Annotated in this window: 38 protein-coding genes, 1 tRNA gene and 1 riboswitch; of the genes, 14 read left to right on the plus strand and 25 right to left on the minus strand. The window is 71.7% G+C overall.

What is annotated here, in order from left to right:
* Positions 1–232: 232 nt before the first annotated feature.
* Complete coding sequence (locus ACZ53N_RS06145) at positions 233–1,948, plus strand: FG-GAP-like repeat-containing protein (protein WP_469139758.1); 1,716 nt, start codon at positions 233–235, stop codon at positions 1,946–1,948.
* Between the two features lie 93 nt (positions 1,949–2,041).
* Here the strand turns inward: ACZ53N_RS06145 and ACZ53N_RS06150 are convergent, their stop codons facing one another.
* On the minus strand, positions 2,042–2,401 hold the full coding sequence (locus ACZ53N_RS06150) for a MerR family transcriptional regulator (protein WP_469139759.1): 360 nt from the start codon (positions 2,399–2,401) through the stop codon (positions 2,042–2,044).
* 59 nt (positions 2,402–2,460) lie between these two features.
* Between ACZ53N_RS06150 and ACZ53N_RS06155 the strand changes: the two genes are divergently transcribed.
* Positions 2,461–2,940 (plus strand): nitroreductase/quinone reductase family protein, encoded by a 480-nt coding sequence (locus ACZ53N_RS06155; RefSeq protein ID WP_469139760.1) that lies wholly within the window; start codon positions 2,461–2,463, stop codon positions 2,938–2,940.
* A 10-nt stretch (positions 2,941–2,950) separates the two neighbouring features.
* On the opposite strand, the gene hutI is transcribed toward ACZ53N_RS06155, so the two are convergent.
* Genes hutI through hutU form a run of 4 tightly spaced genes read right to left on the minus strand, consistent with a single transcriptional unit; the run spans position 2,951 to position 8,485 of the window.
* Complete coding sequence (gene hutI, locus ACZ53N_RS06160) at positions 2,951–4,174, minus strand: imidazolonepropionase (protein ID WP_469139761.1); 1,224 nt, start codon at positions 4,172–4,174, stop codon at positions 2,951–2,953.
* A 20-nt stretch (positions 4,175–4,194) separates the two neighbouring features.
* The gene (locus tag ACZ53N_RS06165; RefSeq protein WP_469139762.1) at positions 4,195–5,589 is read right to left on the minus strand and encodes a formimidoylglutamate deiminase; all 1,395 of its coding nucleotides are present in this window, start codon (positions 5,587–5,589) and stop codon (positions 4,195–4,197) included.
* A complete protein-coding gene (locus tag ACZ53N_RS06170) occupies positions 5,580–6,767 on the minus strand; it encodes an allantoate amidohydrolase (RefSeq protein ID WP_469139826.1) in 1,188 nt (395 codons plus the stop codon). Before ACZ53N_RS06170 ends, ACZ53N_RS06165 begins: the two co-directional genes overlap by 10 nt.
* 53 nt (positions 6,768–6,820) lie before the next feature.
* Positions 6,821–8,485 carry a urocanate hydratase gene (hutU, locus tag ACZ53N_RS06175; protein WP_390150479.1) on the minus strand — a complete coding sequence of 555 codons (1,665 nt, stop codon included), beginning with the start codon at positions 8,483–8,485 and terminating at the stop codon, positions 6,821–6,823.
* Positions 8,486–8,865: 380 nt separating this feature from the next.
* Between hutU and ACZ53N_RS06180 the strand changes: the two genes are divergently transcribed.
* Positions 8,866–10,218 carry a type III PLP-dependent enzyme domain-containing protein gene (locus ACZ53N_RS06180; RefSeq protein WP_469139763.1) on the plus strand — a complete coding sequence of 451 codons (1,353 nt, stop codon included), beginning with the start codon at positions 8,866–8,868 and terminating at the stop codon, positions 10,216–10,218.
* 47 nt (positions 10,219–10,265) lie between these two features.
* On the opposite strand, the gene ACZ53N_RS06185 is transcribed toward ACZ53N_RS06180, so the two are convergent.
* Positions 10,266–10,841, minus strand: a complete 576-nt coding sequence (locus ACZ53N_RS06185) for a hypothetical protein (protein ID WP_469139764.1) — start codon at positions 10,839–10,841, stop codon at positions 10,266–10,268.
* A 193-nt stretch (positions 10,842–11,034) separates the two neighbouring features.
* Between ACZ53N_RS06185 and ACZ53N_RS06190 the strand changes: the two genes are divergently transcribed.
* Positions 11,035–12,282: an alpha/beta hydrolase family protein gene (locus ACZ53N_RS06190; protein ID WP_469139765.1), complete on the plus strand. Its 1,248-nt coding sequence runs from the start codon at positions 11,035–11,037 to the stop codon at positions 12,280–12,282.
* A 152-nt stretch (positions 12,283–12,434) separates the two neighbouring features.
* Here ACZ53N_RS06190 and ACZ53N_RS06195 read toward each other — a convergent pair whose 3' ends face one another.
* Both ACZ53N_RS06195 and ACZ53N_RS06200 read right to left on the minus strand, forming a co-directional pair.
* Entirely contained in the window at positions 12,435–13,286 is an 852-nt protein-coding gene (locus ACZ53N_RS06195; RefSeq protein ID WP_469139766.1) for a MurR/RpiR family transcriptional regulator, read from the minus strand.
* A 287-nt stretch (positions 13,287–13,573) separates the two neighbouring features.
* Complete coding sequence (locus tag ACZ53N_RS06200) at positions 13,574–14,947, minus strand: acyl-CoA synthetase (RefSeq protein WP_469139767.1); 1,374 nt, start codon at positions 14,945–14,947, stop codon at positions 13,574–13,576.
* Between the two features lie 108 nt (positions 14,948–15,055).
* Between ACZ53N_RS06200 and ACZ53N_RS06205 the strand changes: the two genes are divergently transcribed.
* Positions 15,056–15,490 carry a hypothetical protein gene (locus ACZ53N_RS06205; protein ID WP_469139768.1) on the plus strand — a complete coding sequence of 145 codons (435 nt, stop codon included), beginning with the start codon at positions 15,056–15,058 and terminating at the stop codon, positions 15,488–15,490.
* A gap of 370 nt (positions 15,491–15,860) precedes the next feature.
* Here ACZ53N_RS06205 and ACZ53N_RS06210 read toward each other — a convergent pair whose 3' ends face one another.
* Positions 15,861–17,249: a cystathionine beta-synthase gene (locus ACZ53N_RS06210; protein ID WP_469139769.1), complete on the minus strand. Its 1,389-nt coding sequence runs from the start codon at positions 17,247–17,249 to the stop codon at positions 15,861–15,863.
* A gap of 171 nt (positions 17,250–17,420) precedes the next feature.
* Between ACZ53N_RS06210 and ACZ53N_RS06215 the strand changes: the two genes are divergently transcribed.
* From ACZ53N_RS06215 to ACZ53N_RS06225, 3 genes are all read left to right on the plus strand, one after another.
* Positions 17,421–18,449, plus strand: a complete 1,029-nt coding sequence (locus ACZ53N_RS06215; RefSeq protein WP_469139770.1) for an SGNH/GDSL hydrolase family protein — start codon at positions 17,421–17,423, stop codon at positions 18,447–18,449.
* A 216-nt stretch (positions 18,450–18,665) separates the two neighbouring features.
* Positions 18,666–19,886, plus strand: coding sequence for an acetyl-CoA C-acetyltransferase (locus ACZ53N_RS06220; RefSeq protein WP_469139771.1), 1,221 nt, complete (start codon positions 18,666–18,668; stop codon positions 19,884–19,886).
* Positions 19,887–20,301: 415 nt separating this feature from the next.
* Positions 20,302–21,147, plus strand: a complete 846-nt coding sequence (locus ACZ53N_RS06225) for a hypothetical protein (RefSeq protein WP_469139772.1) — start codon at positions 20,302–20,304, stop codon at positions 21,145–21,147.
* Positions 21,148–21,231: 84 nt separating this feature from the next.
* Here the strand turns inward: ACZ53N_RS06225 and ACZ53N_RS06230 are convergent, their stop codons facing one another.
* Positions 21,232–21,570 carry a hypothetical protein gene (locus ACZ53N_RS06230; protein ID WP_356458258.1) on the minus strand — a complete coding sequence of 113 codons (339 nt, stop codon included), beginning with the start codon at positions 21,568–21,570 and terminating at the stop codon, positions 21,232–21,234.
* A gap of 98 nt (positions 21,571–21,668) precedes the next feature.
* On the opposite strand from ACZ53N_RS06230, the gene ACZ53N_RS06235 reads away from it, so the two are divergent.
* A complete protein-coding gene (locus ACZ53N_RS06235; protein WP_469139827.1) occupies positions 21,669–21,899 on the plus strand; it encodes a DUF4287 domain-containing protein in 231 nt (76 codons plus the stop codon).
* A gap of 115 nt (positions 21,900–22,014) precedes the next feature.
* Here ACZ53N_RS06235 and ACZ53N_RS06240 read toward each other — a convergent pair whose 3' ends face one another.
* Complete coding sequence (locus ACZ53N_RS06240) at positions 22,015–22,887, minus strand: Bax inhibitor-1/YccA family protein (protein ID WP_469139773.1); 873 nt, start codon at positions 22,885–22,887, stop codon at positions 22,015–22,017.
* A 226-nt stretch (positions 22,888–23,113) separates the two neighbouring features.
* Positions 23,114–23,198: transfer RNA gene (locus ACZ53N_RS06245), tRNA-Leu, on the minus strand.
* 398 nt (positions 23,199–23,596) lie between these two features.
* Between ACZ53N_RS06245 and ACZ53N_RS06250 the strand changes: the two genes are divergently transcribed.
* The gene (locus tag ACZ53N_RS06250; RefSeq protein ID WP_362222289.1) at positions 23,597–24,379 is read left to right on the plus strand and encodes an ABC transporter ATP-binding protein; all 783 of its coding nucleotides are present in this window, start codon (positions 23,597–23,599) and stop codon (positions 24,377–24,379) included.
* A 103-nt stretch (positions 24,380–24,482) separates the two neighbouring features.
* On the plus strand, positions 24,483–27,002 hold the full coding sequence (locus ACZ53N_RS06255; protein WP_469139774.1) for an ABC transporter permease: 2,520 nt from the start codon (positions 24,483–24,485) through the stop codon (positions 27,000–27,002).
* A 98-nt stretch (positions 27,003–27,100) separates the two neighbouring features.
* On the opposite strand, the gene ACZ53N_RS06260 is transcribed toward ACZ53N_RS06255, so the two are convergent.
* Both ACZ53N_RS06260 and ACZ53N_RS06265 read right to left on the minus strand, forming a co-directional pair.
* Positions 27,101–28,420, minus strand: a complete 1,320-nt coding sequence (locus ACZ53N_RS06260; protein WP_469139775.1) for a class I SAM-dependent methyltransferase — start codon at positions 28,418–28,420, stop codon at positions 27,101–27,103.
* Positions 28,421–28,598: 178 nt separating this feature from the next.
* Complete coding sequence (locus ACZ53N_RS06265) at positions 28,599–29,978, minus strand: NAD(P)/FAD-dependent oxidoreductase (protein ID WP_469139776.1); 1,380 nt, start codon at positions 29,976–29,978, stop codon at positions 28,599–28,601.
* A 715-nt stretch (positions 29,979–30,693) separates the two neighbouring features.
* Between ACZ53N_RS06265 and ACZ53N_RS06270 the strand changes: the two genes are divergently transcribed.
* Entirely contained in the window at positions 30,694–30,921 is a 228-nt protein-coding gene (locus tag ACZ53N_RS06270; protein WP_469139777.1) for a DUF6243 family protein, read from the plus strand.
* A gap of 80 nt (positions 30,922–31,001) precedes the next feature.
* Here ACZ53N_RS06270 and ACZ53N_RS06275 read toward each other — a convergent pair whose 3' ends face one another.
* On the minus strand, positions 31,002–31,577 hold the full coding sequence (locus ACZ53N_RS06275; protein ID WP_469139778.1) for an HD domain-containing protein: 576 nt from the start codon (positions 31,575–31,577) through the stop codon (positions 31,002–31,004).
* Positions 31,578–31,819: 242 nt separating this feature from the next.
* Here ACZ53N_RS06275 and ACZ53N_RS06280 point away from each other — a divergent pair, with 242 nt between their 5' ends.
* Together ACZ53N_RS06280 and ACZ53N_RS06285 are read left to right on the plus strand one after the other, a co-directional pair.
* A complete protein-coding gene (locus ACZ53N_RS06280; protein WP_469139779.1) occupies positions 31,820–33,052 on the plus strand; it encodes a helix-turn-helix domain-containing protein in 1,233 nt (410 codons plus the stop codon).
* A 106-nt stretch (positions 33,053–33,158) separates the two neighbouring features.
* Positions 33,159–33,377, plus strand: coding sequence for a hypothetical protein (locus ACZ53N_RS06285; RefSeq protein ID WP_469139780.1), 219 nt, complete (start codon positions 33,159–33,161; stop codon positions 33,375–33,377).
* A 623-nt stretch (positions 33,378–34,000) separates the two neighbouring features.
* Here ACZ53N_RS06285 and ACZ53N_RS06290 read toward each other — a convergent pair.
* The 10 genes from ACZ53N_RS06290 to ACZ53N_RS06335 form a co-directional block, all read right to left on the minus strand.
* Positions 34,001–34,954 (minus strand): Ppx/GppA phosphatase family protein, encoded by a 954-nt coding sequence (locus ACZ53N_RS06290; RefSeq protein ID WP_469139781.1) that lies wholly within the window; start codon positions 34,952–34,954, stop codon positions 34,001–34,003.
* Positions 34,955–35,021: 67 nt separating this feature from the next.
* The gene (locus tag ACZ53N_RS06295) at positions 35,022–35,573 is read right to left on the minus strand and encodes a DUF501 domain-containing protein (RefSeq protein ID WP_469139782.1); all 552 of its coding nucleotides are present in this window, start codon (positions 35,571–35,573) and stop codon (positions 35,022–35,024) included.
* Positions 35,574–35,637: 64 nt separating this feature from the next.
* The gene (locus ACZ53N_RS06300; protein WP_469139783.1) at positions 35,638–36,111 is read right to left on the minus strand and encodes an FtsB family cell division protein; all 474 of its coding nucleotides are present in this window, start codon (positions 36,109–36,111) and stop codon (positions 35,638–35,640) included.
* A 139-nt stretch (positions 36,112–36,250) separates the two neighbouring features.
* Positions 36,251–37,531 (minus strand): phosphopyruvate hydratase, encoded by a 1,281-nt coding sequence (eno, locus tag ACZ53N_RS06305; RefSeq protein ID WP_362220081.1) that lies wholly within the window; start codon positions 37,529–37,531, stop codon positions 36,251–36,253.
* A gap of 290 nt (positions 37,532–37,821) precedes the next feature.
* Entirely contained in the window at positions 37,822–38,553 is a 732-nt protein-coding gene (locus ACZ53N_RS06310; protein WP_469139784.1) for a transglycosylase family protein, read from the minus strand.
* A 4-nt stretch (positions 38,554–38,557) separates the two neighbouring features.
* A riboswitch (cyclic di-AMP (ydaO/yuaA leader) is annotated at positions 38,558–38,740 on the minus strand.
* 259 nt (positions 38,741–38,999) lie between these two features.
* The gene (locus tag ACZ53N_RS06315; RefSeq protein WP_469139785.1) at positions 39,000–40,013 is read right to left on the minus strand and encodes a transglycosylase family protein; all 1,014 of its coding nucleotides are present in this window, start codon (positions 40,011–40,013) and stop codon (positions 39,000–39,002) included.
* Between the two features lie 166 nt (positions 40,014–40,179).
* Positions 40,180–41,445 carry a cytochrome P450 family protein gene (locus tag ACZ53N_RS06320; protein WP_469139786.1) on the minus strand — a complete coding sequence of 422 codons (1,266 nt, stop codon included), beginning with the start codon at positions 41,443–41,445 and terminating at the stop codon, positions 40,180–40,182.
* A gap of 152 nt (positions 41,446–41,597) precedes the next feature.
* Positions 41,598–42,023: a DUF6479 family protein gene (locus ACZ53N_RS06325; protein WP_469139787.1), complete on the minus strand. Its 426-nt coding sequence runs from the start codon at positions 42,021–42,023 to the stop codon at positions 41,598–41,600.
* Positions 42,024–42,165: 142 nt separating this feature from the next.
* Complete coding sequence (locus ACZ53N_RS06330; protein WP_469139788.1) at positions 42,166–43,140, minus strand: nucleoside triphosphate pyrophosphohydrolase; 975 nt, start codon at positions 43,138–43,140, stop codon at positions 42,166–42,168.
* Positions 43,141–43,174: 34 nt separating this feature from the next.
* The gene (locus ACZ53N_RS06335) at positions 43,175–43,801 is read right to left on the minus strand and encodes a SurA N-terminal domain-containing protein (RefSeq protein WP_469139789.1); all 627 of its coding nucleotides are present in this window, start codon (positions 43,799–43,801) and stop codon (positions 43,175–43,177) included.
* Positions 43,802–44,074 lie beyond the last annotated feature (273 nt).

Here is a 44,074-nt window from a genome sequence, read left to right on the forward strand (position 1 = left end):
CCTTTGTGAGGGGGCGGATGGTTACCCCCCCATAAAGTGTTCTGGGAAGGGGGTCCCCCCCCCCCCCCCCCCCCCCTCCCACCCCCCCCCCCCCCCCCCCCCCCCCCCCGCCCCCCCCGCGGCGTTTCGGGTGCGATGACGGTGAACGGCCCTCCATGGCCCGCAAAGGCCCGTGTCACTCGCATGTGTGATCATCAAGCGTCTTGAGTGACATGTTCATTTTGGAGGGGAAATGAAGCGATCCGCCAGATCCTTGGCGACCGCGACGATCGCCGTATCGGCGCTGGCCACGGCGTTGGGCGCGGCACCCGCCCAGGCGCAGGGCACGGCGGCCGGCGCACCGGGGATCAATGTCGTCTCGTGGAACATCTGCGGCGAGGCGGGGGGAGACCGCGGCATGGCGGGCTTCTGTCCGGACCGCGACGAACCCACGAAGAAGATCGAGCAGATCAAGCAGGTGGTCGACGAGCAGCGCGCCGACGTGGTCATGCTCCAGGAGGCCTGCGGGGAAGCGCCCGGCAGCCACATGGACATGCTCCAGACGGCGCTGGGCAGCGACTGGTCCCTGCGGCACGCCGCCGGTGCCCGCCCCGACGGCCGCACCGACTGCCGCGCGGGCCTCAAGGGCCAGCTGGGCATCGTGCTGGCGGTCAAGGGCACCATCACGGGCTCCTGGTCGGAGAACTCCCTCCCCGCGGACCCGACCGGGGCCAGCAAGCAGACGCTTCCGGTGCTCTGCGCGGCGGTGGCCGGCTGGACCACCACCCCCTGCACGACGCACATCGTCGTGGGGGACGACGCGCGGGCCAAGGCGCAGCTGGGGAACGTCAAGGAGTTCGCCGAGAAGCACAGCGGGACGAACGGCTTCGTGCTGGGCGCCGACTTCAACCGCAACGGCGACGCGGCCGTGATGCAGCCGATGAACGCCGCCCTCGACCGGTGCGTCAACGAGACGACGTACCACGGCTGGGAAACCGACACCAAGCAGCACAGCTATCACTCGCTGGACCACTTCTACGCGACCAAGGCCGTGGGGAACAGCCGGTTCGCCTCGTGTGCCGTCGACAGGAAGCGGATGGACACGACGGAGAACGAGCCGGACAGCGGCCCGCCCAGCGCCGTCTCCGACCACGCGCCGATCATCGCCCGGCTGCGCGGCACCCCGGTGCCCGGTGACATGAACGGCGACGGCAAGCCCGATCTGGTCGCCGTCGACGACGCGGGCAAGCTGCGGCTCTACCGCGGCCAGGGCAACGGCGGCGTCACCGGCAGCCCCACCACCATCGGCGGCAGCGGCTGGACCGGCGCCTCGGTGACCCACCGCGGCGACTTCACCGGCGACGGCACCGAGGACGTCGTGGCCCGGATCGGCGGCGAGGTGCGCGTGTACCCCAACCGCGGCGACGGCTCCCTGGCCGACCCGGTCCGCCTCGCCGGGGTGCCCACCGGCGCCCAGGTGGTGAGCGTCGGCGACGTCACGGGTGACGCCTACCCCGACCTGGTGGCCTCGTACGACGACAAGCTGTGGCTGTACGCGGGCGACCCGGCCGCGAAGCCCGCCGTGCGGCCCGCGCGGCAGATCGGCAGCGGCGGCTGGTCCCCCATGACGCTGACCGCCATGGGCGACGCCGACCGCGACGGCCTCCCCGATCTGCTGGCGCGCGACACCCGCGACGGCCAACTGTGGCTCTACCGCGGCCGCCCGGACGGCTCCTTCGACAACCGCACCGACTACGGCCACGGCTACGGCCCGGCCAACCGCCCCCTCCTCGCAGGCGCCGCCGACGCGGACGGCAACGGCACGGCGGACCTGTGGACCACCACGGACGAGGGCACCGGCACGCTGATGTTCTACGCCGGTGAGACGAACGCGGCCGGCAACCCGGTCGACGGCGCCCGCACCACGGTCGGCCAGAGCGGCTGGAAGACGATCCGCTCCATCAGCTGACGTCCACGGAACACGGCGGGCCGTACGGGAGGTGATCCCGTACGGCCCGCTTTCCCATGCCGGGGCGAGCCGGGACGGCCGGGCCGCCAGCCGTCACGCCCCCGTCGTCGTCCTCTCCGTTGCCGCGAGGAGGGACGCGAGCGACGAGCGGGTTTCGTGGAGGGCGGTGATGTGGGTGTCGAGTTCGGTCAGGCGGGTGCGGAGGTGGGTCGTGACGCAGGGGTCGAAGTCGGTGCCCGCGCCCTGGACGCAGGGGAGGATCTCGCGGATGACACGGGTCGGGAGGCCGGCCGCCAGGAGGACGCGGATGCGGTGGACCGCCTCGGGGGCGTCCGGGGCGTAGCGGCGGTGGCCGCCGCCGGGGCGGTGGGGGGTGAGCAGGCCCACTTCCTCGTAGTAGCGCAGGAGGCGCACGCTCACGCCGGTCTCGCGCGCCAGCTCCCCGATCTTCATATGGTCTGCCTCACAAGGGCTTGAATCTCACATGGGTGTGAGAATTTAGCGTGGCGTCCATGACGAACACAGCCACCGGCGCCACTCATTCCCCGGCTTCCCCGGCCACGCCGCCCAACAACAGCAACCCCTTCAACCTCCGCGTCATCGAGGAGTTCCGGGCCAACGCGGGCCGCGTCGGCGGTCAGTTCGCCGGTACGAGGCTGTTGTTGCTCACCACGCGCGGCGCCCGCAGCGGGTTGCCCCGGACGACGCCGCTCGTTCATCTCCCGGACGGCGAGCGGCTGATCGTGTTCGCGTCGAACGGTGGCGCGCCCGCCGCGCCGGGGTGGTTCCACAATCTGACGGCCGCGCCGGAGGCGGTCGTCGAGGTGGGCGGGGAGCGCTATCCCGTGCGGGCCCGTCTCGTCGAGGATTCCGCGCGCGAGGCGGTGTGGGAGCGGCAGATCGCCGCCGACCCCGCGTTCGCGGATTTCCGGCGGCGGGCACTGGCGTCCGGGCGGGACATTCCGCTGGTGGCGCTGGAGCGGGTCGGGTAGCGCGGAGCTGTCAGGCCAGTTCGCCGTCCTGCCACACCGCCGAGACCAGGGGGACGCCGGGGCGGTAGGCGAGGTGGACGTGGCTGGGGGCGTCGAGGAGGGCGAGGTTCGCGCGGGCGCCCGGGGAGAGGCGGCCGACGTCGGTGCGACGCAGGGCCGCCGCGCCGCCCGCGGTGGCGGACCAGAGGGCCTCGTCCGGGGTCATCCCCATGTCCCGCACGGCCAGGGCGATGCAGAACGGCATCGAGCTGGTGAAGGACGAGCCGGGGTTGCAGTCCGTGGAGAGGGCGACGACGACGCCCGCGTCGAGGAGGCGGCGGGCGTCGGGCCACTCGGCGCGGGTGGAGAACTCGGCGCCGGGGAGCAGGGTGGCGACCGTGGAGCCGTGGGCAAGGGCGTCGACGTCGGCGTCGGTGAGGTGCGTGCAGTGGTCGGCGGAGGCCGCGTCGAGTTCGACGGCGAGCTGGACGCCGGGGCCGTGGGTGAGCTGGTTGGCGTGGACGCGCGGCAGCAGGCCCGCGCGCTTGCCGGCGGTGAGGATCGTACGGGCCTGGTCGCCGTCGAAGGCGCCGCGCTCGCAGAAGACGTCGATCCAGCGGGCGTGCGGGGCGCAGGCGTCGAGCATCGGGCCGGTGACCAGGTCGACGTACGCGTCGGGGCGGTCGGCGAACTCGGGGGCCACGATGTGGGCGCCCAGGTAGGTCACTTCGTCGGTGTGGACGGAGGCGATGGTCAGGGCGCGGGCCTCGTCCTCGGTGGTGAGGCCGTAGCCGGACTTGATCTCGATGGTGGTGGTGCCCTGCCGCCGCGCTTCCGCGACGTAGCGGGCGACGTTGGCGTTCAGGACGTTGTTCGAGGCGGCGCGGGTGGCGGCGACGGTGGTGCGGATGCCGCCGGCCGAGTAGCTCTGCCCGGACATCCTGGCGTTGAACTCGGCGGTGCGGTCGCCGGCGAAGACCAGGTGCGAGTGGGAGTCGACGAAGCCCGGGATGACCGCGCGGCCGCCCGCGTCGAGGCGGTTGTCAGTGGTGGGTGCTTTGCTTGACGGACCGACCCAGCCGATGCGGTCACCGTCGATGACGATCGCCGCGTCCTGGATCAGACCGAGGGGGCCCGAGCCGAGGGAGGGGTCGTTGGTGACGAGCGTGGCGATGTTGGTGATGGCCGTCGTGTCGGCCCTCTTCTTCCCGTCCGCCGGGTCGGGCGTGGCGCCGGGGATCGTCTCGGGGCTCATCTCGGGGAGATTCTCCTTCGTCAGCCGCGCAGCGCGGCGATGCTGTCGGCCAGGGCCGACGGGACGTCGGGCACCGACTGGTGCACTCCGTCACGCACGACGTGACGGCCGCCGACCACGGTGTGCCGGACATCCGCGCTGGTCGCCGCGAATACGGCCGCTTCGGCGGCGAGCCGGGGCGGCGGCCCTGCCGTACGGACGGTGTCCAGCGCGATCGTGGTGAGGTCGGCGAGCGCACCAGCCTCGATGCGGCCCGCCTCCATCCAACCGAGGGCCGCGTGGCCGTCGGCGGTCGCGGCGCGCAGCAGCTCGGCCGCCGACCAGTGGCCGCGGGCCCGGCTGTGCAGCCGCTCGTCCAGCTCCATGGCGCGCGCCTCTTCGAGGATGTCGATGACGGCGTGGCTGTCGCTGCCGAGGGAGAGCGGGGAGCCGCCGCGCTGGAGTTGCAGGGCCGGGCCGATGCCGTCGGCCAGGTCCCGTTCGGTGGTGGGGCACATGCACACGCCGGTGCCCGAGCGGCCCAGGAGTCGCATGTCGCCGTGGGTGAGATGGGTGGCGTGGACGGCCGTGGTGTGCGGTCCCAGGACGCCGTGGTCGGCCAGCAGCGTGGTGGGGGTGAAGCCGTGGGCCTCGACGCAGGCGTCGTTCTCGGCGGTCTGCTCGGAGAGATGGACGTGCAGCGGGGCGGCGCGGTCCTGCGCCCAGGCGGCGACCGTGGACAGCTGGTCGACGGGCACGGCCCGTACGGAGTGGATGGCCGCGCCGATCCGGGTGTTGCCGTCGGCCTTGAGGTCGTCGGCGCGCTCCGCCCATCGCGCGGCGGTGCCGTCGCTGAAGCGCAGCTGGTGCCGGTTGGGCTGGGCGCCGAAGCCGGCGGAGACGTAGCAGGTGTCGAGGAGGGTGATGCGGATGCCGGCCTCGGCGGCGGCCGCGATCAGGGCCTCGCCCATGGCGTTGGGGTTGTCGTACTGGCCGCCGCCGGGGGCGTGGTGGAGGTAGTGGAATTCGCCGACGGCGGTGATGCCGGCGAGGGCCATCTCGGCGTAGGTCGCCCGCGCGAGCGCGAAGTAGCTCTCGGGGGTGAGCCGGTCGGCGACGCCGTACATGACCTCGCGCCAGGTCCAGAAGGAGTCCGGAGCCCGGTCCGCCCCGGCGGCGGGGCGGTCGTCGCCGAGGCCCGGCAGCGCGAGGCCGGGCGCGGCCTGTACGACGCCGCGCAGGGCGCGGTGGAAGGCGTGGCTGTGGGCGTTCGCGAGCCCGGGGAGGGTCAGCCCGCGCAGGGTCGTGGCGCCGGGCGGAGGAAGCGGGACCTCGGTGCGGACGGCCGTGATCCGCCCGTCCGTCGTCTCGATGGCCACGCCGTGCTCGACGCGGTCCTCGAGCCACGCGTGCTCCGCCCAGTAAGTCACCTGCACGCGAGACCCTCCAGTACGTCGGCGAGAGCGGTCACCCCGGCCAGGCAGTCGTCCTCGGCCGCCGTTTCGGCGGGTGAGTGGGAGACACCGGTCGGGTTCCGCACGAACAGCATGGCGGTGGGGATGACGCCGGACAAAATACCCGCGTCGTGTCCCGCTCCCGTCGGCAACACGGGCACATCGCCCAGCAGCTTCGCCAGCTCGTCGCGGAGGTCGTGCGCGAATTCCACCACCGGAGTGAACGATTCCCGGGTGACGCGGACGTCGACGCCGTCGCGGGCGCCGCGCTCGGCCGCCGCGCGTTCGATCTCCTCGACGACGGCGGCGAGGGTCTCCTCGTCGGCGGCGCGGGAGTCCAGCCAGCCGCGGACCAGGGAGGCGATGGCGTTCACGCCGTTCGGCTCGACGCTGACCTTGCCGAAGGTGGCGAGGGCACCGGCGGTCCGCGCCTTCTTGCGTGCGGCCAGCACCGTGTTGGCGTAGGTGAGCATCGGGTCGCGGCGGTCCTCGATGCGGGTGGTGCCGGCGTGGTTGGCCTCGCCGTGGAAGTCGAACCGCCAGCGGCCGTGCGGCCAGATGGCGGACGCGACGCCGACGGCGTGGTCCGTGTGCGCGAGGGCGCGGCCCTGCTCGACGTGCAGTTCGACGAACGCGCCGATCCGGGCGAGGCGCTCGGGGTCCGCCCCGATGGCCTGGGGGTCGTACCCGGCGCGCTCCATGGCCTGCGGGAGCGAGACGCCGTCGGCGTCGCGCAGCGCGTGGGCCTTGTCGAGGGTGAGCTGCCCCGCGGTGAGCCGGGAGCCGACGCAGGCGAGCCCGAAGCGGGCGCCCTCCTCGTCGCCGAAGTTCACGATGGCGAGCGGGCGGGTGGGCCGGGTACCGCGGGCCCGGAGCTCGTCGAGGGCCGCGAAGGACGACACGACGCCGAGCGGGCCGTCGAAGGCCCCGCCGTCCGGGACGGAGTCCAGGTGGGAGCCGGTGACGACGGCGTCCCCGGCGGCGGGGTCGCCGAGCCACGCCCACTGGTTGCCGTTGCGGTCCAGCTCGTAGGTCAGACCGCGGGTCTCGGCCTGCGCCCGGAACCAGGCGCGGCAGTCGGCGTCGGCGCCGTTCCACGCGTAGCGGCGGTAGCCGCCGGTGTCCGCGTTGCGGCCGATGGGAGCGAGGTCGCGCCACATCTCGTGGAACGACGGCCCGGTGGGCGCGTGCCGGACGGGCTGGTCGGCCTCGGTCACGACGCGTCGTCCTCGCGCATCGGGATGCGGACGTCCCGCTCCGCCGCGACCGACTCCGCGATGTCGTAGCCCGCGTCCACATGGCGGATCACGCCCATGCCCGGGTCGTTCGTCAGCACCCGGCGGATCTTCTCGCCCGCCAGCGCCGTGCCGTCGGCGACCGTGACCTGGCCCGCGTGGATGGAGCGGCCCATGCCGACGCCGCCGCCGTGGTGGAGGGAGACCCAGGACGCACCGGAGGCGACGTTGACCATGGCGTTGAGCAGCGGCCAGTCGGCGATCGCGTCGGAGCCGTCGAGCATGGCCTCGGTCTCGCGGTACGGGGAGGCGACCGAGCCGCAGTCGAGGTGGTCGCGGCCGATGGCCAGCGGTGCGGCGAGCGTGCCGTCGGCGACCATCTCGTTGAAGCGCTCGCCGGCCTTGTCGCGCTCGCCGTAGCCGAGCCAGCAGATGCGGGCGGGCAGGCCCTGGAAGTGGACCCGCTCCCCGGCCATCTTGATCCAGCGGGCGAGGGACTCGTTCTCGGGGAAGAGTTCGAGCATCGCCTTGTCGGTCTTGTGGATGTCGGCCGGGTCGCCGGAGAGTGCCGCCCAGCGGAAGGGGCCCTTGCCCTCGCAGAAGAGGGGGCGGATGTAGGCGGGCACGAAGCCGGGGAAGTCGAAGGCGCGGGCGTAGCCCGCGAGCTGGGCCTCACCGCGGATGGAGTTGCCGTAGTCGAAGACCTCGGCGCCCGCGTCCATGAAGCCGACCATGGCCTCGACGTGCCGGGCCATCGACTCGCGGGCCCGCTGGGTGAAGTCGGCGGGCTTCTCGGCCGCGTAGGAGGCCATCTCGTCGAAGTCGATGCCGACGGGGAGGTAGGCGAGCGGGTCGTGGGCGCTCGTCTGGTCGGTGACGATGTCGATGGGGGCGTTCATCGCGAGGAGCTGCGGGAGCAGCTCGGCGGCGTTGCCGAGGACGCCGATGGACAGCGGACGTCGGGCGTCGCGGGCCTCGGTGGCCAGCTGGAGGGCGTGGTCGAGCGAGTCGGCCTTCACGTCCAGGTAGCGGTGCTCGATGCGGCGGTCGATGGCGCGCGGGTCGCAGTCGATGCAGATGGCGACGCCGTCGTTCATGGTGACGGCCAGCGGCTGGGCGCCGCCCATGCCGCCGAGGCCGGCGGTCAGCGTGATGGTCCCGGCCAGGGTGCCGTTGAACTTCTTCGCGGCGACGGCGGCGAAGGTCTCGTAGGTGCCCTGGAGGATGCCCTGGGTACCGATGTAGATCCACGAACCGGCGGTCATCTGCCCGTACATGGTCAGGCCGAGGGCCTCCAGCCGCCGGAACTCCTCCCAGTTGGCCCAGTCGCCGACCAGGTTGGAGTTGGCGATCAGGACACGCGGCGCCCATTCGTGCGTCTGCATCACGCCGACCGGGCGGCCGGACTGGACGAGCATCGTCTCGTCCTGCTTGAGCGTGGTCAGGGTGCGGACCATGGCGTCGAAGGAGCGCCAGTCGCGGGCGGCCTTGCCGGTGCCGCCGTAGACGACGAGCTTGTCCGGGTGCTCGGCGACCTCGGGGTCGAGGTTGTTCTGCAGCATCCGCAGTGCGGCTTCCTGCTGCCACCCCCGAGCGGTGAGCTCGGTTCCTCGCGGCGCTCGCACGGGTCGCGGTCCTGACATGGGCCCTGCCTCCCTGGCTCTGAATAGAACACTGCACATCTTGGGCCGCTGAATACGGCTAGTCAACAGGGGTGGGGGACCTGTGGCGGGCAGTCGACGGATTTCGGCACCGGAACCGTGGCCGAGGTTTGTCCTCAATCGCCGGACGGGCTCGATTCGGCTGAGCCCAGCCGCCGACGACCGCCCCCACCGGCAGGCACCCGGCGGTGCCGAACACGCCGGGACTCGCCCCGAACACGCCCCGCCCGCAGGCGCGGACGGAGTCAGCTGAGCCCAGCCGCCGACCGACCGTCCCCGCCGGGACGCACCCGGCGTGCCGAACACGCCGGGACTCACCCCAAACCCGCCCCGCCCGCGGGCGCGGATGGTGGAGTGGAGTCATGACCGGGCAGAGCGCAGACGACAGGCGGGCGGCCGCGGTGGCGGCCGCGGTGGGGCAGGGGGTCGTCGGGGCGGCGCACCCCGTGGCCGGGTTGCTGGACGTGCGGGGCATCCGCGAGGCCGCCGCCGCCTTGCGGGGCGCCTTCTCGGAGGCCGGCGGGCACGTACAGGTGCTGCACGCCTTCGCGGTGAAGGCCGCGGCCCTGGTGCCGGTGCTGCGACTCCTCGCCGACGAGGGACTCGGCTGCGAGGTCGCGAGCCCCGGGGAGCTGGCGCTGGCGCGCGCGGCCGGCGTGCCGCCGGGGCGCACCGTGCTGGACTCGCCCGCGAAGACCGGCGCGGAGCTGCGCGAGGCGCTGGCACTCGGCATCGCCGTCAACGCCGACAGCCGCGAGGAGCTGGCCCGGCTGGATGCGCTGGTGCGGTCGGCGCCGACCGACTCGCCCCTGGGCGTACGGGTCAACCCCCAGGTCGGCTGCGGCAGCATCGACGCGCTGAGCACGGCCACCCAGACGTCGAAGTTCGGGGTGGCGCTGCGCGACGCGGGGGCCCGCGACTGGCTGATCCGCGCCTACGCACAGCGGCCGTGGCTGACCCGGATGCACGCCCACGTGGGCTCGCAGGGCTGTCCCCTGGAGCTGATGGCCGAGGGGGTGCGGATCGCCTACGAGCTGGCCGAAGAGATCAACGGGGTCGTCGGGCGGCAGCAGATCGACACCCTCGACATCGGCGGCGGCCTGCCCGTCAACTTCGCGTCCGACGAGGTCACGCCCACCTTCCGGGACTACGCGCGGCTCCTGGCCGGGACCGTCCCGGGGCTGTTCGACGGGCGGTACGGCCTGGTCACCGAGTTCGGCCGGTCACTGCTGGCGAAGAGCGGCACGGTGCTGGCCCGGGTGGAGTACACCAAGTCCGCCGGGGGCCGCCGGATCGCGGTGACGCACGCGGGCGCCCAGGTCGCCACGCGCACGGTGTTCGCGCCGGAGTCCTGGCCGCTGCGGGTGGCGGTCTTCGACGCGCTGGGACGGCCGAAGACGACCGAGCCGGTGCCGCAGGACATCGCCGGGCCGTGCTGCTTCGCGGGCGACCTGGTCGCCGTGAACCGGCCGCTGCCCCTCCTGGAGGCCGGGGACCATGTCGCGCTGCTCGACACCGGCGCGTACTACTTCTCGAACCACTTCGCATACAACTCGCTACCCCGCCCGGGGGTTTACGGCTATGCGCTCACAGAAGGCGAGAGTGACAGCGCCGACGCCGTACGGTTCGCCCCGGTACGGATGCCGCAGACGCTGGACGAGCTGGTGGCCGAGAGCGGTGAGGCGTGCGCCGCGGGTCTCACGGCCCTGAGCTGAACCCCGGGGCTCCGCCCCGGAGCGCGGTCCTCAATCGCCGGACGGGCTCAATTCGAGCCCCTCCGGCTCCTCCTCGCGCCGCCGGCCACCGCGTCGCCCGCCGACAGCCCGGTGGTCAAGTACCCACGTACGGACTTCCCGGCGGCGCTGCCGCGCGCCGAGTCCGTGCGGACCCACAGCAGCACCTCGCCGGCGCGTTCCAGGCCGCCCAGCCACAGGGCCTTCGCCCACAGGCCGGCGCCCAGTCCGGCCATCGCCATCCCCGCCGCGGCCGGGACCGCGAAGGAGACGGCCACGGCGGCGAGGAAGGCCCCGGCGAGCCACCAGCGCCGGTGGCGCCGCCAGTTCCGGATCGTCACGGCACGGTCCTGGAGGATGACGGACCTGCCCGCCCGCGACGCGCCGAGCGCGAGCTCGGCATACCGTCTCCGTCGCGCCGCGAACGCCACGCACTCCGCGACGATGAACAGCGCCGCCCCGACGAGCACCCCGATCCGGCGTCCGGTGAGCCCCGGGACCAGCGCCCCGACACCGGCGCTCAGCACGCCCAGCCACCACAGCGGTCCGGCGGGTGCCCGTACGACCACCGCCACCCGCGCCAGCGCATACGCCCCGCGACCCACGGCAGACCTCCTTTTTGTCCTTGCGTTCGCCTGTTCGCGCGGCACGCTAACCGACCAATCTGAGGACCGGCTGAGAACCCACGCCCACCGGAGTCATACCCGGGTATCCCCCGCGAGTTGGCTCCGACGTATGACGCCCAGGCACCCGTTCGCTCCCTAAGGTCGGCTCATCAGCCGATCGGAAGGAGCCGGAATGCCTGCGTACGAGCGTGGTCTGAAGCGGCGGGCGGCCATCGCGGCGGCGGCGCTGGCCGTGACGGGCCTACTGGGCGCGACCGCCCCCAAGGCGGACGCGCACGAGGCCGCCCCGCGCGAGGCGACCGGCGCGGGCCGCCCGCACGGCGAGCTGCCGGCGCCCACCGGCCCGTACGCCGTGGGCACCACCGCCCGGCACCTGGTCGACGACAAGCGGCGGGATCCGTGGCACCCCGAGCAAGGGCCCCGCGAGGTGATGGTGAGCTTCTGGTACCCGGCCGAACGGGGACACGGGGGCCGGACGGCACCGCACATGGACGAGCGCGCGGCGGCCCACTTCGGCTCGGCCACGGGGGCCGGCATGCTCAACTACGGCGTGCCGGCGGGGAAGGCCGACTGGGCGGCCACGCGCACGCACGCACGCGTGGACGCACCCGTCGCCCGGGGCTCGGGCAAGCACCCGGTGGTGCTGTACTCGGCGGGCTTGGGCGACCCGCGCACCTGGAACACCGGCCTGGTGGAGGACCTGGCCTCGCGCGGCTATGTGGTCGTGACCGTGGACCACACCTACGACTCGTCGGAAGTGGCCCTCCCCGGCGGGCGGCTGGCGAAGTCCGTCCTCCCCGGGCTGGCCCGGAAGCCCGGTACCGACATCGGCGCCGTGCTGCGCAAGGCGATGAAGGCCCGAGTCGACGACACCCGCTTCGTCCTCGACACCCTCGGCGACGCCAAGCGGCGCGCGTCCCTCCCGCCGGGCCTCACGAACGCCATGGACCTGCGGCGCGTCGGCATGGCCGGGCACTCCGCGGGCGGCTTCACCGCCGTCCAGACCATGCACGACGACCGCCGGATCCGGGCGGGCGTCAACATGGACGGGACGCTGGAGTTCCCCGGGCCGGGCGGCTCCGGGAGCGAGCTGAGCACGGTGGCCCGCGACGGCCTGGACCGGCCGTTCCTGCTGATGGGCACCGAGAGCCCGGACTCCGGCGACCACCACCGGCAGCCGTCGTGGGCGGCCCTGTGGAAGAACTCGACCGGCTGGCGCGGCGATGTGACGCTGAGCGGCTCGCGCCACGGCTCCTCCACCGACGCCGCCTCCCTGCTGCCGTCCCTCGCCGCTCAGGGCGCGGTATCCCCGGAGACGGTCCGGGACCAGATCGGGACGGTACGGCCGGAGCGCGCGGTGGCGGCGACGCGGGCGCATGTCGCCGCGTTCTTCGACCGGTTCCTCAAGGACCGCGCCTAGCCCTACGGGTTATTTCAGGCTGAGCTCAGCCACATCGAGCCCGTCCGGCGCTTGAGGACGCGCCCGCAGGGCGCCCGCCGCCGCAGGCGGCAAGACAGCCCGCAGCCGAAGAACGCCGCGCAGCGGAGGCCACACACACCGCAGGGGCAAGGTCACTCCACGAACAGCCCCCGCGCAGCGGCCTTCGCGTCGAACTCCTCCAGCCGCGCCTGCGCATCCGGCAGCGCGTCGCACATCGCCTCCAGCAGCACCCGCCCCAGCAGCATCGGCGCGCACGCCGTGTCGAAGGCGAGGCCCGTACCGACGGCGGCGGGGAGCAAGTAGTCGGTGTGGCTCGCGACGGGGGCGAAGGTGGAGTCGGCGACGGTGACGACGGTCAGCCCGGCGCCCCGCGCGTACTCCAGCGCCTCGACGACCTCGCGCGGGTGGCGGGGCAGCGCGAAGCACAGCAGGGCGCTCGCCCCCGCCCGTACGGCCGCGTCGATGCGGTCGGCGAGCAGGGTGCCGCCCTCGTCGAGGAGCCGGACGTCGGGGTGGACCTTGCGGGCGAAGTAGACGAAGCCGCCCGCCTGGGCGGCCGCCGCGCGCAGACCGAGCACGGGCAGCGGCCGGGAGGCGGCGAGCAGCCGCCCGGCCCGTGCGACGGGGGCCGGGTCGGCGAGCAGCGAGGCGAGGTGGCGGAGGTTGTCGATCTCGGCGTGGACGGCCTGCTGGTACTCGTTGTACGAGCCCTCGCCGGGCGCCTCGGCGGCGGGCACGACATCGCGCAGATGGCGGCGCAGGGCGGGGTAGCCGTCGAAGCCGAGGGCGACCGCGAAGCGGGTCACGGACGGCTGGCTGACGCCCGCCAGCTCGGCCAGCTCGACGCTGGAGAGGAAGGGCGCGTCGGCCGCCCGCCGCACCATGCAGTGGGCGATGCGGCGCTGGGTCGGCGTCAGCCGGTGCCCCTCGAAGAGCTTCTGCAGGCGCGCGGTGGCTTCCGGCTCGCCCCCGGTCTCCGTCATCGGGCCCCTCCATGGTGTTCGACGGTTCACTCGACCCCGGACCCCCATTCAGATGGTCCTGACTCTGCATGAATATATGCAGCGCGCTGCCGCCGTCCACTGCGGCGCCCTCTACCTGCCCGGCGGATCATGGGGGCGCGCCGCCGCTGCGCGGTGGTGTCCAAGCGCCGGACGGGCTGGTGGGCTGGGCCCAGCCCAATCAAGCCCGTCCGGCGCTTGAGGACGCGCCCGCAGGGCGCCCGCCGCCGCAGGCGGCAACGACGAGTCCGCAGCCGAAGATCCGCCGGTCAGGCGAGGGGCGGCAGCAGCTTCTTCTGCGGCTTGCCCATCGCGTTGCGCGGCAGCGCGTCCAGGAAGCGGATCCGACGCGGCCGCTTGTGCACGGACAGATGCCCGGCCACGAAGTCGATCAGCGCCTTCTCGCTCACCTCGTCGGCCACGACATAGGCGACGATCTCCTGGCCCAGGTCCTCGTGCGGGGCCCCGACAACGGCCGCCTCGCGCACCGCGGGGTGGTCGAGCAGCGCGTTCTCCACCTCGCCCGCCCCGACGCGGTAGCCGCCCGACTTGATCAGGTCGGTGGAGGCCCGGCCCACGATGCGGTGCGAACCGTCCGCCTCGATGGCGGCGATGTCTCCGGTGCGGAACCAGCCGTCGTCGGTGTACGAGGCCGCCGTCGCCTCCGGACGGCCCAGGTACCCGGTGAACAGCGTCGGCCCGGACACCTCCAGCTCACCGATCTCCGCGCCGTCCTCCGCCACCACGCGCGTCCGCACCCCGGACAGCGGCAGCCCGACCGAGCCCGGCCGACGCTCCCCGTCGGCCCGCGCGGAGACGGTGATCAGGGTCTCGGTCATGCCGTACCGCTCGACGGGCCGCTGCCCGGTGAGCCGTTCCAGATCCCGGAAGACGGGCGCGGGCAGGGCCGCGCTGCCCGACACCAGCAGCCGCGCCCCGCTCAGCTCCCGCGCGGCGTCCGGTTCGCGGACGACGCGGGACCACACGGTCGGCACCCCGAAGTACAGGCTGCCGCCGGCCGCCGCGTACGCCTGCGGGGTCGGCCTGCCGGTGTGCACCAGGCGGCACCCGGTGCGCAGCGCGCCCAGGACGCCCAGCACGAGGCCGTGCACATGGAAGAGCGGCAGCCCGTGCACGAGCGTGTCCTCCGCCGTCCACTGCCAGGCCTCCGCGAGCCCGTCCAGGCCCGCCGCCACCGCGCCGCGCGAGATCAGCGCTCCCTTGGGCGCCCCCGTCGTCCCGGAGGTGTAGAGGATCAGCGCGGTCGCCTTCGGGTCCTCCGCCACGGCGGAGAAGTCGGCGCGCTCCCCCGGGTCCACCGGCACGTCGGCGTCCTCGTCGCCGCCCAGGACGAGTTCGGCGCCGGAGTCCCGCAGGATGTGCTCCCGCTCGGCCGGCCCGGCGTCGGGCGGCAGCGGCACCACGGGTACTCCGGCGAGCAGCCCGCCCACGACGGCCACGACCGTCGCCGCGGTCGCGTCGGCCCGCACGGCCACGGAGGCCGCGCCCGCGATCCGGGACGCCACCGCGCCCGCGGCGCCCAGGAGTTCCTCCCGCGAGAGGGACTGCCCGGCGACGGTCAGGGCATCGGCCCGGTCGACCGCCCCGGGCCCGGCGAGGGACGACAGCAGAGGTTCGGGCACGGACTGCTCCTTCCACGGGGGCCTCGCGCGCGCGGGGACTGCCCCTACTGCGGATACGGGTGCTGGCCCCACTGACCGCGGGGCCCCAGTGACCGTACCGTTGCGGGCATGATGGCCCGCGACCCCGAGCTGAAAAAGGAACTCGACGCGACCCTCCAGACCCGTAAGGAGCTGGGGTCGGAGTACGAGTCGGAACTCATCGACGCTTTCCTGGAAAAGGTCGAGCGGAAAGTCGAGCAGAAGCTCGACGGCACGGTCGACAAGCGGGTGCGACGGCACCTCGCCGAACAGCAGATGACGGTCGCCCGCGGCGGCCGGCCCCGCGCGGGAGACCCCGACACGGGCGGCTTCGGCGAGCGCTTCGGTTTCGCCGCGGTCTCCCTGGTCCTGGCGATCCCGCTGTCCGCCATAGCCGTGGCCAACGCGGGTCTGTCCGGCCTGCTGGTGAGCTGGGCGGGCATCGTCGGCGTCAACGTGGCGCAGTCGGCGGGAGGTTTCCCCTGGCTGCGCGGCCGCCGGAAGGAACCCGGCGACTGGGATTAGCGCCACCACCGCTGCGCGGCGATTGAGGACGCGCCCGCAGGGCGCCCGCCGCCGCAGGCGGCAAGTCGGCCGACCGCAGGCCACAACGCGGAAGGGGACCGCCGCACCACCGGCCGAGGCCAGGGTCGGGACGACGGCGGTCCCCCATCAGGACGCGGTCCGAACCAGCCGAGCCGACGTCCGCGTCCGGGCGGCCGTGGAGTCCGGGAGCCGCTCCGGAGTTCCCGCCGCCGTTCATGCGTGCCGGCTCCGGGCGGGAAGCCCGTGCCGACACCCCTCACTATGCCGGGCCGTTGTTAAGTCCGTGCTGCCGGCACGTGACGTGTACGTGCCTTTGACGGCCCGTTCGTTGGCCGACAGGCCACCGGCGTCACTTGGTGGCGCTCTCCGCGAGGAAGGCCAGCAGGTCCTGACGGCTCACCACACCGGTCGGTTTGCCCTCGACGAGGACAACCGCCGCGTCGGCCTGGCCGAGCACGGCCATCAGGTCACCGACCGGCTCGCCGGAGCCGACCTGCGGCAGCGGCGGGCACATGTGCTTCTCCAGCGGGTCGGAGAGGGAGGCGCGCTGAGCGAAAAGGGCGTCCAGCAGCTCGCGCTCCACGACCGAGCCGATGACCTCGGCGGCCATCACATCGGGGTGCCCCGCTCCCGGCTTCACGATGGGCATCTGCGAGACGCCGTACTCGCGGAGCACCTCGATGGCCTCACCCACGGTCTCCTCGGGGTGCATGTGCACCAGGGAAGGCATGTCGCCCTCCTTGCGGCGCAGCACGTCGGCGACGCGCGCGGCGTCGCCCGCCTCCTCGAGGAAGCCGTAGTCCGCCATCCACTCGTCGTTGAAGATCTTGCTGAGGTAGCCGCGGCCGCTGTCGGGCAGCAGGACGACGACCACGTCGTCCGGGCCGAGCCCCTCGGCGGCGCGCAGGGCGCTGACGACCGCCATGCCGCAGGAGCCGCCGACGAGCAGGCCCTCCTCCTTGGCGAGGCGGCGAGTCATCTGGAAGGCGTCCTTGTCGGAGACCGCGATGATCTCGTCGGTCACCGTGCCGTCGTAGGCGGTCGGCCAGAAGTCCTCACCGACGCCCTCGATCAGGTACGGACGGCCGGAGCCGCCGCTGTAGACCGAGCCCTCCGGGTCCGAGCCGATGACCTTGACCCGGCCGCCGCTGATCTCCTTGAGGTAGCGGCCGGTGCCGCTGATCGTGCCGCCGGTGCCGACGCCCGCGACGAAGTGGGTGATCTTCCCCGCCGTCTGCTCCCACAGCTCGGGGCCGGTGGACTCGTAGTGGGAAAGGGGGTTGTTCGGGTTGCTGTACTGGTCCGGCTTCCAGGCGTTGGGGGTCTCCGCGACGAGCCGGTCGGACACGTTGTAGTAGGAGTCCGGGTGCTCGGGGTCCACCGCGGTCGGGCAGACCACGACCTCCGCGCCGTACGCCCGCAGCACATTGATCTTGTCAGTGGAGACCTTGTCCGGGCAGACGAAGATGCACTTGTAGCCCTTCTGCTGAGCCACGATCGCAAGGCCCACGCCCGTGTTGCCGGACGTCGGCTCGACAATCGTGCCGCCGGGCTTCAGTTCGCCGGACTTCTCGGCGGCCTCGATCATCCGCACGGCGATACGGTCCTTCACCGAGCCGCCGGGGTTGAAGTATTCGATCTTGGCAAGCACGGTGGCTTGAAGGCCTTCGGTCACGCTGTTGAGCTTCACGAGCGGGGTGTTGCCAACGAGCTCAATCATCGAATCGTGATACTGCACGGTGATCTCCGCGGTCGGGGGCACTAGCGGTCGTCGCGTACCCATACATCCAGCCTATTGCGCCGCCGAGTGCACTAGCGGCGCGTTGCGCGGGCGGGCGCTCGGGGCAACAAGCTGTTAGCACGGTCGGGCAAGGGTGCGCGGCGGTGGATCGGGAGGAGGCCCGGGCCTATGTCCATGTCGAGGGCGAGGGTCGCACGGCGGATCGCGGCCGCCGCCGCGTACGGCGGTGGCGGGGTCGGACTGCTGGGCGGGGCGGCGCTGGGCGTGCTGCTCACGGAGGTCGCGCTGGCCAGGCGGGTGGTCGGCGGTCACAACGACGCCCCGCCGCGCGCGGACGGCCGCTACGGGTCCTCCTTCGTCCACCGGCTGGGGCAGGAGCCGCTGCTGCTGGGCGTGCTCGGCGACTCCACGGCCGCCGGGCAGGGCGTGCACCGCCCCCGGCAGACGCCTGGGGCCCTGCTGGCCTCGGGGCTCGCCGCGGTCGCGGAGCGTCCCGTGGAGCTGCGCAACGTGGCGCTGTCGGGTGCGCAGTCGCACGACCTGGAGCGGCAGGTCACCATGCTGCTGTCCGACCCGGCCCGGACCCCCGACGTCTGCGTGATCATGATCGGCGCGAACGACGTCACCCACCGGATGCCCTTCGCCCGGTCCGTGCGGCTGCTCTCCGACGCGGTGCGCAGACTGCGCGAGGCGGGCTGCGAGGTGGTCGTGGGCACCTGCCCCGACCTGGGCACGATCGAGCCGGTGTACCAGCCGCTGCGCTGGCTGGCCCGGAAGCTGAGCCGCCAGCTGGCGGCGGCGCAGACCATAGGCGTGCTGGAGGCGGGTGGCCGTACGGTCTCGCTGGGCGCGCTGCTGGGGCCGGAGTTCGAGCAGAACCCGCGGGAGCTGTTCGGTCCGGACAACTACCACCCCTCGGCCGAGGGATACGCGACGGCGGCCATGGCGGTGCTGCCGACCCTGTGCGCCGCGCTGGGCTGCTGGCCGGAGGACGAGGAGCGGCCGGACGCCACGCGCCGCGAGGGCATCCTGCCCGTGGCCCGGGCGGCCGCGGAGGCGGCGGCCGAGGGCGGTACGGAGGTCACGGCGGCCCGCGGCCGGTGGGCCCTGCTCAAGCACCGCAAGCGGCGGCGCCTGCCCGCGCACACGGAGGCCACGCCCCACCACGTCTGGTCCCGGGCGCGGCGCGAGGCGTGAGCGGTGGGGCGGTCGCCGCGATGCCGGGCGACCGGGCCCACCCACCGCGCTGCCTGAGCAGCCGCTTAGAAAAGAGGCCCGCATCACAGCGCGCAGTCGGTGACCGTGGCTCTACGTGCGGGTAACTTCCAGTTGAGTCCGTCCCGCCCGCCACCCGGCCACCACCCCTCAACGAGGCGCTGCGCGCCGCACCTTCACTCGTCCCCTGGAGCCGTGATGCCCGAAGCCGTGATCGTCTCAACCGCCCGCTCCCCCATCGGCCGCGCCTTCAAGGGCTCGTTGAAGGACCTGCGCCCCGACGATCTGACCGCCACGATCATCCAGGCGGCGCTCGCCAAGATCCCCGAGCTCGACCCGCGCGACATCGACGACCTGATGCTCGGCTGCGGTCTGCCCGGCGGCGAGCAGGGCCACAACCTGGGCCGCATCGTGGCCGTGCAGATGGGCATGGACCACCTGCCGGGCTGCACGATCACCCGTTACTGTTCCTCGTCGCTCCAGACCTCGCGGATGGCGCTGCACGCCATCAAGGCGGGCGAGGGCGACGTCTTCATCTCGGCGGGCGTCGAGATGGTCTCCCGGTCCGTCAATGGCTCCTCCGACGGGATGCCCGGGACCCACAACCCGCTCTTCGCGGACGCCGAGGCCCGCACCGCCGAGCGCGCCGCGCAGGAGGGCACTGACTGGCACGACCCGCGCGAGGACGGGCTCGTACCGGACGCGTACATCGCGATGGGGCAGACGGCCGAGAACCTGGCCCGCCTCAAGGGCGTCACCCGCCAGGACATGGACGAGTTCGGCGTGCGGTCGCAGAACCTCGCCGAGGAAGCCATCAAGAACGGCTTCTGGGAGCGCGAGATCACTCCGGTCACCACTCCGGACGGCACGGTCGTCTCGAAGGACGACGGTCCGCGCGCGGGGGTGACCCTGGAGGGCGTCTCGGGCCTGAAGCCCGCCTTCCGCCCCGACGGTCTGATCACGGCGGCCAACTGCTGCCCGCTCAACGACGGCGCCGCCGCCCTGGTGATCATGTCCGACACGAAGGCGCGCGAGCTGGGCCTGACCCCGCTCGCCCGGATCGTCTCGACCGGCGTCTCGGGCCTGTCCCCCGAGATCATGGGCTACGGGCCGGTGGAGGCCAGCAAGCAGGCCCTGAAGCGGGCCGGCCTGGGCATCGGCGACATCGACCTGGTCGAGATCAACGAGGCGTTCGCGGCACAGGTCATCCCCTCGTACCGGGACCTCGGCATCGACCTGGACCGGCTGAACGTCAACGGCGGTGCCATCGCCGTGGGTCACCCCTTCGGCATGACCGGCGCGCGCATCACGGGCACGCTCATCAACTCGCTGCAGTTCCACGACAAGCAGTTCGGTCTGGAAACGATGTGCGTGGGCGGTGGCCAGGGCATGGCGATGGTGATCGAGCGGCTGAGCTGAGCCGTAGCGGAGGGCAGGGGTCGCCGACCGCATCGATGTGCGGCTCCGCCGCGTGGCGAGGCGGCACCTGCCCGCAGCGGAGGATCGGCTCAGCCGCGACCGGAAAGCCCGAGCGGCTGAGCTGATCAGGGCTGATCCCGCCCTGTTCAGGGCTGACCTGCGGGTCTGTCGAGCGACGCACATCTGACCCCATATCGGCCTCCGGCGTGGCCGTGCGGGAACGTGACCGAATCTCCCCCAGGATGTGACCAATGTCCCGGGGGAGATTCGTTTCCCCAGGTCAGGGTCGTTGAAGGAACAACGTCCAGGCCCTTGGTCCCGCCCGTTTCATGACGTTTTGCACTACGCTCCGGGGGCATCGCGCGCGAAGCTGAGGTAGGAATTCGGGGGATCTATTGCAACCGGGAGTACGTCAGTGAGCGCCATGTCCCTTGCCCTGCTGCTTGCCGCTGCCACCGCGACGGCGGCGGGCGCCGCCGCCCTGCACACCACACGCGGTCTGCGCCGGCAGATCACCGCCCTGCGCACCGAGCTGGCGGCCGCCACCGCGGACCGCCCGGTCCACGCGCCCGTGCCCGCCGCCCGTACCGCCCCCGTGGCGGAGCTCTCCGAGATACGCGCGGCCGTCGCCGACGCGCTCGCCGAGGAGCGCGAGCGGGAGCTGGCCGAGGCCCGCGCGTTCTGGGCGGCGCAGGAGGCCCGGGACGCCGCCGACGCCCCCTCCCTGCTGGGCGGCCTGGCCGGCCTCGGGGACGACCTGCTGACGCCCGACGGCCCCTACAGCGGGCTCTTCGTGCCCCGCCAGGCCGACCTCGCCGGTCTGGAGCCGCTGACGGGCGCCGATCCGCTGACCGAGGCGGCCGAGGCCGTCGCCGACGCGGAGGCCGCCGAATCGCCCGAGCTGGCCGCAGCGCGCCGCCGCCACCCCTCGCACCCGGACTTCTCGCCGTTCCCCCGGATCGACGACCACGAGCGCACCGTCGAGCGCCTCGCCGAACTGGCGGAGACCCGGATGCCGCTGGCCGACGTCCGCCCCGGCCCGCTCGGCACCCTCGACGTGTACGTCTTCGCCGACGGCACCACGATCTGCATGACCCCGGGCCACCGCGAGACCGCCGAGCGGCTCGCGGACGCGCTGCGCACCGGCGACGCCCCCGTCCTGCTGGGCGGTTCCGGGGTCTCCGGCGCGTACGCCCTGACGTTCGGCTGCGCGTCGGGGAACGTCTACGTCCTCGCCGACCGCGTCATCGCCTCGCTGTAGCCCCTCACGGCCCCGGCAGGGGCCGCACGGCTCTCCACGCGCCCCGGGGGCCCGGCACGCCTTCCGCCGCCCTCCGTAAGGCCTTTACAGGCCGCAGCGCTTCGCCGCGGCCTCGACGAGGGCCACGGCCTCGGCCACCCCCGGACCCGTCGCGGCCGGATCCCCACCGCCGACGGCCAGCGCTTCGGCCAAATCGTGGCCGGCCACGGCCACTTGGTCGGCGACCGCGAACATGCCGGCCTCGGGCATCTCCCGGGGCGCGGGCGTCCCCGGTTCCTCGACGGCTTGCGTCCAGGCGGCCAGCTCTCGGGCCAGGGCCAGCGCTTCCGCCGCCGCCCCCCGGCTCAGTCGGGACTGCGGCAGGGCACGCAGCCGGTCGGCGAAGGCGTCCACAGCGGCCAGAAGAGGCGTCACATCATCCACGCCGCGAGCCTATGCGCCGCCCACCGACTGTTGCCAACGCCTGAACACTCAGGCACGGTGACATGAAGGACCATCATTCGACGCGTCCGGAGGCGCCGATGACCCACGTCTTCTCCGACGAGACCCACCGGAATCTGCTCTCCCGAATCCCCCAATGCACCGGCCGCGAGATCTCCGACTGGCTGCGCACGGTCGACGAAGGCCCCTCTCTCTTCCGCTTCGAGGAGAAGGTGAGCTGGCTGCGGGGGGAGCACGACCTCGCATACGGCCACGCCAAGGCGATCGTCCACGAGTACGACCTCCGGCGGGCGGCGCGGAAGCTGGGATAACCGCACACCCGGCGAAACGACCCCCGACAGACGACGAAGGGCCCGGGAAGGCATCGCCTTCCCGGGCCCTTCCGGTCGCGCGCGGCGACCGGAATTCAGCTACTGCTCACACCCGTCAGTCGCTGCTCAGCAGCGAGATCAGGCGCAGCATCTCGGTGTAGATCCACACGAGCGAGAGCGTCAGGCCGAAGGCCGCCAGCCAGGACTCCTCGCGGGGGGCGCCGTAGCGGACGCCGTCCTCGATCTGCTTGAAGTCCAGCGCGAGGAACGCCGCGCCGAGCAGCACGCCGACGATGCCGACGACGATGCCGAGGCCGCCGGTGCGGAAGCCGAGGCCGTCGCCACCGCCGAAGACGGCGAAGAGCATGTTGACGGCCATCAGCAGCACGAAGCCGATCGCGGCCGCCATCACGAAGCGGGTGAACCTGCGGTCGACCCGGATGAGGCGGGTCTTGTAGGCGATCAGGACACCCACGAAGACGGCGGTCGTACCGAGCACCGCCTGCATCGGGGCGCCTTGGGCGACGTTGTTGTAGACCTGGCTGATCACACCGAGGAACAGGCCCTCGAAGACGGCGTAGCCGAGGATCAGCGCGGGAACGGGCTTGGCCTTGAACGCCTGGACGAAGCCGAGCACCATCGCGACGAGACCGGCACCGAATCCGAGCGCCACGGGCAGCTCGAGCGCCCAGGCCAGACCGGCGGCGACGACGACCGCGCCCAGCGTCATGCCGGTGCGCGAGACGACGTCGTCCATGGTCATCCGGCCGGGCTGCGCCGGGGCCTGCGGGGCACCGTGCTGCAGGTCGGGACCGCCGGTCGCGTACGGGTTCGCCGCGTACGGGTTGGTGGGCTCGGCGTACGGGTTGGTCGCGTAGGGGTTGCCCTGGGTCGCGGCCCCGGCCTGCGGCCCCGCGTTGAAGCCCGCGTAGCCGCCGTTGTCGCGGCTGAACCCCCGTCGCGAGAAGACCGGGTTGCTGCTCCTCATTTCACTCCTCCATGGCCACCCTGCGCGGCCTTGCGACAAGGGTAATAGGTAGGCAAAGAAATGGCCCTCCTGCTTGGGGACGATCTTTTTCTTCGCACGTCTTCCCTGACAACGCAAACCGAAGTCGGTCGGTTCCACGTGACGCGTCGCACACCGAGAAACGGCGGGGTACATTCCGCTTCCGGCGGAGACCGCGCCCGCGTATGGATACAGCACGCGTGCGCGTTGGTGCCCGGAACCGGACTCGAACCGGCACGGCCGTAAGGCCAGCGAGGTTTAAGCTCGCCGTGTCTGCATTCCACCATCCGGGCAGAGCTCTCGGGCCGTAACGGGCTGGGAGGCGCGCGCGCCTCACCAGAAGAGAGCAGGACGAGCCTATCCGGGGAGCGCCCCCCAAACAGCGGAACGATGACCCGAGGTTGTCTTATTTTATTGGCAACTGAGGGCCTATCAGTGCAGGGATGACGCCATTGGCACATGCCAGGGGCCGATCTCCCCCGTTCATCCCCCCGCCCCTCGCGCCGTCCGCAATTGTCGCAATCTCGTCTTCGGCACTCAGGGGCGCCCTCCTACCAAAGGATGACGAACCGCTCGGCGGCTACCCCTTGAGTCTGTCCCGGGAACGGGAGCTGGGTCTGATCCCGGCGGCATATCCGCACAGGACGATGGAGACACGTCCCCGCCCTCGTTCTGACAGGAGTGCTCCACCGTGACCACCACCCCCTTCGGCGCCCAGACCGCCGTTCGCACCACCGCGGTGGCGGCCCGCGCCACGGACCTCACCAAGGTCTACGGACAGGGCGAGACCCAGGTGGTCGCCCTGGACGCCGTGTCCGTGGAGTTCCGTCAGGCCGAGTTCACCGCGATCATGGGCCCGTCCGGCTCCGGCAAGTCGACGCTGATGCACTGCATGGCGGGCCTCGACTCCGTCTCCGGCGGCTCGGCACGGATCGGCGACACCGAGCTCACCTCGCTGAACGACAAGAAGCTCACCCGCCTGCGGCGCGACAAGATCGGCTTCATCTTCCAGGCGTTCAACCTGCTGCCGACGCTGAACGCCCTGGAGAACATCACGCTTCCCATGGACATCGCGGGCCGCAAGCCCGACAAGCAGTGGCTGGACATGGTCGTCGACACCGTCGGCCTCTCCGGGCGGCTCAAGCACCGGCCCAACCAGCTCTCCGGCGGCCAGCAGCAGCGCGTCGCCGTGGCCCGCGCGCTGGCCGGCCGACCCGAGATCATGTTCGCCGACGAGCCGACCGGAAACCTCGACTCCCGCTCCGGCGCCGAGGTGCTCGGCTTCCTGCGCAACTCGGTGCGCGAGCTCGGCCAGACCGTGGTGATGGTCACCCACGACCCCGTCGCCGCCTCCTACGCCGACCGCGTCGTCTTCCTCGCCGACGGCCGCATCGTCGACGAGCTGCGCGAGCCCACCGCCGACGCGGTCCTCGACCGCATGAAGCGCTTCGACGCCAAGGGCCGCACGAGCTGAGGAACGGGGACAGCCCCCGGACCGACTTCCGTAGCCCCCTCCCTCTCGTCCCCCTCGCCCCTCACCCGTCACAGGGACGAGGGAACCCCACTCAGGACTGACCATGTTCCGTACCGCCTTGCGCAATGTGCTCGCGCACAAGGCCCGGCTGCTGATGACCGTCCTCGCCGTCATGCTCGGCGTGGCCTTCGTCTCCGGCACCCTGGTCTTCACCTCGACCATCTCGGACGCCTACCAGAAGAGCTCCCAGAAGGGCTTCACCGGCGTCGACGTCGCCATCCAGCCCCACCGGGAGGACGGCGACAAGGGCAAGCCCGGTGCCGCGCCCGACCTCGCCCAGGGCCTGCTCGACCGGGCCGCGAAGGTGCCGGGCGCCGCCTCCGCCACCGGCTCCGTCAACGGCTTCGCCGCGATATCGGACAAGAAGGGCAAGCTCGTCGGTGAGGGCTTCGCCTCCTCCGGCGCCAACTACTACCCGGGCGCCGGCGGCAAGGACCCCCGCTACCCGATGAAGACCGGCCGCGCGCCGCGGACCAAGGGCGAGATCGCCCTCGACGCCACCACCGCCGACCGCGCGGGCTACAAGGTCGGCGACACCGTCCGGGTCTCGGTGAACGGTCCGGTGCTGCCGCAGAAGGTCACCGGCATCTTCACCACCGACGACGGCAACGTCGCCGCCGGTGGCAGCCTCGCCCTCTTCGACACCCCGACCGCGCAGCAGCTCTACGCCAAGCCCGGCCGGTTCAGCGAGATCGACGTGAAGGCCGCGCCCGGCACCTCCCAGGCCGCGCTCAAGGCCGAGCTGGACAAGATCCTGCCGCGCGACGCCGAGGCCACCACCGGCAAGAAGCTCGCCGACGACCAGGCGAAGATCATCGCCGCCGGCATGGACGGCATGAAGGACGCCCTGCTGATCTTCGCGGGCATCTCGCTCTTCGTCGGCATCTTCATCATCGCCAACACCTTCACCATGCTGGTCTCGCAGCGCACCAAGGAGCTGGCGCTGATGCGCGCGGTCGGCGCGAGCCGCCGCCAGGTCACCCGCTCCGTGCTCATCGAGGCGTTCGTCGTCGGCGCGGTCGCGGCCGTCGCGGGCCTCGTGGCCGGCATCGGCATCGGCTCCGGTCTGCGCGCCCTGATGAACGGCACCGGGGTCACCGTCCCCGACGGGCCGCTCGTGATCCCGCCGTCCGCGGTCATCAGCTCGCTGGTCGTCGGCATCGTCGTGACGATGCTCGCCGCCTGGCTGCCCGGCCGCCGCGCCGCGAAGATCCCGCCGGTCGCCGCCATGAACAGCGTGCACGCCGTGGCCACCATCCGGTCGCTCGTGGTCCGCAACTCCATCGGCGCCGTCCTCTCCGCCGCCGGTGTCGCGCTCGTCCTCGTCTCGAAGACCCACTCGATCCTCGGCATCGGCGCCGCGCTGCTGCTCGTCGGCGTCTTCGTGCTCACCCCGCTGCTGTCCCGTCCGCTGATCGCCGCCGCGGCCCCCGTGCTGCGCGTCTTCGGGATGCCCGGCAAGCTCGCCCGGCAGAACGCGGTCCGCAACCCGCGCCGCACCGCCGCGACCGCCTCGGCCCTGATGATCGGCCTCACCCTGATCACCGGTCTGACCGTGATCGCGGGCAGCGTGTCCAAGGCCATCGACAAGATGGCCACGGACGCCATCAAGGCCGACTACATCGTCTCCATGGCGAGCCGGACCCCGCTCTCCCCGGACGTCGAGAAGAAGCTGTCCGCGCTGGACGAGGTCACCGCCGCCACCCCGCTGCGCCAGTCCCCGTCCCGGATCGACGGCGACTTCCAGCAGCTCGTCGGGGTCAACGGCAAGACCATCGCCGACCTCACCAAGCTCGACTTCACCAAGGGCTCGTTCGCCGGCCTCTCCGGCAACAAGGTCGTCGTCGACGACAAGACCGCCCGCAGCTACGGCTGGAAGCTCGGCTCGACCCTCGATGCCACCTACGAGGACGGCAAGCGGGGCAAGCTCACGGTCTCGGGCGTCTACCAGGGCAACGACCTCATGCGCGGCATCATGGTCGACACCAGGACCCTCGCCCCGCACCAGAGCGAGATCACCGACCAGCAGGTCATGGTCAAGACCAAGGCCGGTACGAGCGAGGCGTCCAAGGAGTCGCTGCGCAAGGCCCTCGGCGACAACCCGGCCATTTTGATCCAGTCCAAGAAGGACGTCTCCGAGAGCATCGCCGGCGCGATCAACCTGATGCTCAACATGCTCTACGGGCTGCTCGCGATGGCCGTGATCGTCGCGGTGCTCGGCGTCGTCAACACCCTCGCGATGTCCGTCTTCGAGCGGTCGCAGGAGATCGGCATGCTGCGCGCCATCGGCCTGGACCGCAAGGGCATCAAGCGGATGGTGCGGCTGGAGTCGCTCGTCATCTCGCTCTTCGGCGGGGTGCTCGGCATCGGCCTCGGCGTCTTCTTCGGCTGGGCGGCCGGCGAGCTGATCCGCAACGCCATGGCCACCTACGAGCTGGTGCTCCCGTGGGGCCGCATGGGGATCTTCCTGCTGCTGGCCGCCGCCGTGGGCGTGCTGGCCGCGCTGTGGCCCGCCCGCCGGGCGGCCCGGCTGAACATGCTCTCGGCCATCAAGGCCGAGTAGCGGGCGCGGGCTCCGCGGCCGGCCCGAATCCGGCCGCGGCGCCCGTCACGAAGGCCCGTACCGCGATGTCGCGGTACGGGCCTTCGTCCTTACCGGGCTCAGCCCCGCCACTCCCGGGTCCGCAGCGACAGCCCGGACGCCCCGGATTGCGGTGTACGGACCGCCAGCACCTGGTTGACCCCTATCCGGTTGCGCTCGAAGGACAGGGCGGACGCGGCCATGTAGAGCCGCCAGACGCGAGCGCGACCGGGCGAGCTGAGCCGCACGGCCTCGTCCCAGTGCGCCTCCAGATTGGCCACCCAGCGGCGCAGCGTCAGGGCGTAGTGCTCGCGCAGCGCCTCCACGTCGCGCACCTCGAACCCGGCGCGCTCCAGCTGCCCGACGGTCCGGCCGACGGGCGCGAGCTCCCCGTCGGGGAAGACGTAGCGGTCGATGAACTCGTCGACCTCGTAGGCCCCCTCGTCCGTCAGCGGCCGGCGGGCGATCTGGTGGTTGAGCAGCCGGCCGCCGGGCTTCAGCAGCCCGTACAGCTCGGCGGCGTACTCGGCGTAGCGCGCGGAGCCGACGTGCTCGGCCATGCCGATGGAGGAAACGGCGTCGAACGGCCCGTCGAAGGTCTCGCGGTAGTCCTGGACCCGTATCTCGACGCGGTCCGCCAGCCCGGCCTCGGCGACCCGCTTACGGGCGTACGCGGCCTGCTCCTCGGAGAGCGTGATGCCCACCGCGCTCACCCCGTACTCGCGGGCGGCGTGCAGCACCATCGAGCCCCAGCCGCAGCCGACGTCCAGGAGCCGCTGTCCGGGTTCGAGGGCCAGCTTGCGGCAGACGAGGTCGAGTTTGGCGCGCTGGGCCTCTTCGAGGGTGGAGCCGGGGCCGTCCCAGTAGGCGCAGGAGTAGACCATCGAGGGGCCGAGGACCCGCTCGTAGAAGTCGTTGCCCACGTCGTAGTGGTGGCTGATGGCCGCCTTGTCGCGGCGCAGGGTGTGCAGCGGGCCGCCGCGCGGTCGGGGCGCCTCCTCGGGCGGCGGCGACGGCGGCAGCCAGGGCCCGGCGATCTTGATCAGCTCGATGCCCGCCGCGCGCGTGCCCGGATCGCGCAGGGCGCTCAGCAGGACGGTGAGGCCCGAGGTGCGGGCGGCGGCGTCCTCGCCGCGCTCCCAGAGGGAGCCGGAGAGCAGGTCGAGGGCTTCGTAGAGATCGCCCTCGATGTCGAGGTCACCGGCGACCCAGGCGCGGGCCAGGCCCAGCTCGCCGGGCTTCCACAGCAGTCTGCGCAGGGCACGACGACGGCGGATGACCAGGACCGGGGTCCCCGGAGGGCCGGACTCGCTGCGGTCCCAGGCGCGCAGCCGCACCGGGAGCGGGGCTCCCAGTACCTGCTCCGCGAGCGCGGTGAGCCGTCCAGCGGCGTCGGCCATGTCGCACACCTCCGTGATGAAGCGCCAGGAAAAGATTCATCTGACACCTAAACACTTTCGGGTCGCGCTGTACTCCCGTCCCCTGAGACTTGGTCAACTCCCCAACCGTTAAACATGCCGAAGGGCGCCCACCCCACGGAAGATGGACGCCCTTTGGACTACGTACTGCGGCTTGGCGCTAGGAGGCCTTGGCCTTCTCCGCGTCGGCCTTCTTGGCCTGCGGGGCCGGCTTGGCCGCCTCGTAGAACTCCTCGCGGGGGTTCTCCATGGCGCCGAGCGAGACGACCTCGCGCTTGAGGAACATGCCCAGCGTCCAGTCGGCCAGGACGCGGATCTTCCGGTTGAAGGTCGGCATCGCCATGCCGTGGTAGCCACGGTGCATGTACCAGGCGAGACGGCCCTTGAGCTTGATCTTCATCTTGCCCATGACGATCATCGCGACGCCCTTGTGCAGGCCGAGGCCCGCGACGGCGCCCTTGTTGGCGTGCGAGTACGTCTTCTGCGGGAAGCCGCGCATGCCGGAGATCACGTTGTCGCCGAGGACCTTCGCCTGACGCAGCGCGTGCTGGGCGTTCGGCGGGCACCAGGCGTTCGGGTTACCGGCGTTGCGGCCGACCACGTCCGGAACCTGGGCGTTGTCGCCCGCGGCCCAGATGTAGTCGGTGCCCTGGACCTGGAGGGTCTCGGAGGTGTCGACGTGGCCACGCGGACCGAGCGGCAGGCCGAAGCGGGCCAGCGCCGGGTTGGGCTTGACGCCCGCGGTCCACACGATCGTGTTGGAGTCGACCTCGAGGCCGTTCTTCAGCACGACGTGGCCGTCGATGCAGGAGTCCATGGACGTCGAGAGGTGAATCTCGATGCCGCGGCTCGCCAGGTGCTTCTTGCCGTACTCGCCGAGCTTCGGGCCGACCTCGGGAAGGATCTTGTCGGCGGCGTCGACGAGGACGAAACGCATGTCCTCGCGCTTGACGTTCGGGTAGTACTTGGCGGCGTCGCGCGCCATGTCCTCGACCTCGCCGATGGTCTCCGCGCCCGCGAAGCCACCGCCGATGAAGACGAAGGTCAGCGCCTTGCGGCGGATCTCCTCGTCGGTCGTGGAGTCAGCCTTGTCGAGCTGCTCCAGGACGTGGTTGCGCAGGCCGATGGCCTCCTCGATGCCCTTCATGCCGATGCCGTTCTCGGCGAGGCCGGGGATCGGGAAGGTTCGGGAGACGGCGCCGAGCGCGATGACCAGGTAATCGAAGGGCAGCTCGTACGCCTCGCCGACGAGCGGCGCGACGGTGGCGACCTTCCGGTCATGGTCGATCGTGGTGACGCGGCCGGTGAGGACCTCCGCCTTGGGGAGCACGCGTCGCAGCGGCACCACGACGTGGCGGGGGGAGATGCTGCCGGCAGCTGCTTCGGGCAGGAAGGGCTGGTAGGTCATGTACGAGCGCGGGTCGACGACCGTGACGGTCGCCTCCGCGTACCGCATCTTCTTAAGGATGCGGCGCGCCGCGTACAGGCCGACGTACCCACCGCCTACTACGAGGATCCGTGGACGCTCCGTGGTGCTCATGTTTCGAGTATCCAGCACTCTCGGGAGGGGTGCTCGTGAGCCCCTTCACAAGGTCTGAGGGCCCATCTGCTACACTCCGCCGCCCCCGTGACCCACGCCATACTCCCGAAAGGGAACCACGCACCGGCCGCATCCGTTGTTCACCCCTGCTGAACTGGCCTTGCGCCCTTCGCGGTCACTGGACCAGCGGTATGGAACCGTCTGCATAAACGTTCCTTTAACCCCCATGAAACCGGACGGTTTCCGACCGCCAGGGCCTGTCGGGCCCCGAAAGGGGGCCGGAAGGCCCCTGCGGGTGCCCATCGAGCCACTTTTTCATGTGAAGGATTTCACGAACCTTTTTCGCGGAGGGCCTCCGAAGCCCCTCGCTCGGCACTCCAGGCACCCACCGGGGCGCCCCGGACCCCCGCACCAGGGGTGAGCAAAAGCTGGCAGTCTCCGCGCACGCACAGGATCCGGACGTACAGCCCACGTGAACCGCCCCCCCCTGGCCCCTTGCCGGGGGCGACCTCACCCACGGCCACGACAACGCCTGGGGAGGCGAAAAGGCTGGTGCGCGGGGCCGACGGAACCGGGTAACGTCTTTGTCATGTTCTTCCAGGCGCCGATTTACGAGTGAGAGCGTGATGGGCCCCTGCTGACGTCCTTCGACGTCGCCGCCCGTCCCCCACCGATGAATCCGTAGATCACTTCACCATCATTACCGGGAGAACCCGTGACCGTGAGCAAGAACATCAACAACCCCGTGGGCCAGGGCGGCGGCCAGCGCAAGAGGCAGTCCCGCGCCGAACGGCAGAACAACGGCCCGCACCGCAACCTCGACCGCCAGGGCGCGGCCGACCAGAAGGCGGAGCTGGTGCGCAAGATGCGCGAGAAGGCAGCCGCCGCCGAGACCGCCGGGCAGGCGGACGACGACACCGGCGACGACACCGCACAGAGCTGACGCACCGCCGCCACAGGGCGGCACCGTACGGGGCAGGGCCCGGACCGCGAAGCGCGGTCCGGGCCCTGCTGCCGTGCGGACTACGGCAGGTAGACGCGCTGCCACTCCAGCGACGACATCCCCTGCGCGGCATCGGCCAGCGCGATCGCCGACGGCGTCTTCAGCTTGGCCCGCGTGCTGTCGACCCACTCCTGGGCCTTGCCGTAGCCCTGCTCCAGGTACTCCAGCCCCTGGATCATGCATTCCAGCTTGTCCGCGTCGCGCGCGACCATGACGTCGAGCGAATCACCGTTCTCGTACTCGTGGACAACGGCTTGCACCCCCGCCGCCACAGCGGGGTGCGCCTGGGACACCTGGTCGGCGGTGACCTTCTCGTTGTCGGCCGCCGTGAGGTAGCGGCGGCCGATCCAGGGGATGTCGCCGATCCGAGTCTCCTGGGTGTCGTGGAAGGTGCAGAGCAGCGCGACCTTCGCGGGGTCGGCGCCTTCCATCATCGCCAGCACCGATCCAATGACGGCGGTACGGAAGCTGTGCTCCGCGATCGACTCGGGGTCCTTCACGCCGACGATCCACCAGCCGGTGCGCTTCGCGCGCTTCAGCAGGCCCATTTCCATCAGGTAGCACACGGACCCCTTGGCGTACTGATCGTCAGTCATGCGGCCTGTCCTTCCGTAGGTTTCCCGGGTGGCTCTGGCCAGACCGTAGTGCAGGCGCCGAGCCGCCCGCCGGGCCCGGCCGCACCGCGACTCGCGGCACGGGCCAACTCGGCTACTCAGCAGGTGCGTTTACCGGCGTCGTGACGTGCGAGGCCCCCGCTGAGCGGTGGTGAACGATCCCCTGTGCGCCCCCCATGCCCGGGAGTACCGTTCTCAGTGTCTAGGTCAGAACGGAGTTGAATATGTCCGATTCCACCTACATCCCCCCCACCACCTTCGGCCAGCGCGTCAAGAAGGCCCGCGAGCGGGCCGGCAAGACGAGGGCCACCCTCGGCGGTCTCGTCGGGCGTTCGCAGGAATGGGTCAAGGCGATCGAGAACGACCGTCTCGGTATGCCCCGGCTCCCCTTGCTCCTCCGATTGGCTTCCGAGCTGGGTGTCGATGACCTTGCCGACCTCACAGGCGACGAACGCCTCGCAGCCGCCACCTACACCAAGGCCGCGCATCAGGACCTGCCTGCGATCAAGGCCGCGCTGACCACTTACCGCTTCGCGGACACCGCCGAAGAGCCACCGGCCGTCGCCGCGCTGGAGCAACGTGTACGCCACGCGTGGCAGGTATGGCACAGCGACGGCGACCATCGCACGCAGGTCGCCCCCCTACTGCCCGACCTCTTGGCGAACCTCCAAATGGCCACCAGGGTCCACGACGGAACCGAGCGACGGCGGGCTCTCTCCGCGCTCGCCCAGTGCTACCACCTCGCGCAGCTCTTCCTCAGTTTCCAGCCCTCCCCGGAAGCGGTCATGCTCACCGGTGACCGGGCGATGACGGCGGCACAGGACGCCGATGATCCGCACGCGATCGCCGTCGCCGCGTGGTACCTCAACCACATCTTCCGCGATGCCGGGGAGCGGCACGAGGCACGGGTGGAGCTCGCCATGCGGGCCGTGGAGCTTCTCAGGCCCGGCCAGGGACCCGAGGATCTCGCCCGCTGGGGATTGCTCCACCTCGCCGCCGCCCTGTCGTACGCCAAAGTCGGCAAGGCCGGAGATGCGTGGCGGCACTGGGACCACGCCGACAAGGCGGCCAAGAGCCTCGGCGACGCGTACGCGCACCCGTTTCTCATTTTCGGCCGTGGCGTGGTCGACGCCTACGCCATCACGATGAATGCCGACCTGGTCCGGGGCCGCGCCGCCGTCGACGCCACGCGGGTCGACCTGACCCCGATCCCGTCGGCCACGCGCCGCAGCTTCCACCTTGTCGAGTCCGCACGGGCGTACAGCATGCAGGGCAAGGACGAGGACATCGCGGTGGTGACGCTGCTGAAGAAGGCACACGCGGAATCGCCCGAGACCGTCAGGTTCAACCTCTTCGCACGCTCGGCGGTATCCGAACTCGCCACCACGGGAAGCGCGGTCATCAGGAAGGACGCGCAGCGGTTGCGCCGGGACATGAGGCTCCCGGCGGTGGCATAGGTACGTTTCCTACCCCTCGCCAAGGGGGTATGCGGCCTACCCCTCGGACACCTCCGGCGGTCATACGGTCTCCCTCTCCACGACCGACGACGCCGGGGGATTTCCCATGGGCACCACCAAGGACCGCATTGACACCACCGCACGTTCCCAGCTCGACGACTTGATCGGCAGCGAACGTCTCACGCCGCTTCCGAAACAGCCGCCCTGCTTGGGATGCAAAGGCATCAAAACTGCCCGTAGTAAGGCGCTCCACGCGGGGCACACCGATGCTGTTCAGCTGTTGACCACGGCCTTCGGCCGCCACCAGCGATCGGCCCACCCATGAGGAGCGCCGCGCGGGAGCGACTGTCACTCCTCATCATCACTTGGGGTGTTGACGGCGCCCTCCGCGTCGAGCACACGACGAGACGCGCACCGGAACAATCAGCGGACGGCGGCGATCTTCCACCCGGCACCATGCGGTTTCCGGAATGCGAATGTACGGAGCACCGGGCGGGGCGCGGTCGGCCGGACTCGTCCGTGCGACTGCTCGCTCCCGAGGCCGACCTTTCCCAGGACGGGGGCTGTCGGTGATGGGGCGGTCGCGATCCTCCGTCCACCGGGCATGGCGTTCCTTGGAAACGTGGTGGTGCCTGCACGGCCAGTTCTCCAGACCCGTACGGGCCGTCTGGCCGAGCCGTCGCCGGGCGCACGCCCACGCTTCCGACTGGCTGGCGGAGCCGGGGTTCCTCGATGCGATTCACGAGGCAGCGAGGCGGTCGAGCTGCGACCGCACACAAGATGACGTGGTCGGCCTCCCCCACACCAGCGGGCCGCCCGCCATGCCGACCCCCAACATGCCCACCGCAACCCGCGCCTACTACCTCCCCGGCTGACGCAGTGCCTGAACGAAGCGGGCCGCCCGGAGCCCCATGACTCCGGGCGGCCCGTGCCGCAGGGCCCGAACGGTCAGGCGTCGTCGCCCGCCACGGACCAAGCGATCCCGTCCAGGATGTCGTGTTCGCTCACCACGACCTCCTCCGCGCCGATCCGTTCCATCACCGTCTGGAGGACGAGCGCCCCGGCGCCGATGACGTCCACGCGGCCCGGGTGTATCACCGGGATCGCCGCGCGCTGCTCGTGGGTCGAGGAGAGCAGCATGCCGGTGACCTCCTGGACCTGGTCCAGGGAGATCCGCGCGTGGTGGATCGCGGACGAGTCGTACTCCGGCAGGCCGAGCGCGATGGCCGCGACCGTGGTGACCGAGCCGGCCAGGCCGACCAGGGTGCGGGCCTCGGTGAGGGGGACGCTCTGCTCGGCCTGGTCCAGGGCGGCCTCGATGTCGGCCTTTATGGCCGACAGCTGCCCGAATGTCGGCGGGTCGGTGACGACGCCGTCGGCGACCAGGTGACGCTCGGTCATCCGGACGCAGCCGACGTCCACGCTGCGCGCCGCGCGTACGTGCTCCTCGCCGACGACGAACTCCGTCGAGCCGCCGCCGATGTCCACCACCAGGTACGGCTTCGCCAGGTCGTCGCGGCCCGTCAGTTCCTTGGTGGCGCCGGTGAAGGAGAACTCCGCCTCCTGGTCACCGCTGATCACCTCGGGCTCGACGCCCAGGATGTCCAGCACGCCGCGCACGAAGTCCTCGCGGTTCTCCGCGTCCCGGGAGGCGGACGTCGCCACGAAACGCAGCCGGCTCGCGCCGTGCTCCTTGATGACCTCGGCGTACTCCCGGCAGGCGGCGAAGGTGCGCTCCAGTGCCTCGGGGGCGAGCCGGCCCGTGCGGTCCACGCCCTGGCCGAGCCGGACGATCGTCATCCGCCGGTCGAGGTCCTTGAGTTCGCCGGTCGCCGGGTCGGCGTCCGCGACGAGGAGCCGGATGGAGTTGGTGCCGCAGTCGATGGCCGCGACGCGAGTCATGCGCACTCCTGAAGGGTTGGTTCCGCTCCCCGGGCGGCGCGCCCGGGGGTCTGCTGCCGGGCGGGGCTCACGCCTTCGCGTCGGCGTCGCACGTCCCGTCGCTGTCGCACGGGCTCACGCAGGGGCCCTTGGCCCACCACTCGGGGAGCATCGCGATGGCCTCGTCGCCCAGCGGGTTCACACCGGGGCCCGCCGCGAGGGAGTGGCCGACGAGCACGTGCAGGCACTTGACCCGGTCCGGCATGCCGCCGGCGCTCGGGAAGCCCTCAAGCACCTCGATGGCGTCGCGGCGGGTGATGTAGTCCTCGTGCGCGGCGCGGTAGGCGTCGGCCAGCTCCGGGTCGCTCTGCAGCCGGGCGGTCATGTCCTTCATGACGCCGTCCGCCTCCAGCGTGCCGATCGCGGAGGCGGCGCGCGGGCAGGTCAGGTAGTACAGCGTCGGGAACGGCGTGCCGTCCTCCAGACGCGGCTGCGTCTCGACGACGTCGGGGTTGCCGCAGGGGCAGCGGTGCGCGATGGCCCGCAGGCCGCGCGGCGGGCGGCCCAGCTGCTCCTTGAACGCCGCGATGTCCGCGTCGGTCGGCTCGGTGGGCTCGGTCTTCGGAGGAGGGGTGTCCATGTGTCGCTCGTACTCGCTCGTACTCGGTGTTCTCGAATGGTCGGGGGCAGGCCCGAAAGGGCCCTTACGGGGAGTCCGTGGCGTCCACGCCGTCCCAGAGGTTGCTGTACCAGGGGCGGTTGGCCGCGCCCTGGTCCGTGCGGCGCTTGGCGGGCCCGCTGCCGTCCACCACGCTGTAGCCGGTCTCGCCGGGGCGTACGTAGTGCAGGTGCTCGCGCGCCTGCTGCTCCACGTACGCCGGGTCCTCCAGCCGCGCCTTCTGCTCCTGCAGCCGTTTGACCTGTTCGCGGGCGCGCTCGGACTGACGCCGCTGATCGGCGATGTCCGAGCGCTGGGTGACCCACTGGCGCATGGGGTAGGCCAGCGCGACGACCAGGGAGCAGACGACGAGCGCGAGGAGCGCGGCGCGGCCGGTGAGCCGGCTGCGGCGGGGCGGCCGCGCGCGGTAGACCCGGCCGCCCCGGGCCGTCGGGCCCTGTACGAGCACCGTGCCGAGCGCCTTGAGCCTGGTCGCGGTGGGCAACCGTTCCGCCGCCACGTCGCCTCCCCGTGGTCTCTGAACGAACGTACGTCCTCGGCCACGGTACGGGACCGTGGCCGAGGACGTAGTGAGGCTGCCGTCTGTCCCGGGAGGGTTTTCGGCCGGGGCCGTTCAGCGCCCGTTCACAGCGGGTATGTCAGCCCTTGAAGCGCGGGAAGGCGCTGCGGCCGGCGTAGACCGCGGCGTCGTCGAGGATCTCCTCGATGCGCAGCAGCTGGTTGTACTTGGCGACGCGCTCGGAGCGGGCCGGGGCGCCGGTCTTGATCTGGCCGCAGTTGGTGGCGACGGCCAGGTCGGCGATGGTGACGTCCTCGGTCTCGCCGGAGCGGTGGGACATCATGCACTTGAAGCCGTTGCGCTGGGCCAGCTCGACGGCGTCGAGGGTCTCGGTCAGCGAACCGATCTGGTTGACCTTGACCAGCAGGGCGTTGGCGGCGCCCTCCTCGATGCCGCGGCCGAGGCGCTCGGGGTTGGTGACGAACAGGTCGTCACCGACGATCTGCACCTTGTCGCCGAGACGCTCGGTGAGGGTCTTCCAGCCGTCCCAGTCGTCCTCGAACAGCGGGTCCTCGATGGAGACCAGCGGGTACGCGGCGACGAGCTCCGCGTAGTAGTCCGTCATCTCGGCGGCCGAGCGGGACTTGCCCTCGAACTCGTACGAGCCGTCCTTGAAGAACTCGGACGCGGCGACGTCGAGCGCGAGCGCGACGTCCTGGCCGGGGGTGTAACCGGCCTCCTTGATGGCCTCGAGGATGAGGTCGAGGGCCTCGCGGTTGGAGCCGAGGTTCGGGGCGAAGCCGCCCTCGTCGCCGAGGCCGGTGGACAGGCCCTTGCGCTTCAGGACGGCCTTGAGGGTGTGGTAGACCTCGGTGCCCCAGCGCAGCGCCTCGGAGAAGGACTCCGCGCCGATCGGCGCGATCATGAACTCCTGGATGTCCACGTTGGAGTCGGCGTGCGACCCACCGTTGAGGATGTTCATCATCGGAACGGGCAGCAGGTGCGCGTTCGGGCCGCCGAGGTAGCGGAAGAGCGGCAGGTCGGACGCCTCGGAGGCGGCGTGCGCGACGGCGAGGGAGACGCCGAGGATGGCGTTGGCGCCGAGCGAGCCCTTGTTGTCGGTGGCGTCCAGGTCGAACATGGCCTGGTCGATCAGGCGCTGCTCGGTGGCGTCGTAGCCGACGAGCTCCGGGCCGATCTGCTCGATGACGGCGAGGACGGCCTTCTCGACGCCCTTGCCCATGTAGCGGTTCTTGTCACCGTCGCGGAGCTCGATGGCCTCGAAGGCGCCGGTGGAGGCGCCGGACGGCACGGCCGCACGGCCCGTGGAGCCGTCGTCGAGGCCGACCTCGACCTCGACCGTGGGGTTGCCTCGCGAGTCGAGGATCTCGCGAGCTACGACGACGTCGATAGACGGCACGTGCGTCTCCTTCGTGTGTGTCTGGAGTTCTGCCCCCGAGCCTAACGGGCTCCGGGGGTTCCCCCCGCCGGTGGACCACCTGGCGAGCCGAAAAACCGCACAAATGCCGAGATCATCGGACGAATAGCCGATGTGTTCGCCGAGCGGAGAACGCGGACACGGGAGCCGTCAGGGCCGCGTCGCCGGAAACGGCGGAGCCCCGCCCCGGCGCGCCCCGGGGGGAAGGCGCGTCGGAGCGGGGCGGTCCGCTGTGAACACCGGTGGCGCGGCGCGGTGGCCGGCCCGCCGGATCAGCTGAGGTGCAGCTGCTGGCCCACGAAGATCAGGTCGGCGTTCTCGACGATGTCCTTGTTGAGCTCGTGCAGCTTCTGCCAGCCGCCCTTGACCTTCTTGGCCTCGGCGATCTTGGCAAGGGTGTCGCCGGCCTTGACCTCGTACTCGCCGTCGCCCTTCTTGAAGGACTTCGGGGTGGCCTTGGGCGCGGTCTGCTTCGGGGCCGGGGCCGGAGCGTCGTCCTCGTCGTCGGACTGGAGCTGCGGGGCGGCCTTCGGGGCGGTCTGCTGCGGGGCCTGGCGCTCGCTGCGGTCCGCGTGCGACTTGGTGGAGGTGCCGCGCGAGGAGGAGGAGCCGGAGGTGTCGACGTCGGCCTTCGGGCCACCGGCGGTCAGACCGCCCGCGCCGGCGCAGCCCCAGGCACCCGGGCCCTGCATGGCGAGCAGCTTCTCGGCGACGGCGATCTGCTGGCTCTTGGTGGCGTGGTCGGCGCGGTCGGCGTAGGCCTGGCCGCCGGCGGCGTTCCAGGAGGACTGCGAGAACTGCAGGCCGCCGTAGTAGCCGTTGCCGGTGTTGATGGACCAGTTGCCACCGGACTCGCACTGCGCGACGGCGTCCCAGGTGTCGACGGAGGCGGCGCTGGCGGAGGTCGCGGCCATCAGGGGCGCGGCCACGGCGACACCGGCGACGCCGGCGAGCGTGACGATACGAACGGCCTTGGACGGACGGCGGTGCTTGCCCTTGGACATAAGTCGGTTTCCTCACCGACGCCTACGAGGTGAGCTGTCGGGTTCGGGCTGTGAGTTGCCCGGCCTGGTGTGCGGTGCACACTCGGCTTCACCCCAAGCCGTCCCGCCCCTGTCGATCATGTGATCGGCTGGACCGTTCCGGCGCCTACCTTGGTTCCCCCGCTCCTGCCTACGGCGCTTTCGCGACGACCCCTCCGGCCGCCGGCAGGATTCGGCGTGGCGGCCGTGGTGCTCGCGGTGGCGAGCGGTGACGACGTTAGACACAGCTGGCGTACGGGTTCAAACCCCTGATTCCAGCCACAGTTGCCTCTTGTTACCCACGGGAACACCTCGTTTCCGCAGGTGAGAGACCGTGAACAAACTCCGGACGACCGCCTTCCGACCAAAAGTCAACGAGACCCATGTCTCACTTTCGACTGGAACGGACATTCCCCCCGAAGTCTGCTCTATTTCCCGGCTTTCTTCTTGACCTCGAGCTTCTGACCAGGCTGGATCAGGTCCGGATCGGCCCCTACCACCTTCTTGTTGTCCTGATAGAGGGAGGACCAGCCGCCCTCGACGGAGTGCTCCTCCGCGATGACTGACAGGTTGTCACCGGGGCGCACCGTGTAATCGTCGGTACCCGGCTGCTCCGTACGCGCGCCGCCGTCCCGCGAGGCGCGGCCGTCGTCCGAACGCGGCGTCCCGGCGTGGTCCTTGCCCGCGCCCGTGCCGTCCGTGCCGTTCGGGCCATCCGTGCCGTCGGGCGTCGGCGTGCCGGAGGAGCCCGAGGGGGTGCCGGGCGTGGTCGAGGGGATCTCGGTGGGGTCGTCCGTGGAGGGCTTGCGGTGCTTGCCGCCCTCTGAGGAACCGTCCGTGGGCTGCGTGGAATCGCCGGGCACCGGCTCGGTGGGCTTGCCGGTCCCCGTGGGCGCGGACGGCGAGGAAGAGGAGTCGGGAGACGAGGGGGACGGCGAAGAGGAGGGCGAGGACGGCTTCTCGGAGGGAGAGGGCTTCGTCGAGGAGTCGGGCTTCTTTGAGGAGTCGGGAGAGGGGGTCGACGGCGTCGAAGGGGTGTTGCGCGTCGGCGCGGGCTTGGCGGGCGCCTCCGGCTCGGGGGTGTGCGTACTGCCGGGGTTGACCTCCGGCGCCTTGCCGCCCTTCGCGAGCCCCGAGGACACCGCGCAGCTCGGCCAGGCGTCCGGGCCGCGGCTCGCGAGGATCTGCTCCGCGACGGCGATCTGCTGCGAGCGGCTGGCGAGGTCGGGGCGCGGCGCGTAGTCCGTGCCGCCGTTCTGCTGCCACATCTCCTGCGTCATCTGCAGACCGCCGAAGAAGCCGTTGCCTGCGTTGGAGCTCCAGACGCCTCCGCTCTCACATCGGGCGACCTTGTCCCACGTCTCGGCCTCGGCGGCGTTCGCGCCGGTGGCGGCGAGCAGCGGCATGGCGAGGGACGCGCCCGTCACCCCCGCCGCGACCACGATTGCCGGTACCTGACGGGGTCTGCGGTGTCTACCGTTGCCGGAGCGCATGCGTTGGCCTCTCGTTGGCGGCTCAGTTGATGGTGGTCGAACATAGCGACGGACCACAGGAGTCACAAGCCGGTGTAGCGGAGGTCACGCGAAGGTCACGTGAGTTGACGTATGGTCATCTGATACGCGGAGTGAATTCCACCGGAAGCGTGCGTAGACCACGCATAATCAGCCCGCCGCGCCACCTCAACTCCTCCGGATCGGCGGCGAGTCGCAGATCCGGCAGGCGGCGCAGCAGCGTCGCGAGCGCTGCCTGCCCCTCCAGCCGGGCGAGCGGCGCGCCCAGGCAGTAGTGGATGCCGTGCCCGTACCCGAGGTGCTGATTGTCACGCCGGGACAGGTCGAGGGTGTCCGGCTCGGCGAACCGCTCGGGGTCGCGGTCGGCCGCCGCGAGCACGACGAGCACGGGGTCACCGGCGGCGATGCGCTGTCCGCCCAGGGTGATCGGCTCGGTCGCGAACCGCCAGGTCGCGAGCTCCACCGGCCCGTCGTAGCGCAGCAGTTCCTCCACGCCGGTGGCGAGCAGGCTCTCGTCGCCCCCGTCCAGGGCGCGTTGCAGGCGCTCGCGCTCGCCGGGGTTGCGCAGCAGGGCGTAGACGCCGTTGCCGATGAGGTTCACGGTGGTCTCGAAGCCGGCGAACAGCAGGATGAAGGCCATCGCGGCGGCCTCGTTCTCCGTGAGGTGCTCGCCGTGGTCGCTGGCGCGGATGAGGCCGGAGATGAGGTCGTCGTCCCCGCCTTCTCCCAGTTCCTCCCGCTTGCGGTGGATCAGCTCGGCGAGATAGCCGCGCATCTTCTTCACCGACCGGGCCACCCCGCCGCGCGGCCCGCCGCCGTGGCGGATCATCATGCCCGCCCAGTCGCGGAAGTCGTCCTGGTCCTCGCGGGGCACGCCGAGCAGATCGCAGATCGCGTAGATGGGCAGCGGGAAGGCGAACTCGTGGATCAGGTCCGCCTCGCCCTTGTCGATGAAGGCGTCGATGAGCTGGTCGGTGAGCTCCTGCACGCGCGGGGCGAACTCGGCGACGCGGCGCGGGGTGAAGGCCTTCGACACCAGCCGGCGCAGCCGGGTGTGGTCCGGCGGGTCGATGTTGAGCAGATGCGTCATCAGGTTCGCGCTGCGCTCGCCGGGAATGCCGACCTTGCCCTTGCCGTGCGCGGACTCCGAGTGGTGCGCCGGGTTCTTCGACAGCCGCTGGTCGGCGAGGGCCTGGCGGGCGTCGGCGTAACGGGTGACGAGCCACGCTTCGACGCCGCTGGGCAGGGCGGTGCGGTGCACGGGCGCGTGTTCGCGCAGCCAGGCGTACGCGGGGTACGGATCGGCGGCGAATTCCCAGGTGAAAAGGGGCGGCGCGGGGGGTGTGTCCTTGTCGTCGTGCACCCCCCGACGCTACCCGGTGCCCTGCGGGTCTTGACCTGTGCACCTCCGCTGCGCGGCGGTGTCCTCAATCGCCGGACGGGCTGCAAAAGCAGCCCGTCCGGCGATGAGGACCCGCCCGCAGGGCGTCCGCCGCCGCAGGCGGCACAGACGGCCTACGTGTGACCGCCGCCGCCGCTGCCAAAGCCACCGCTGCCGCCCTCGTGCCACTTCTTGCGCTCCTCCGACAGCTCTTCCTCGTGGCTGGCGGGGTTCAGCTCGTGCGGCAGCATCCGGTGTTCCTGGTCCTGCGGGGGCACTTCGTTCGATTCGTGGTGCTCGGTGACATAGCCGACCGTGCCCTCGTCGTCGTCGTGGCCCGGGCCGTGGTCCGGCGTCTTCGGGCCTTCCCGCTGCTCGTCCGGCGTGCTCCACGCGCCCATGCGCCGCTGGGGCGCGGCCGGGGGCGGCGGTTCCTCGTCACGTTTCCGGCGTCCCCAGAAGACGGCGACGATCAGGAGGATGGTGACGATCACGCCGACGACCGCGGGCGCGATACCGACGAGGTGGTCGCGGTTGGCGAGGTCCATGTTCTCCAGCATGCGGTCCGGTTACCCCGCCTGCGCGCGGACAGCCCCGAATCTGGGCCGAACGGGTGCCGTGCCCCGTCCCGGGTGGTGTCCCGGATCCGGCCGGTCCCGATGTGACCGGATTCGCGGCCCGCCACCCGGACGACCGGCGGGGTCAGTCCGCGGTGGGCGTGCTCTCGGCCGCGCGGATCGCGTCGCGGTAGGCGCGGGCCGCGGCCCGCAGGGCGGTCTCCGGCTCGACGCCGTCCGCCTCGGCCCGTACGGCCAGGGCGAGCAGCTCGTAACCGACGCCGTCCCCGGCGGGCGGGGTCACGTCCAGACCCTCGGACCGGGCCCGGGAGGCCAGCTTCGCGGCCAGGGCGAGGGCCGGCTGACCGAGCGGAACCCCCTCGGTGACCGACTCGCGGTCCTTCTCGACCGCCTTCGTCCGCAGCCAGTGCGCCTTGACGTCCTCGGGCGTCTCGGCGGACTCCTCGCCGAAGACGTGCGGGTGGCGGTGGATGAGCTTGTCGACGATCACCCCCGCCACGTCGTCGACGGAGAACGGCTCGTCCGCGTCGTCCTCGGCGATCCGGGCATGGAAGACGACCTGGAGCAGCACGTCGCCCAGTTCCTCGCGCAGCGACTCCCGGTCCCCGGTCTCGATGGCCTCCAGGAGCTCGTACATCTCCTCCAGGCCGTACTTCGCCAGGTCCTCGTGGGTGCGGATGCTGCTCCAGGGGCAGGCCCGCCGGATCCGGTCCATGACCTGGACGAGGTCGATCAGACGGGCGCCCGGCAGGTCGTAGGAGCCGGGGAACAGTTCCAGGGCGGGCATCGTCTCGCGGCCGGAGCCCGCGAGCCGGGCCAGCCCGTCGGTGAGGGCGGACTCGCCGACGGCCGAGGTGAGCACCACGGCCGTGCGGCCGCCGGTCACGCAGTAGTCGACCAGCTCACGGGCGGTGGCTACGCCCTCCTCGACCTCGACGCCCGCCTCCCGCAGATACGGCAGCTGCGGGTGGCCGGGGTCGGCGCAGAGCACCCGGTCGGCGGTGCGCAGCACCTGCCAGGCGGGCCAGGACAGCAGGCCGGGGGCGACCCGATGGCTGGTGGTGAGCAGGACGATGCGGCCGGGTACGGAGTCGTTCACACCGCCGAGCGTAGGTGACGCGCCCGGTGGCGGCTCACGCCGGGCGCAGCGGCTCGCCCGGGGCGGGGGCGGTGACCCGCAGCCACGGCTCCCGCGCGGGCTGGGCGGTACCGCGCTTGGGGTCCCAGGTTCCGTAGCGGGGGTTCACGTTCACGTGCAGGGCGTCGGAAGTGCGCCGCAGGACGTCGTTGGTCCGGGCGGCGCCGAGCTTGCCGTCCAGCTTGGCCCGGGTGAGGTCCATGGTCAGCGCCTCGTCGATCTGGTCGGGCGCGATGCCGAGGGCGAGGAACCTGGCCCGCACCGTCTCCGCTCCCCCGTTGGACCGCTCGACCTCGGCGCGGCGGCGCTGCAGCTCGCGGCGGGTGACCTTCACGCCGTTGTCCTCGGCGGCCCGCTGCACGATCCGGTTCTGGACGAGACGGATCAGGGTGTCCTGGTTCAGCCGGGCGCTGTTGGCCAGCAGCTGCTGCCCCTGCGGGGAGGACCGCTGCGCGTCCCGTACGACGTTCACCTCGTGCTGGAGCTGCGAGACCGTGATCCGGTCGTCGCCCACGACGGCCGCGGCACCGGGATGCGCGGCGGACCCGCACGCGGTGAGCAGTGGAGCGGAGAGGAGGAGCACGGCGGCGGAGACGGAGAGCGCGGTCCTACGGCGGTGCATGGAGCCTCCCGGCTGGGTCGTGGACGATGACGGGCGGGCAGTCGGCCTTGCGTTGATCGATGTTAGGGAGTCCACGTGACGTAGGCCACTGATTCGGCCAACGATTCGCCTTCGGCTGCGGGCCTGTCTTGCCGCCTGCGCCTGGCCGGCGGACCTTCGATTGACGGGCCGTCTTGCCGCCTGCGGCGGCTGGCGCCCTGCGGGCGCGTCCTCAATCGCCGGACGGGCTCGATGTGGGTTGGGGCTACCCCACCCCAAAAAAAAACCTAAAGA

The sequence above is a fragment of the Streptomyces sp. NPDC033229 genome, assembly GCF_055576875.1.

Coding starts and splice junctions, on each gene's coding strand:
- ACZ53N_RS06255 (WP_469139774.1), top strand. CDS start 24,483: ATGTTCCGTACCGCCTTGCGCAATGTGCTCGCGCACAAGGCCCGGCTG.
- hutU (WP_390150479.1), bottom strand. CDS start 8,485: ATGTCAGGACCGCGACCCGTGCGAGCGCCGCGAGGAACCGAGCTCACC.
- ACZ53N_RS06240 (WP_469139773.1), bottom strand. CDS start 22,887: ATGAGGAGCAGCAACCCGGTCTTCTCGCGACGGGGGTTCAGCCGCGAC.
- ACZ53N_RS06290 (WP_469139781.1), bottom strand. CDS start 34,954: ATGACTCGCGTCGCGGCCATCGACTGCGGCACCAACTCCATCCGGCTC.
- ACZ53N_RS06280 (WP_469139779.1), top strand. CDS start 31,820: ATGTCCGATTCCACCTACATCCCCCCCACCACCTTCGGCCAGCGCGTC.
- ACZ53N_RS06275 (WP_469139778.1), bottom strand. CDS start 31,577: ATGACTGACGATCAGTACGCCAAGGGGTCCGTGTGCTACCTGATGGAA.
- ACZ53N_RS06265 (WP_469139776.1), bottom strand. CDS start 29,978: ATGAGCACCACGGAGCGTCCACGGATCCTCGTAGTAGGCGGTGGGTAC.
- ACZ53N_RS06190 (WP_469139765.1), top strand. CDS start 11,035: ATGCCTGCGTACGAGCGTGGTCTGAAGCGGCGGGCGGCCATCGCGGCG.
- ACZ53N_RS06325 (WP_469139787.1), bottom strand. CDS start 42,023: ATGCTGGAGAACATGGACCTCGCCAACCGCGACCACCTCGTCGGTATC.
- ACZ53N_RS06180 (WP_469139763.1), top strand. CDS start 8,866: ATGACCGGGCAGAGCGCAGACGACAGGCGGGCGGCCGCGGTGGCGGCC.
- ACZ53N_RS06145 (WP_469139758.1), top strand. CDS start 233: ATGAAGCGATCCGCCAGATCCTTGGCGACCGCGACGATCGCCGTATCG.
- ACZ53N_RS06195 (WP_469139766.1), bottom strand. CDS start 13,286: ATGACGGAGACCGGGGGCGAGCCGGAAGCCACCGCGCGCCTGCAGAAG.
- ACZ53N_RS06335 (WP_469139789.1), bottom strand. CDS start 43,801: ATGCACCGCCGTAGGACCGCGCTCTCCGTCTCCGCCGCCGTGCTCCTC.
- hutI (WP_469139761.1), bottom strand. CDS start 4,174: ATGAGCCCCGAGACGATCCCCGGCGCCACGCCCGACCCGGCGGACGGG.
- ACZ53N_RS06220 (WP_469139771.1), top strand. CDS start 18,666: ATGCCCGAAGCCGTGATCGTCTCAACCGCCCGCTCCCCCATCGGCCGC.
- ACZ53N_RS06150 (WP_469139759.1), bottom strand. CDS start 2,401: ATGAAGATCGGGGAGCTGGCGCGCGAGACCGGCGTGAGCGTGCGCCTC.
- ACZ53N_RS06170 (WP_469139826.1), bottom strand. CDS start 6,767: ATGTGGCGCGACCTCGCTCCCATCGGCCGCAACGCGGACACCGGCGGC.
- ACZ53N_RS06235 (WP_469139827.1), top strand. CDS start 21,669: ATGACCCACGTCTTCTCCGACGAGACCCACCGGAATCTGCTCTCCCGA.
- ACZ53N_RS06285 (WP_469139780.1), top strand. CDS start 33,159: ATGGGCACCACCAAGGACCGCATTGACACCACCGCACGTTCCCAGCTC.
- ACZ53N_RS06155 (WP_469139760.1), top strand. CDS start 2,461: ATGACGAACACAGCCACCGGCGCCACTCATTCCCCGGCTTCCCCGGCC.
- ACZ53N_RS06215 (WP_469139770.1), top strand. CDS start 17,421: ATGTCCATGTCGAGGGCGAGGGTCGCACGGCGGATCGCGGCCGCCGCC.
- ACZ53N_RS06310 (WP_469139784.1), bottom strand. CDS start 38,553: ATGTCCAAGGGCAAGCACCGCCGTCCGTCCAAGGCCGTTCGTATCGTC.
- ACZ53N_RS06295 (WP_469139782.1), bottom strand. CDS start 35,573: ATGGACACCCCTCCTCCGAAGACCGAGCCCACCGAGCCGACCGACGCG.
- ACZ53N_RS06205 (WP_469139768.1), top strand. CDS start 15,056: ATGATGGCCCGCGACCCCGAGCTGAAAAAGGAACTCGACGCGACCCTC.
- ACZ53N_RS06260 (WP_469139775.1), bottom strand. CDS start 28,420: ATGGCCGACGCCGCTGGACGGCTCACCGCGCTCGCGGAGCAGGTACTG.